The sequence below is a fragment of the Shewanella polaris genome, from assembly GCF_006385555.1.
GTDB classification, from domain to species: Bacteria; Pseudomonadota; Gammaproteobacteria; order Enterobacterales; family Shewanellaceae; genus Shewanella; species Shewanella polaris.
This window is the reverse complement of record NZ_CP041036.1, coordinates 2364529-2422199: the sequence shown is the minus strand read 5'-3', so window position 1 is coordinate 2422199 and position 57671 is coordinate 2364529. Positions and strand designations below refer to the sequence as shown.

The following is a 57671-nucleotide window of genomic DNA, read 5'->3' as shown; positions in this document are numbered from 1 at the left end:
TAATTTCTACATTTAGCGCTTCTGGTAATGGTTGGCTTGGAGTTATGTTCAACATCTGGCGAGCCTAGTTCGAAAATTAACAGTTGTAATATTTCAATTTTTATAAGATTAAAACCTGATTTGAGTAATGCATTAAGTTCAATTTGAGACGGCCGTTTTAAAGGCAAATGTATTATATTAACATCGATAATTTTTATCTATGTGTGTGTTCATAAAGTTGAGGATTTTACATAAAGGCGACTAATTTGATGGTGGTGTTACCATTTATGTTACTTAACTAGATCAATAAAGCTGATAATTTCGATTGACATCTGTGCGCTCAATGATTAATTTAAACGGGTGTTTAAATTAAACTTGGGTCCTGGAATGGCAAGCCGTACTGATACAAAAACAAGAATACTTGATGCTGCTGAAAAGTTGTTTGCTGAAAGAGGTTTTTCTGAAACTTCATTACGACTAATCACTAGTAAAGCTGAAGTCAATTTGGCATCGGTCAATTACCATTTTGGTTCGAAGAAAGAGTTAATTCGTGCAGTATTAGCTAGATACTTAGATGTGTTCATGCCAAGCGCCGCGATAGAAATTAAACGTATACACCATGCACCTGAAGATGCATCACTTAACGAGATTTTTTCTGCTCTAATTAAACCGTTACTTGAGCTCAATAAAGTCCGTAACGGTGGCACGATTATATTTTTACAGTTGCTGGGGCGTGGCTATATTGAAAGCCAAGGTCACTTACGCTGGTTTATTACTACGCATTATGGCGAGTATTTAGCCACATTTGTACAAGCAGTTTCGGCCAGTGCGCCGCATATACCAGCTGCTGAAATGTTCTGGCGTTTGCATTTCACTTTAGGAACGATAGTATTCACTATGGCTTCTGCTGATGCATTAAATGAAATTGCTTCGGCCGATTACGGTGAACATAATGATATTGAAGCAATTCTTCGTAAAGTAATCCCTTACATGGCAGCTGGTGTTGCTGTCCCTGTGTTAACAAACTAAGAAGGTATAAAATGAGTATCATCATATTGCTAGTTATAGCGATTATTGTCCTCTTTGGTGTACGTAATATCAGGATGCAAGTTATTACGCGTCCTGTATTTTCGTTCTTCAAAAAAGTATTGCCTCCTTTATCGAGTACCGAAAAAGAAGCAATGGAAGCGGGTGATGTTTGGTGGGAAGGTGAATTATTTCGCGGAAAACCAAATTGGAATACCTTACATGGTTACGGTAAGCCTACATTAACGGCTGAAGAACAAGATTTTATTGATAATCAAGTTCAAACTGCATTAACTATGATTGACGATTTCGATATCGTCCATAATCGTAAAGATCTTCCTCGAGAGTTGTGGCAATACTTTAAAGAGCAAGGTTTCTTTGCGTTAATCATTCCTAAAAAGTACGGTGGACGTGAGTTTTCAGCTTATGCAAACTCAACCATCGTGGCTACCATTGCGACTCGAAGTGTAAGTGCAGCTGTTACTGTAATGGTACCTAACTCTTTAGGCCCTGGTGAGTTACTCACGCATTATGGTACTCAAGAGCAGAAGGAACGATGGTTACCTTCACTTGCTATTGGTAAAGATATCCCTTGTTTTGCCTTAACGGGTCCAGAAGCGGGCAGTGATGCTGGCGCAATTCCTGATTTAGGTATTGTTTGTCGCCGTGAGTTTGAAGGTGAAGAGACATTAGGGTTAAGCTTAACGTGGAACAAGCGTTATATTACCCTAGCACCAGTTGCGACTGTATTAGGTCTTGCATTCCAAATGCGCGATCCTGAGGGTTTGTTAGGTGATGTTAAAAATCTTGGTATTACGTGTGCTTTGATCCCAACAGACCATGAAGGTGTTGAGATCGGTCGTCGTCATAACCCATTAATGATGGCATTTATGAACGGGACTACGAGCGGTAAAGATGTCTTTATTCCATTAGATTGGATTATTGGTGGGCCTCAGTTTGCCGGTAAAGGCTGGCGTATGCTGGTTGAGTGTTTATCTGCAGGACGTGGTATTTCATTACCTGCATTGGCTACAGCATCGGGCCATGTATGTACTAAAACGACCACTGCATATAGTTATGTTCGTCAGCAGTTTGGTATGCCAATAGGTAATTTTGAAGGCGTACAAGAAGCTATGGCGCGTATTATCGCCAATACATATCAGCTTGAGGCTGCACGTCGTTTAACCACTCAAGGTATCGATTTAAAAGTGAAACCTTCAGTTGTGACTGCTATTGCTAAATATCATATGACCGAGTTAGGTCGTGATGTATTAGAAGATGCAATGGACATTCAATCTGGTAAGGGCATACAACTTGGACCTAAAAACTATTTAGGTCACGCATTTATGGCTAACCCAATCTCAATTACAGTAGAAGGTGCAAACATTCTAACTCGTTCATTGATGATTTTTGGTCAAGGTGCTACACGCTGTCATCCATACGTATTAGCTGAAATGGAAGCGGCTGCAATGGAAGATGAAACATCGGCTTTAGATCGTTTCGACTCATTGTTACTTGGCCATATTGGTTATGCTGTAAGTAATGCATTACGTTCATTTGGTAGTGCATTAACAGGCAGCCGATTTGCCAGTGCACCAGTGAGTGGTCCTACACAGCAATATTATCGTGATATGACCCGTATATCTTCTTCACTTGCGATCATGACTGATTTATCAATGTTGATTATGGGTGGCGATCTCAAACGTAAAGAGATGATTTCTGCACGAATGGGCGATGTATTAAGCCAGTTATATTTAGCGTCAGCAACATTGAAACTGTTTGAAGATAATGGCCGTCAGCAAGATGATTTAGCGGCAGTACATTATGTGATGACAGAGCGTTTACATTTAGCGGCTAAAGCGCTTGAAGATGCAATTCGCAACTTCCCAAGCAAAATTGCAGCTGTGTTACTTCGGGTATTAATTTTCCCATTGGGTAATCATTTTAATGCGCCAAGTGATAAGTTTGCTGTCGATTTAGTTAAAGGCATGCTTAAGCCTGGAGCTGCACGTGATCGAATTACATTCTTGTGTAGTGAATTTGATGGTGACACAAGTGGCATAGCAGAAGTAGAAAGTGCCTTCTTAGCTAAATATGCTGCGAAAGATTTATATAAGAAACTTAAGAAAGCGCAACGAAGCGGCCACATAAAATCTAAGCTTCCTATGCTTGAGTTATTTGATGTTGCATTAGAAAAAGACATCATCACTGAAGCTGAGCATAAACAGCTTGTAGAAGCAGATGTAATGCGTTTAGCTGCTATCAACGTTAATGACTTTGAAAAGCTATAATGTAAGTTAATTACATTAATCTTAAGTTTTAGAAATACTTATGTACATCAGCCCCGACTCTGTCGGGGCTTTTTTTATCCATCATGTTACGGATTAACGATGAAGCAGGGGAATGGTAGCTACTTTTAAGGTCACTTTATTAAGGTATAGCGTTAATGTTCAAAAAAATCGATAAAAAAGCCAATCCAAAGATTGGCTTTAGTGTTAACGAGTGTATCACCGCGTGCGAGTAGTGAATGTTCCTCGTTATATTTGGTTAGACTTGATTAAGCAACAATCAACACTTTACAAGTGTTCGTGCCACCGATGGTTTCCATCACGTCACCTTTAGTCATTAGAACCATATCCCCACTGACTAAATAACCTTTGTTCACTATGCAGTTTAATGCTTCTTTAGCGAGTTCTTCAGCAGGATATGCAGTAGAGTCAAAATTAACTGGCTGAACACCACGGTACATACACATACTAGCTAAGGTTTTTGGATGACGAGTTAATGCAAATATCGGCAAACCAGAGCTAATACGAGACATTAATTTAGCCGTCTCACCTGATTCCGTTAACGAAATAATCGCTTTGACACCAGGTAAGTGGTTAGCTGCATACATAGTTGATAGAGCGATGGTCTCTTCAATAGATGAAAACTGCTCATTCATACGGTGGTTGGATACATTCACACTTGGATGTGCTTCTGCGCCAATACAGACATTAGCCATTGCCATAACAGTTTCTTCAGGGAAATCACCAGCAGCCGTTTCAGCTGACAGCATTACCGCATCTGTGCCATCTAGAACAGCATTTGCTACGTCCATAACTTCAGCACGTGTAGGCATAGGGCTCGAAATCATCGATTCCATCATTTGTGTTGCAGTGATAACCGCTTTGTTTAACTGGCGTGAACGTTGAATTAAACGTTTTTGTACCGCAACAAGCGCAGCATCACCAATTTCAACACCTAAATCACCACGGGCAACCATCACAACATCTGATGCTCTAATTACATCATCCATTGCTTCGTCTGATTCTACTGCTTCAGCACGTTCAACTTTTGCGACAATAAGTGCTTTACTGCCAGCTTCAAGCGCTAAAGCACGTGCTAAGTCTAAGTCAGCACCAGTACGTGGGAATGACACGGCAAGGAAGTCAACATCAATTAACGCGGCAGTTTTAATGTCTGCCATGTCTTTTTCTGTTAAGGCTGGGGCTGTTAGTCCGCCGCCTTTTTTGTTAATGCCTTTGTTGTTAGATAACGGGCCTGCAACAGTAACAGTAGTAAAAACCTTTCGATCTTCAACTCGTTCAACTTTTAATTGAACTCGACCGTCATCAAGCATTAAAATATCACCAATAACAACGTCATCTGGTAATTGCTTGTAATCAATACCGACTTGATTTTCGTCGCCTTCACCTTTGCCTAAATCGGCATCAAGTACAAAAGCATCGCCTAAATTAAGTTTGATTTTTTTGTTGTCTTTAAAAGTAGATATTCGAATTTTCGGACCTTGTAAGTCACCTAGAATAGCGACAGTTTTGCCCAATTCTTTGGCGATCCTACGTGTATCAGTCGCGCGTTTTAAATGATCTTCTGGTAAACCATGTGAAAAGTTAAGTCTAACAACGTTAGCGCCTGCTATGATAATTTTACGTAAATTGTCATCGCGATCAGTTGCTGGTCCGAGTGTAGTAACGATTTTAGTTCTGCGGAACATAAGATACTCCGTTAATGATAAGAAAGATTTTGTGTTAAATAGAATTCGGTTATTTAAAGTACGCCAGCTATCTTAGTACTTAAATGATACAAGTATATTAACAGAGATTCGGCTAAATGTAGTAAAGTTACCAACAAAAAGATCGTTTTTAATGTGTGATTTATGTGACAGATTAGCGGTTTTTATAATAAAAAAGGTCAAACAGCAATGCTGTTTGACCTTAATAACAATGTTCATTGCTGTATTAATGGGCTCAAATGGTCGAAAATAACTGAATCTTGTAATTATTATCCAGTTATCCGATTACGAATATGCTTAATACATCATAAAAAGCTTGTGATATCTAGAGTAAGTATTACTGTAAGTATTAGGGGCGAGGGTGTAAAAAGCCCTCTATCCATTACTTGTAAGATGCACTTAGGTTTATATGGTTAAATCCTTGTTCACACGAGATTCTTTTAATACTTCTTTAACGCGTTTTAAATTATCTCGGAAACGTGGGCCTCGGCGTAAGGTAAAGCCTGTGGCTAAGACATCTATGGTGACCAACTGTGCTAAACGTGATGCCATCGGTAAATACATATCCGTATCTTCAGGAACTTCCATTGTCACAGGCAAAGTGCATTCTAGAGATAATGGCGAATTGCGGGCGGTAATACCGATTACTGCAGCACCATTCTCACGAGCTATTCGGGCTATTTCAATCAATGATTTTGTCCGACCTGTGTGAGAAATTAACACTACGACGTCACCTTCGTTGCAGTTAATACAACTCATTCGTTGCATTAACACATCATCGAAACAAATTACAGGTACGTTAAAACGGAAGAATTTATTTTGTGCATCATGAGCGACAGAAGAAGACGCTCCGAGACCAAAAAATGAAATGGTTTTTGCTTGAGTGAGTACGTCAACGGCTTTGTTAATTGCCGCAGTATCAATGCTTTGACGTGCAGTATCAAGTGATGCCATTGAAGATTCGAATATTTTAGTTGTATAAGACTCTGGAGAGTCATCTTCTTCAACGTGACGACTAACATAGGGTGTGCCATTAGCAAGACTTTGGGCCAAATGTAACTTAAAATCAGGGAAGCCCTTAGTATCTAATCGACGACAAAAACGATTAACCGTTGGCTCACTGACATCGGCCATTTTGGCTAATGTCGCAATACTAGAATGTATAGCTGTTTGCGGTGAGGCTAATATGACTTCGGCAACTTTACGTTCCGATTTACTAAATTGGGTAAGGCTTTTTTGAACCTTTTCAAGGGTATTCATAAGCAAGCATCCGCTAAATAGTAGCTAAAAGTAGGTGATGTAATTTTATACCATAACTTACATGATATTCGTAAATTAAGTTATTTTTTTACCATTAATTCGTTTCTATGGTTATTTATCAAGACATAGATCACTATTAAATGGTTCAAAAGCCTTGTGGTATGCGGGAAATCATAGCAGATAATGGGTACATATAACTAGATTAACAATAACGCAATATTTATAAATTAAAGATGCAATATTGATGTTCTGTTGTTATATTACAACAAAAGTGTGCTTTTATTCATCGTTCGAATTCGGATAGCACACACATATAATTAGGAGAGCTTTCAACAATGGGTAAATCAATTGGAGCCAAGGCTTGTGATTTCGTACTTTTCGGTACTAAAGGCGATTTAGCAAGGCGTAAATTATTACCTTCTTTATATCAACTAGACAAAGCAGAATTACTAGACAAGGAAACCAAGATAATTGGTGTAGCAAAAGACGCATTTACTCATGAAGAGTTTATTGCTCTCGTTACAAAAGCTTTGAACACATTTGTTAAAGATGAAATTTGCCCTACTACGTTAGCCCGCTTCTTAAGTCGTTGTCATTATATAGGCACTAATTTTACAGAGCCAGAAGGCTACCAAGCTTTCCACGAGTTACTTGAGCCAAGTAAACGCGTGATGGTGAACTATTTCGCGACACCTCCTTCTCTTTTTGGCGTTATCTGCCGCTGTTTACATGCACAAGACCTAATTCATTCAGATACTCGTGTTGTGTTAGAAAAGCCAATTGGTACTGATCTAGAATCATCACGTGTGATTAACGACCAAGTAGCCGAATTTTTTAATGAGAATCAGGTATACCGTATTGACCATTATCTTGGTAAAGAAACGGTACAAAATCTAATAGCGCTGCGTTTTGCTAATTCCTTGTTTGCATCTAAATGGGACAACCGTACTATTGATCATGTACAAATTACCGTAGCTGAAGAAGTTGGTATTGAAGGGCGTTGGGGATATTTTGATGGTGCAGGTCAGATGCGCGACATGATCCAAAATCACTTATTACAAGTGTTAACTTTGGTTGCTATGGATCCTCCAGTGAATTTAGATGCTGACAGTATTCGTGATGAAAAAGTGAAAGTACTTAAATCATTACGTCCAATTAACCTCGATAATGTGTATGAAAATACCGTTCGTGGTCAATACAGTGCAGGCTTTTTAAAAGGTTCACCTGTTCCGGGTTACTTAGAAGAAGAAGGTGCCAACACTAATTCAAACACTGAAACGTTTGTTGCATTACGTGTAGACATAGATAACTGGCGTTGGGCTGGAGTGCCATTTTACTTACGTAGTGGTAAGCGTATGCCGTTCAAGAGTAGTGAGATTGTGGTGTATTTTAAAAACCCTCCACATAACTTATATCGCGCAAGCTACCGTAATTTACCACCTAATAAGCTAACCATCCGATTACAACCTCATGAAGGTGTTGAAATTCAGATGATGAACAAGGTTCCAGGTCTAGAGCAAAAGCAACGTCTACAAACCACTAAGCTCGATTTAAGTTTTAGTGATACGTTTAAAAATGAACGTATCGCAGATGCATATGAGCGTTTATTACTTGAAGCAATGTTAGGTAACCAAGCCTTGTTTGTTCGTCGTGACGAAGTAGAGCAAGCATGGAAATGGGTTGACGGGATCATCCAGTCTTGGGAGCAAAGTGGCGAAAAGCCAAAGCCATATCCAGCAGGCACCTGGGGGCCGGTTTCGTCAGTGGCATTAATCACCAAAGATGGCCGTTCTTGGGACGAGTAGGGAGTAACCATGATCAAAGATACTGTATTTAAATCATTTGAAACGCCCGCTGCACTTGAAGCTAAGTTAGCCGACAAAATTGCCCAACAATTGCAAAATGCCGTTGATACTCGTGGCAAGGCCAGTTTAGTGGTATCTGGCGGTTCAACACCGTTGAAATTATTTGAGCTATTAAGCCATAAGTTAGTCGATTGGAGTGATGTTTACATTACTTTAGCTGATGAGCGCTGGGTTAATACTGATGAAAAAGATTCAAATGAAAGGCTGGTTAGAGAGTATCTATTACAAAATAGGGCCGCCAGCGCTAAATTTCGCGGCTTAAAAAACATGTTTGCAACGCCTGAAGCCGGTTGTGATATGACCAGTGAATCGTTAGCGAACTTCCCACGTCCATTTGATGTGGTTGTACTGGGAATGGGGACTGATGGGCATACTTGTTCATGGTTTCCGTGCAGTGCAGAACTAGATAATGCATTAACAACTAAGGCTTTGTGCGTCGCTGTGAATCCAACTACAGCCCCGCATGCACGCATTACCTTGTCAAAAGATGCCATTTTAAATAGTCGTCAGATTTATTTGCATCTTGTCGGAGAGCCTAAATTAACTGTATATCATCAGGCACTTGAAAATGATGATGTTACCCAAATGCCCATTAGAGCTATATTAGCGCAGCGTAAAACGCCCGTTGATGTGTTTTATAGCGCGTAAGGAGTTTTACCATGCACTCAGTAGTACAAGCGGTTACCGATAGAATTATTGCTCGTAGCCAACAATCTCGTTCAAGTTATTTATCTGCATTAGACGATGCCAACACTCGAGGCGTTCACCGTAGCGCATTAAGTTGTGGCAATTTGGCCCATGGATTTGCAGCTTGCCAACCAGAAGCAAAAGATTCATTGCGTCATTTGACTAAAGCCAATATAGGTATTGTGACAGCATTTAATGACATGTTATCTGCACATCAACCATACGAGACATACCCAAATATGCTTAAGCAAGCATGTATGGATGTGGGCAGTGTGGCACAAGTGGCTGCAGGTGTTCCTGCTATGTGTGATGGCGTGACTCAAGGTCAGCCTGGCATGGAACTGAGTTTACTTAGTCGCGAAGTGATTGCTATGTCTACCGCAGTTGGCTTATCGCACAATATGTTCGATGGTGCTTTGCTACTTGGTATCTGTGACAAGATTGTTCCTGGGTTATTAATTGGCGCCTTAAGTTTTGGCCATTTACCAATGCTATTTGTGCCAGCTGGGCCAATGAAGTCAGGTATTCCAAACAAAGAAAAAGCCCGTATTCGTCAGCAATTTACTCAAGGTAAAGTGGACCGTGCAGTATTACTAGAAGCTGAAGCTAAGTCTTACCATAGTGCAGGTACTTGTACTTTTTATGGTACTGCCAACTCAAACCAGTTAATGCTAGAAGTAATGGGATTACAGTTACCGGGTTCTTCATTTATTAACCCTGATGACCCAATACGAGATGAATTAAGTAAGATGGCTGCTAAGCAAGTATGCCGTTTAACATCAATGGGCACGCAATATACTCCAATTGGTGAAATTGTTACTGAAAAGTCTATTGTTAACGGTATTGTGGCCATTTTGGCCACCGGTGGTTCAACCAATTTAACAATGCATATTGTCGCTATTGCGCGTGCTGCCGGTATTATTGTCAACTGGGATGATTTTTCTGATTTGTCAGACTCTGTGCCGTTACTCGCTCGTGTTTACCCGAATGGTCAAGCTGATATTAATCATTTCCATGCTGCAGGCGGCATGGGGTTCTTGGTTAAAGAGTTACTTGATGGTGGTTTATTACATGAAGATGTCAAGACTGTCGCAGGTTTTGGTTTACGTCGTTATACCCAAGAGCCGCGTTTAATTGAAGGCGAACTTAAGTGGGTTGATGGTGTAACTGAAAGTCTAGATAAAGAAGTATTGACTCATCTAGATACACCTTTTCAAAAGAATGGCGGTTTGAAACTACTTAAAGGTAACTTAGGCCGTGCAGTGATTAAAGTTTCTGCTGTGCCTTCTGCAAATCGAATTATTGAAGCGCCTGCAGTCGTTATTAATGATCAAAATGAAATTGATGAATTGTTTAAATCAGGATCTTTAGATAGAGACTGTGTCGTTGTTGTTAAAGGTCAGGGGCCTAAAGCTAATGGCATGCCAGAACTACACAAGCTAACGCCTTTCTTGGGCACCTTACAAGATAAAGGGTTTAAAGTTGCATTAGTGACTGATGGCCGTATGTCTGGTGCGTCAGGTAAAGTACCTGCTGCTATTCATTTAACTCCGGAAGCCCTCGATGGTGGATTAATTGCTAAGGTTGAGGATGGCGATTTAATTCGTATCGATTCAACCACAGGTGAGTTATCTCTGCTTGTTGATGAAAAAACACTTGCCAATAGAATCGCAGGGAAAGTTGATTTACATCATTCAAGCTATGGCATGGGGCGAGAGCTATTCGGTGCCTTACGTCGTAGTTTAAGTAGTCCTGAAACGGGTGCAAGAAGCACTAGTGCTATTGATGAATTATATTAAAAATAAAGGAAGTCGGTAATATGCTTAAGCCTAATAATTGGTTGTTACAACCACAAGACGTGTTTAAACGTAGTCCGGTTGTTCCGGTCATGGTGATTAATAAAATTGAACAAGCTGTGCCATTAGCAAAAGCGTTAGTGGCGGGCGGCATTAGTGTTTTAGAAGTGACTTTACGTACTCCTTGTGCGTTAGAAGCGATTGCTAAAATAGCTAAAGAAGTACCTGAAGCGCTTGTAGGCGCTGGTACTGTGTTAAATGAAAGTCAGCTGAAGCAAGCTGTTGAAGCAGGTGCCCAATTTATTATTACCCCAGGGGCTACTGTTGATTTATTAAAAGCTGCCAAGAATGGAACTGTACCGTTAATTCCAGGTATCGCTAGCATTTCAGAGATAATGGTAGGAATGGAGTTGGGTTACACTCACTTCAAATTTTTCCCAGCTGAAGCCTCTGGCGGCGTTAATGCATTGAAATCATTCTCTGGGCCACTGTCTAATATTCATTTCTGCCCAACAGGTGGCATTAGCCTTGCTACTTATAAAGACTATTTGGCATTGCCTAACGTTGATTGTATTGGTGGGAGCTGGATTGCTCCAACAGACGCAGTTGAAAATGAAGATTGGGCTCGTATTACGCAATTGTGTAAAGAAGCGTTAGCTGGTCTTTAATTAATCGTTTAATCGCAACACATTAAAAACCAGCTTAGTAAGCTGGTTTTTTTATGCCTTGTACGCTTAGCCATATTGATCTGGCATATGGCCTGAGGCCATCTCTTAATTTTATTGGGTCAGAATTTTATTGGGTCAGAGTAACGTTAATGAAAATGCTTATTAACAATACCTTACAGATTATTGTGTCAGGACATTAACTCTAAAATTGTGACTAGCTAAAACACTGGATACACCATTCCTACTTCCCTTTAAGGGCAGTACACAGTGCTTATGAAATTTTAAAAGAGAAATATCTGATCTTCGTTGACTCCAAAACTAATTAGGAGGAAATTAGTAGTAAAGGGAACAAACATAAATAAGTTTTTGGCGGGTAATGAAAGTCTAAATCTAACACAAAGCGGCAAATTTGTTCACTTCGGTCACCGCGACCAAAAGATCTGTACCGTTAAGTGATAATCGCGCAGCGTTTTCACCCATAAGCTTAATCTTAGGTTAAATGACATTTAAAGGCACTTGCTAAAGACTCTTTATCTAAAAGGAGTGCATTATGAATAACGAACAAAATCATGACTATAGCGACCATAAACACGACTATAGTGAGCACAAACATGACCACTTGGATCATGAACAATGGCAAGCTGACCATCAGAGTTGGCATATCGAGCACAGTAAGCTGCTCGCCACCCTGCACAGCATTGAAGCCGAAATTCACGAACATGAGGCGCAAATTCTAATGCATGAGCAAGAAATTATGACTCATGAGATTGAGATGGCGCACCATGAAGAGATAATCAGTGCACATGAGCGCTCAGGCGAGCGAACAGGACATGATGGCGCTCAGGTTAATCATGATACTCAGCATAAGTCTCACAAAGTTTTTGCCTGTGAGCATGAGCAATTGAAAGAACGTCATCAGGCCATTTGTAATAAGTTTAAAGAATTGAACCTGCACTGATTACCCTAGAAGGTGGCTTATTTTCTGCCACACGACTAATGATTCTGGTGCTTGTGTTTAAAATAAGTCTGATTGCGATAAACAGCAGCATATTGACGAGCCTGTAGAATGTTGAAGTGCAGGTTGAAACCCATTTTTTGCTGTGGGAGAGTTACTTAGGATATTTTCTATAACGTGTTCCCGCATGAATTAATTGCTTAGCAATTGTAGTTTTTCGTATTGCTCTGAATTTAATTGAGTAAAATATGCATGAATGGCAGTATGAGTTGGGAGTCGGCGTAAAGCTATTATCAGGCGATTAACCAAGGGGTTAAGACAGTTTTAGGTGACTTACATTCAGAGAAAATATGTTTGTACAGTGTCGATTTTGCTGAAATTGAAGCGTCACAGCATCAAGGGGTATGGATGTAGCTGATGCCGCTTTTGTGGTAGAAGCCGGTGACGCTGATTTTGTGATTATTTGTACCAATACCATGCACAAAGTGGCTGATGAGATCCAAGCACAAATCTCTATACCCATTTTGCATATTGCTGATGCTACAGCCGAGGTGTTGTTAGCCGATTGGATCAATAAAGTCGACTTGCTGGGCACGCGCTTTACCATGGAGCAAGACTTTTATAAGCAGCGAATAACTGCTAACTATCCCATTAAGGTTTTTGTACCTTCGCTAGGCGAGCAAATATTAATCCATGATGTGATATATCAAGAGCTATATCTTGACACTATTAATCCGCAATCACGGCAATCCTATCTTGGAATTATTGACAAATTTTATGAGCAAGGAACTGAGGCTGTCATTTTAGGTTGTACTGAAATAGCCTTACTTGTGCAGCAACAACATACTCATGTGCCTTTGTATGATACTACTCAACTCCATGCAAATAGTGCCGTTATGCTGGTATTGGCTAAGTAACATTAATTGGGGATAACAACTGTCTTTCAAACTGCTTATTACCTCGTAACAGTTAAATTGAGTGCAGTCGATTCATTTTCAAATGCATTCTTAAAACAATAAAAAACGCCCTACAATATTGTAAGGCATCTTATTAAAAGCTTACTGCTTATTCTCGTTTAGGCTAGTCTTTATAAGCTCTGCCATAGAAGCTGTCTAACAGCACTTGTTTTAGCTCTTTGATTAACGGGTAACGTGGATTAGCACCAGTACATTGATCATCGAATGCATCTTCAGCCAGTTCATCCAGTTTGGCGATGAAATCTGCTTCATTAACTCCAGCATCTTGAATTGATGCAGGAATACCAATGGTTGTTTTAAGCTCTTCAATCTTTTCAATCAGTTTTTCAACTTTTTGAGCATCTGTTTTACCCCCTAGCTTTAAATAATCCGCAATGGCAGCATAACGGCACAGCGCTTTAGGGCGATCATATTGACTAAAAGCCGCTTGCTTGGTTGGCATGTCTGTCGCGTTAAAACGGATCACGTTAGAGATTAATAATGCGTTAGCCAAACCGTGAGCTAAGTGGAACTCAGCCCCTAATTTGTGCGCCATTGAGTGACAAACACCTAAGAATGCATTGGCAAAAGCAATACCCGCGATGGTGGCTCCATTATGGACTTTTTCTCGAGCCACTGGCGCTTTAGCGCCAAATTCATAAGAGTCTGGTAGGTATTTAAATAATAGGTCTAATGCTTGTAACGCTTGGCCATCACTGTACTCGTTTGCCATCACACTTACATAAGCTTCTAACGCATGTGTGACAGCATCAATGCCACCAAAAGCGGTGAGTGATTTAGGCATGTCCATGACTAAATTAGGATCGACAATCGCCATGTTCGGGGTTAATTGATAGTCTGCAATAGGGTACTTCATGCCGGTTTTTTCATCGGTTACCACGGCAAAAGGAGTGACTTCTGAACCAGTACCTGAGGTTGTCGGAATGGCAACCATTTGAGCTTTAACGCCCATTTTAGGGAATTTATAAATACGTTTACGGATGTCCATAAAACGCATTGCTAAATCGGCAAAATCAACATTAGGGTGTTCGTACATAACCCAAATGATCTTTGCTGCATCCATTGGCGATCCACCGCCTAATGCAATAATGACATCTGGCTGAAAGCTTTGTGCGATTTTAGCGCCTTGGCGAACAATCGCTAAGGTTGGATCGGCTTCCACTTCGTAAAACACTTCGGTTTCAAGTCCCTGTGCTTTAAGGATTTTTAAGGTCTCGTTACAATAACCGTTATTGAATAAGAATTTGTCAGTAATGATCAGTGCACGTTTTTTATCACTTAACTCTTCAAGTGCTATCGGTAGACTACCGCGGCGAAAGTAAATAGATGATGGAAGCTTATGCCACAACATGTTTTCAGCCCTCTTAGCGACCATTTTTTTATTGATTAAGTGACTTGGGCCGACGTTCTCTGAAATTGAATTACCACCCCATGAACCACAACCGAGAGTTAACGATGGTGCTAACTTAAAGTTGTATAAGTCACCAATACCACCTTGTGATGCAGGGGTATTAATCAAAATGCGTGCTGTTTTCATTCTAAAACCAAAGGCTTTAACGCGATCATCTTGGGTGTCTTGATCGGTATATAAACCAGACGTATGGCCAATACCCCCCAAGGTGACTAAGGCTTCAGCTTTGTCCATTGCTTCATTAAAGTCTTTTGCTTTATACATACCTAATAACGGAGATAATTTCTCATGGGCGAAGGCTTCAGCGTCATTAATATCTGTGACTTCACCAATGAGCACTTTGGTGGTACTTGGCACTTCAAAGCCAGCCATTGCAGCTATCGAAACAGCACTCTGGCCAACAATATCGGCGTTAAGACCACCGTTTTTAAGGATCACAGTTTGCATTGCCGCAGTTTCAGCTTTAGACAGAATATGACCGCCGTGACTGACAAAACGCTCTTTTACTTGTTTATAAATACTGTCTACCACAATCACCGCTTGTTCAGATGCGCATACCACACCATTGTCGAAGGTCTTTGACATTAATATGGAGCTTACAGCACGTTTGATGTCCGCTGTTTCATCGATAACGATAGGTGTATTACCTGCACCAACACCGATAGCTGGTTTACCTGAAGAATAGGCCGCTTTAACCATGCCTGGTCCACCAGTGGCTAAGATGAGGTTAATTTTTGCATGAGTCATTAATTGGTTAGACAAGGCAACACTTGGTTGATCAATCCAGCCAATAATGTCTTTGGGTGCACCTGCGGCAACTGCTGCATCTAATACTATTTTAGCTGCAGTCGTGGTTGAGTTTTTAGCTCTTGGGTGCGGTGAGAAAATAATACCATTGCGAGTTTTTAAGCTAATAAGGGCTTTAAAAATAGCGGTAGATGTTGGGTTTGTCGTAGGGACAATACCGCAAATAATACCAACAGGTTCTGCAATAGTGATAGTACCAAAGGTTATATCTTCAGACAAAATACCGCAGGTTTTTTCATCTTTGTATTTGTTATAAATGTATTCCGATGCAAAGTGATTTTTAATCACTTTATCTTCTAATACGCCCATACCAGTTTCAATTACGGCCATTTTGGCTAATGAGATTCTTGCATCAGCAGCAGCTAATGCTGCAGCTCTGAAGATGTTATCTACTTGCTCTTGGCTAAAATTAGCGAACTCTGCTTGTGCCTTGGCAACGCGCTCTACCAATAAATCAAGCTCTTGAATGTTGGTGACTGTCATAGTGGTTCCTTCTAAAAATATTCAACAAATCGATTTTGTAAAATATTCTTTGTGAATAAAATTACAGCTTTCAGGGCTGATATATTGTGATATTGACCACAAAAGACTGATAACTGTAATTTTATTACAATATCTGCTGCTTATTGTAGCTGTTCTCTGTATTTAACGAGATAAATTTTAAAACAGACTTAGATGTAATTGGCGATAGCGATATGACAAAACAGTGACATAAATTAACAACAAAGAATTAATTATCTACGTTATCTATTGATGCATAATCGACTAAAAATAGGTTTGTTAATTGTCCTGCTTAGAGAAAAGTATAGTTTTTATTAAGAGGATGTTGTTCGGCTTCGTCGGCAAATAACATATTTAAAAATACATTGTTGAATATAAACAACATTTTAATATTTATAAGCATTAATTAGTGATAGCTAAAGCTTGTAATGCTTATTTAATTGAATAAATGTGATTGACATCAATATTAAGAAAAGGGAATATGCTCATTAGTAGGGCATATGCTCATTTTGGTTGGGGCTGATAATGTAGTGTGCTACAAGAGGCCTTAATTTACCGCGCAAATGATGATTGTGGCTAGTAAGGGACAACTAGAATGAATTAAGTGGCACCCCAATTTTACCGTCATATTATTATCGTACTTAACATTAGCGCTATGCGATAGGTGAATTTATGGACATTGATACACAATTAGTCATTTTTGATTGCGATGGTGTGGTCATAGACAGTGAAGTCATAAGCGCCAATGTATTAATTGAACAATTAGCTGTGCTGGGTGCAAAAATTGATATGGCCTTTGTCCAAAAACACTTTTTGGGTTGCCAATTTGCTACGGTAGCCGCCAAAGTTCATAATTTATTGTCCATTATTTTGCCAGTAGATTTTGAAGCGCAATATCGTAAACAGTTATTACTTGAGTTTGAACAAAATTTAACGGTGACAAGCGGTATAAAGGAAATATTGACGCAATTGAATGTAGCTTGTTGTATTGCGACCAGTAGTAGCTTACCTAGAACAACAAAAGCATTAGCTGTAGTTGGGTTAACCGATGTATTTGCTGAGCACGTGTTTACAGCCAGTGAAGTTAAAAATGGTAAGCCTGCACCGGACTTATTTTTACATGCTGCTAAAAGCATGGGCATGGCGCCAGAACATTGTTTAGTTATTGAAGACAGTTTTTTTGGTGTAAGTGCTGCAATTGCAGCAAATATGCCGGTGATACATTACGTCGGTGGCGGTCATATAGTTGATAGCATGGGCAGCGATTTACACCCAGTATCACAAGCATATCCAATGGTTCCAGTACTTAACCATTGGCATCATTTTAAGCATTTAATGCCAACCTTAGTAAGTTGATATTGAATATAAGGGTTAATATGGACAGCAAATCGAATTCAGAACTCGCGCGTTTAGAGCAAGCAGCTAGAGCGGCTTGGTTATATTACGTTGCTAAAAATACTCAGGATGAAATTGCTCAAAAATTAGAAGTATCAAGACAGACTGCCCAGCGTTTGGTTGCATTAGCCGTCAGTGAAGGGTTAATCAAAGTTCGTTTAGATCACCCCATTGCTAAATGTATGGATCTTGGACAACAACTCAAGCAAGCTTTTAACTTATTGGAATGCGAAATTGTTCCAAGCGATCCTGCTGATGCGAATAATGTTTATGGTTTGGCACAACGTGGTGCCGCTGTGCTAGAACGATATTTGAAATCAGATCTGCCTAAAACATTAGCATTCGGCACAGGAAGAGTACTCAAAGCGTGTGTTGATGAATTACCTTCGATGCAATGCCCGCAACATAGAATCGTATCGCTATTAGGCAATATGATGTTAGATGGTTCAGCTTCGGCATTTGACATTGTTGTCAGTATGGCGAGTAGGGTACAAGCTAAGCATTATCCAATGCCGTTGCCCGTTATTGCGAGCTCAGTGACAGAAAAGAACTTGTTACATGAATTAGCACCTGTAAAAAGTATTTTTGAATTAATTCAACATGCTGATGCCACCTTTGTCGGAATAGGGCATATGGACGTAAATCCGCCGTTATTGTTAGATGGTTTTATTAATCAGATCCAACTTAATGAATTAAAGGATGCCCATGCAGCGGGCGAAATTATTAGTTGGGTTTATAACCAACAAGGTCAGCTGCTAGAACATCCTATCAATCAATTAGTGATGAGTGCACCGTTAAAGGTTAATTCAACTAAACCTGTATATGGTATAGCCGCAGGTCAACATAAAGTGGATGCCATCTATTCGGCATTACAAGGACGATTAATTAACTCGTTAATCACCAATGAATTCACCGCGGAAAAAATATTAGCTAGACTAAAATAGTTAACAATAAACCAGCTCAATATAAATAGAACAATATCAATCAATAAGACAGCGATATAAATGGGGTTATTATTTCTAATGGATAGAAATAGTAAATAGTCAGTAAAGGTAAATTGTTTAATTTTATCATCGATTTTTGGTGAGGGGGTTAATTTACCTGAAAGAACAGGAATATAAAAATAATGACAACAAGACAACACCAGCCTTCATTTGAACAAATGAATGAAGAGCAACTGCCCGTAGCCCAAAATAAGCTCCATGGTTGGAAGCACTTTGCTGGTTTATATGCTGGGGAGCATGTAGCCGCAACTGAATTTGTTATCGGTGCTACCTTTGTTGCCTTGGGTGCATCGACCATTGATATTTTATTGGGGTTATTAATCGGTAACCTTTTAGCCATGTGTTCATGGTGGTTATTAACCGCACCTATAGCGGTAGAAACACGATTAAGTTTATATAACTATTTGAATAAAATAGCTGGCGACTCGATGACCAAGCTCTATAACTGGGCGAACGTCATTATCTTCTCGGTGATATCTGCGGCGATGATTACAGTATCGTCGACAGCCGTACGTTTCTTATTCGACATTCCCGCACAATTAAATTGGTATCCAAGCAGTGTGATGATTGTATTAGCCGTGGGCTCAATCGTTGTGGTGGTTGCCATGTATGGGTTTTCTACCGTTGCAGATTTTTCTAAAATTTGTGCCCCCTGGTTATTTGTTATCTTTATTGCGGGTTCATTCACCTTATTTCCTGCGTTATCCAATCATGTAATTGGTAGTACCACGTTAACCAGTTGGCAAGACTTTATGACAATTGGTGACAGCTCAATTTGGACCGGAATAAACGATAAAGGCGAACCCGGCATTGGTTTACTTGAAGTAATAGGTTTTGCGTGGGCTGCTAACTCAATTACTCATTTTGGTTTGATCGACATGGCAATTTTCCGCTTTGCTAAGCGTAAAAGTTATGGTTTGTTTTCGGGTGTTGGAATGTTCTTCGGCCATTACTTAGCATGGATTTCTGCAGGTATTATGGGCGCAGGCACCGCGGTACTTTTAAAAACCACTATTACTCAACTCGATCCAGGTGATGTTGCCTACCATGCTTTAGGTTTTTCTGGCTTTGTGATTATCATTATCGCTGGTTGGACGACCGCAAACGCCAATTTATACCGTGCTGGTCTTGCCGCGCAATCAATCTTTGTTAACCAATCTCGTGAACGTACCACAGCCATTGTTGGTTTAGTCACTATAGTGATTGCGTGTTTTCCATTTGTGTTTTCGCAGATGTTACCGTTACTGACCTATGCTGGCCTATTAGTTGTTCCTGTTGGTGGTATTGTGTTTGCTGAGCACGTGTTGTTTCCTAAGATTGGATTAACCCGTTATTGGGTTAAATATCAAAATCTGTCTAAAAGTACACCCGCAATTGCATCTTGGGCATTAGCGTTAGTGTTTGGCTTTGGTTTAAATAGTCTTGATATTATTTCGTTCTATTATTTATTTATTCCAACGTGGATATTCACCATTATTATTTATACCGTCTTGGCTAAAAAATATGGTGCCGATTTAGATTACACCGATGCCATATTATTAGATGAAAAAGAACAGCAACAAATTGTTGAATATCAAGATGAAATGGCTAAAGACGATACGCCACAAGTTGAAGACAACAGTAAGTTAACCCTATTACTAAATGGCTTTGCGTTTGTTTCGCTAGTTGTTATTAGCATATTGGCTGTTAACGTTATGTTTTACAGTCCAACGATGGAAATCTATACAGATAATAAATCATTATTTGAAACAGTTTGCTTCGCATGTACTGTGATTTATTTTAGCTGTTCATATGTCGCCTTGAAACGACATAAAAAATTAAATTTATAATCGAGACATTAATGACTCAAGCTTAATAATGTTAATAAAAAATTAACCTTGAGTCAGCTGTGTTATTTCATTGAGATAACATATACATCCATATTGTTTAATTATTTTATGAGGCACAATCCACATGGATCACTCTCAACAGTCAAGCGTTCAACTTAACATGTTAAACCAACAAAGTTTGTCAACATTACCTACTCATGTTGATGTGCCAAAATATGATCGTAGCAAGTTAACTGCGGGCATAGTTCACATAGGTGTTGGTGGTTTTCATCGAGCTCATCAAGCGATGTACATCAATGAATTGTTAAAGAAGCCTGGTTCTGAATCTTGGGCGATTTGTGGTGTGGGTTTGTTAGAAGCTAACCGCGGTTTACGTGATGTGTTGGTAAAACAAGACTATTTGTACAGTTTAACAGTGCGTCACCCAAATGGTCATATTGATCATCAAGTGATGGGGTCAATGATTGATTTTTTATTTGCACCAGAAAACAAGCAACATGTTATTGATAAACTAGTTAACTCTGACACTAAAATTGTGTCATTAACCATTACTGAAGGCGGTTATAACTTTAACCCTGCAACGGGTGAGTTTGATTTCAACAATCCAGACATTATCCATGATATGGCGAATCCTAATGACCCTATCACTGCGTTTGGTTATTTAACGGCAGCACTTAAACAGCGTAAAGCTAAGGGCATGAAGCCTTTTACTATTCAGTCTTGTGACAACATTCAGCATAACGGCGACATGACCCGTAAAATGCTATTGGCGTTTGTGAATAAAAATGACGCTGATTTAGGCCAATGGATTGAAGCAAATGTAGCGTTTCCAAACGCAATGGTTGACCGTATTACCCCTGTAACAACTAAAGCGGATATCGAGTATGTGACCAACACGTTACACATTAACGATGAATGGCCAATTACTTGCGAAGCCTTCACTCAATGGGTCATAGAAGACAACTTTAGTGATGGCCGTCCGGCGTTAGATACCGTTGGGGCTCAATTTGTCAGTGACGTAACACCATTTGAAAAAATGAAGATCCGTTTATTAAACGCAGGCCATTCAGTATTAGGTTTACTAGGGTCTATACATGGTTTTGCGACAATTGATGAATCGGTATCGGATCCGCTATTTTCTTCCTATTTACGTCGATTTATGGACGATGAAGTTACACCGTTAATCGAGCAACTTGAAGGGATTGATTTAACTCAATATAAAGACACCTTAATTGAGCGTTTTGCCAATCCGAACATTAAAGATAACTTGGCACGTATTTGTTTAGAAAGTTCAGCTAAGTTACCAAAATTTATCATTGCTTCTATTAATGAAAACATCGCCTTAGGCCGTGATACTTCTTTGGCAACATTAGTCATAGCGACTTGGTGTTTATACAGTGACAAACGTGTAGACCAGCAAGGGAAAGCGTTAGATATTAGTGACCAAATGTCTGCACAGTTACATGAATTTGCCAGTAGAACAGTACAAGATCCGTTAGCTTTTTTACAGTTAACCGACTTATTTGGTGATCTCAATAATCAAGCCATTTTCTGCAAAGATTATCGTCAAGCTATTACTGCCTTATACGCACCAGGCTCCGATATTAAAGCGATCATGCAAGCAAGATTACAAGCAAAGAGTTAATCATTATGAATAGTGTATTAATTAATCATAAAGTAACAGCAGACATCAATGTTAGCTGTTTTGGCGAAGTATTATGGGATTGTTTCTCAGATGATAAGCGTGTTGGTGGGGCACCTTTAAATGTGTGCGTCAGACTTAATTCCTTGGGTATTAAAGCTTCAATGATCAGTGCCGTTGGTGATGATTTATTAGGCCGCGAACTGCTGAGTTTTATTGATGATCGTGGTGTTAATCGTGACTGTATCGCCATGGACCCAGTCAAAAGCACCAGCACTGTCCAAGTTACCTTAGACAAAAACGGTTCAGCATCCTACGAAATCGTCGCCGATACAGCTTGGGACAATATCGCATTGACTGAAGATCTTATTGAGCAAGTGAATCGTGCTGATATGTTGGTTTTTGGCAGTTTAATTGGACGCAATGATGTGTCTCTCAGTACCTTAACTGCCTTAGTTGAATTGGCTGCATTTTCTGTATTTGACGTTAACTTACGTGCGCCGCATTACCAGATTGGCAATGTGGTTAATTTGATGAAAAAAGCAGACTTCATAAAATTAAATGATGATGAATTGTATGAGATTGCTAAAGAAATGGGCTCGCCATTTTATTCATTAGAGCAAAACTTGGATTTTATCGCTGAACAAACCCAAACCAAATACCTGTGTGTGACCAAAGGCAGTCATGGTGCACTACTGAGTGTTGCTGGGCAGAAGTTTTATAATTCAGGTTATTTAGTCAATGTAGTTGATACCGTTGGTGCCGGAGATTCGTTTTTAGGATCGTTACTGTATCAATTATGCAGTGACAATAATCCTCAATATGCGATTGATTTTGCCTGTGCAGTAGGGGCTTTGGTGGCACAATCTCATGGGGCAACGCCATTGTTGTCACTGAGTGAAATACAATTATTTATGCAACCAGTTCAACCAGTTCAACCAGTTTAAATGTAGCTTGGTCAGTTGGGGATACATTTTATGACCAAAAAAGTAAAGTGAAGTGAAATGTTTGGGTTATTTTCCCCTTTATGTAACCCGTAAGCGCTTGGTTGCGATAACCAAGCGCTTTTTTTTGCATAATAATATGAACACAGTGATGTTATTGCTCGCGACTTAAATCCATAATACCCGCCGTTTTTGAGCCGAATAATTGCTGATGTAAGCGTCCTGCAAATTCATCAGTCATGCCAGAAATATAATCGGCAATCACCCTCATTGGATTCTTATTATCATTACGTTCTGCTAACCAGCGCTCGCGAGTATTTAGCGGTAACAAACGTTCAGGATCCGAGGCAAACGCTTCAAACAATTCCATCACAATCTGTTGACCTTTGTATTCTAACATTTGAATTTCGGGTTTGCGGATCACATATTTAAACACGAACTGCTTTAGGACATGCAAAGTAGCAGCAAAATCTACCTGTAATTCAGCGTTATATTTCAATAAATCTTCATCAAATTTGGAGTTAGTACTAATTCCAATAGCGGTGACGAAACCGTTTACTAGCGTACCGATGGCATCTTTACGTAAATGATGCTCGTGGGAGAATAGTTTGTCACCTATTTGAGCAATTTCAGATATGAGCCATACATCTTTAATATCTGATAATTGTTCAACAACATCACGTTGCCACTGATGTTGATTCACAATACCCATCACAATGGCATCCTCAAGATCGTGCACGGCATAAGCAATGTCATCAGCCAATTCCATAATCGAGCAATCAAACGATTTATAGCGAGTTTTTAAATGGGGATAATCCACGTTTGTATGACTTTGCTCACTACTAATAAACAATTGTCGATCCGCTTCTGACAACTCTGACAACACCCAATCAATAATAGATTTATCATCATCAAATAAGCCTTTTACGGGTGGCCATTCAGAGGGTTTTAGTTGACGATGATTTGCTATGTCAGGCCGATGCAGGTCGATATACAATTGCGAATAAGTTGCGGGATATTTCATCACTCCCAATAAGGTACGTCGTGTGAGGTTCATGCCCCATGACAATGTATAGGGTTCTAAGCGAGTCAAAATTCGAAATGTTTGGCCATTGCCTTCAAAGCCACCGTGATGACGCATCATGTAATTCAATGCGACTTCACCGCCGTGACCAAAAGGAGGATGTCCGATGTCGTGAGCTAAACAAATGGATTCAATTAGGCTCATGGAGTTAAGCAAATATCTTAGTTCTGGATACTTACGACGTAACTGCGCTGTAATGCCTGTGCCAATTTGTGAAACTTCTAAGGAATGCGTTAAACGAGTACGATAAAAATCATTCATGCCAACACCCAGTACTTGGGTTTTGGCTTGAAGACGACGAAACGCAGCAGAATGAAGAATACGAGCTCGATCGCGCTGATAAGGGCTGCGATGGTCGTTACGGCGTTGTTTATCCTCACCAAGTAAACGTTGTTGCCAACGATTATCATGTTCCGTATTACTTGGCTCGTCAGTGTTATCAGACATAGAATTCCTTTACAGCATTTGATTAATTTCGTCTAAATTCAATGTAAAACTTGGAATAAAACAATCTCGGAAATAACCTACCGCTGGGTTCGGATTATCATGTAGACTTTGTTCCAAACGTTTACGGGCACTATTGAATTCGCTATTACCGGCTTTTTGCTCTTCTAAGCACTTTAAATACGCACATAATGTATCGGCTGCTTTTACGATGGCTTTGTATTGTGGATCAGCATCTTCACTAATAAATAGGCTACGATAATCTTCTCTAAATTCTTCCGGTACCATTTCTAACATTCGCTGTTCAGCAATGGCTTCTATCTTTTTATATTCAGCTTCAATTTCTTTATTAAAGTATTTTACTGGCGTTGGTAAATCACCGGTCAAAATTTCGCTGGCATCATGATAAATAGCAATGGTTGCGGCTTTATTAGCGTCTAAGTTGGTGTTGAATTTTTTATTACTGATAATGACAAGAGCATGGGCAACCATAGCCACTTGTAGTGAATGCTCTTGAACGTTTTCACGGCGCACGTTATACATTAACGGCCAACGTTGGATCAGTTTCATCCGAGATAAATGGGCAAATAAATGACTCATGAGACTCCTTACTGCGCTCAATAGTTTTTAATAGCTTACAGGAGCTTATCAATAAAAAAAAGCGACTGTTCAGTCGCTTAGTTATTTATTTTGAACCATGCTTATGTGAATGGTTATTGGCGGTAATCTTCTAAAAATTCACCAAATTCTGTAATAGCTTTAGTTAAATCTTCTTTATAAGGTAAGAATACCACCCGAAGATGATCGGGCTCAGGCCAGTTGAAGGCCGTTCCCTGAACCAAAAGAATTTTTTTCGTCTTTAATAAATCAAGCACCAAGCGTTCGTCATCGCGTAAATTAAATTTTTTCATGTCTAATTTTGGAAACGCGTACAGTGCCCCTTTAGGTTTTTTACAACTTACCCCTGGAATTTGGTTAAGTAATTCGTACACGGCATCGCGCTGAATCGTTAAGCGACCACTAGGTAAAATCAACTCGTTAATTGATTGATAACCACCTAACGCGGTTTGAATAGCATGTTGATTGGGCACATTGGCACACAAACGCATTGAAGCCAGCATTTCTAAGCCTTCAATATAGCTTTTGGCGGCTTTTAAGTTACCTGACAACATCATCCAACCGACACGGAATCCTGCCGCGCGGTAAGCTTTAGATAAACCATTAAAAGTAATCGTTAAGATATCATCAGATAAACCCGCTGCAGGTATATGTTTGGCTTCGTCATAGAGGATTTTGTCGTAGATTTCGTCGGCGAATAATATTAAATCGTGTTGCCGACATAACTCAATAACCTGCAACAACAATTCTTTACTATAAACTGCGCCAGTAGGGTTGTTTGGATTGATTAATACAATTGCACGGGTGCGACTGCTGATTTTACTGATAATGTCATCTAAGTCCGGGAACCAATCGGCTTCTTCATCGCACCGATAATGCACGGCTTTACCGCCTGCTAAGTTAGCTGCAGCAGTCCATAGAGGGTAATCGGGCGAGGGGATAAGCACTTCATCATCGGCGTTAAGCAAGCCTTGCATGGCCATCACGATCAATTCTGACACCCCATTACCTATGTAGATATCTTCAATATCGACACCAAATATTCCTTGAGCTTGATAATGTTGCACAATGGCTTTACGTGCAGAGAACAAGCCTTTAGATTCGCAGTAACCTTGTGCACTGGGTAAATTTAAAATGACGTCGCGAACGATCTCTTCTGGCGCTTCAAATCCAAACGGGGCCGGGTTGCCGATATTAAGCTTTAAGATACGGTGACCTTCGTCTTCAAGACGTCGGGCTTCTTTATGGACAGGACCACGGATATCGTAGCAAACTGAATCAAGCTTATTGGATTTGATAATGGGGCGCATACTACTATTCTCGATAACTAAATACGGCTTAAGTTATCGAACCATAACGAATTTATAGGCATTGTGAAAGAGGCAAATGCGCAAAGTGAAGAATAATATTAGTGTTAAATGCTGACTTGTTAGGTAAATTAGGCTTTGCTTTAGTGTTTTATTCTGTATTTTTATTATTTAGCAGTGTGGTTATAGTGTTTGACTACAAAAAAGCCAGCACGTAGTGCTGGCTTTTGCTGAGTTGACTTGTGTTATTACTATTTTACTAATAACCCATGTTAACTGGCGATTATACGCGCTTCTTGAACTCACCTGTGCGAGTATCAATTTCAATTTTGTCACCCACTTTAACAAAGTCAGCAACAGTAACAGTACCACCACCAGTAATGGTAGCTGGTTTCATTACTTTACCTGAAGTGTCGCCACGAGCTGAAGGCTCTGTGTAAATCACTTCACGTACGATGTGAACTGGCAATTCTACAGAAATTGCTTTGCCTTCATAGAAGGTCACTTGGCACATGTCTTCCATGCCATCAATGATATAGGTAGCAGCATCACCTAAGTTGTCAGCTTCTACATCGTATTGGTTATATTCACTATCCATGAATACATACATAGGATCGGCAAAATATGAGTAAGTACAATCAAGACGTTCTAAAATGATATCGTCTAATTTGTCTTCACCTTTAAAGGTTTGTTCAGTGCCAGAATCTAGCAATACGTTTTTTAATTTTAACTTAACGATTGCAGCGTTACGGCCAGAACGAGTTGTTTCAGTCTTCTGAACAACCCATGGGCTGCCATCTAACATGATCACGTTACCAGGACGGATTTCATGAGCAGTTTTCATTTCACTATTTCCTATATTTTGGGACTTTTTTTATTTATAGAGCAGTATCTTAGCTATTGTTAACGAATTGAACGAGTCGACTCGCAAGATCTGCATCATTTAACGCGTTAATTGGCCATTTAATAGCATGTTGCATTAAAGGCAAATTAACAGAAAGTAAGTGTTGCCAGTGCATTACTACCGCGTTTGTATTCCCTTGGTTGAAGGCCAAATTCACCTCAGACCAAGTAGTAGCAATTTCTGGAGCCAGATTATCGCAGTAAATTTGTATAAAAGCTTGTAATTTTACCAGGTGATAATCATCTTCTTGTGGATAAATGTGCCATATAAAAGGTTTTGCAGCCCATTGAGCACGTAAAAATGAATCTTCACCCCGCACAATATTAAAATCGCAGCTCCATAGCAAGCGATCAAAGCCATTTTGATCCGTCATCGGCAATATATGTAGGGTCAAGCTACCTATTATAAATTGTTGACCGGGTATCAAATCTTCAATGGCACAAGGTAATAAGCTTTGGATACTATTCAAACTACGCCCTTTAGGAATAAGCGCATGAACTGGAGTCGGTGATGCTTGCCATAAATGACATAAAGCGGTTAATGCTTCTGTTTCATAACTAAAGACACTGATAACCGTATCCTGAGCATTAATACCTTGTAAACCCAGTTGCTTGAATAATGCTAATTTATGTTTAGGGTCAGCTTGCCATTCATCACGTTGGTTAAATAAATCACGTTCACAAATAAGACCACCCGTTTTAGCGCTAAAACCAGGGAAATAGAACCATTTTGTAACGCCATTAGGTTGTGATGATGGTAGCCCATGGCAACCATCAACCCAATCTTCAGCACTGAGGTATTCTAGGTTAAGCCAAGTTGGGGCATGGGTATCTGAGTGGTGATGCAGTTGTTCAATCTGACCCTTAACTTGTGAAGGTAATTCACAGGCGAAAGCTTCAATAACGACTTCCCCAGATTTAAATTCTATATCTAGAGGGTTATTCCATTGAAATATATTCACGCCAAAAAATGATTGCTGTGCTTTATTAATATCAAGTTTAGGTAAAATATGTGAGAAACTCAGTAAGTCATCAACCCACAAATTAATCGGAATGTTATATTCTGCTACCAATTGTTTAGCCAAACGCCAAGTGACGCCTATATCACCATAGTTGTCGACAACGGTACAAAATATATCCCAATGATGTTGAGTTAAACAAGAACTATTGGTTGGCATATTGATGGTTACTTAACATTTAAAGGTAAACGTTAGACATTAAAAAGCGGCAATAAAGCCGCTTTTTATCATAAAAATATGTGCTTGGTTAGTCTTCTAACTCAGCTAAACACATTTCTTCATAAATTTGCTTAACCCAGCCGTCAACACGTTCTTCGGTTAGCTCTGGTTGACGGTCTTCGTCAATCCCTAACCCGACAAAGTGTTTGTCATCTGCCATGCCTTTAGATGCTTCGAAGTTGTAACTTTCTGATGGCCAATGACCAATAATGATACCACCACGAGCCTCTACGATGTCACGGATCATGCCCATAGCATCAAGGAAATATTCAGCATAATCTTCTTGGTCACCACAACCAAAAATAGCGACTAATTTGTCGGTAAAGTCAATTTGCTCAAGTTCCGGGAAAAAATCATCCCAATCACACTGTGCTTCGCCGTAATACCAAGTTGGAATACCAAACATTAACAAATCATATTCAGCAATTTGCTCTTTGGTACTCTTTGCGATGTCTTTGACATCGAGCATGCTTTTACCCAGTTTTTTCTGGATCATTTTGGCTACAGCTTCGGTGTTACCAGTGTCGCTACCGAAAAAAAGACCTACAGTTGCCATTGTCTATCCTTTAAATATCTAATTCGCGTTGTGCGATGTTCTAAAAACGTCTCAGTTGTCGAGTTGCTGTTGCAGAATAAATTCGATTAACTGGCTACGGCTGATGTTACTGTTCAAAGCTTGTTGGTTCAAGGCATCATACAAATCTTGTGACACTTTTAACTCTATTCGCTTTAAACCGTTAGCGCGATCACGCTGAATTTGGTTGCGCTTATTGATCTTTAATTGCTGATCTCGAGAAAGAGGGTTACTTCTCGGACGCCCTCGGCGCGTTTCTGCGGAAAAAAGATCAATAGTCGTTCTATCTGTTGTTTCTTTTGCCATTGTACTCTTTAACCGATCCCAGAGCCTTCCCAGGTCATCTGAATAATACCTTTTGCAATAAACCCGGCACAGCCAAGGAATAAAACTAACCAAACAATAAATCGACCAAATTTAGGCACATCACCTTGTTTAAGCACATCATGGATAGCCATGCCGATAAAAAAGAATATCGATGCAAAAAACAAGTTTAAGCCTACTGCTTCAATTTGTTCCATGTATTGGTTTAACATACTTCTACCTTCGCAATTAACTGTCTGGCGAAAAGAGGGCGAGAATATACCACATCACGTTGGCATCGGCTATATTCTAAAGGGTAAATATTAAAATTTACCCTTGGTTTTGTTCAATAAACTCGGACACAATACGATTAAATATTTCTGGCTTTTGTGCGTGTAACCAATGGCCTGTGCCATTCAATGTTTTAGCAATGGCATGGGGGAATTGACGCATAATGTCATCACGATATGCAGCCGTTATATAGTTTGAATCACCGCCACGTAAAAATAGTGTAGGCTTATTAAAATGACTGTCATTATTTAATGGCAAATCCCAACCAATAATATTGTTATAAGAATGAATTAACCCAGGTAAATTCATTTTCCATTCAAAACCGCTGTCAGTGCGTTGTAAATTCTTTAGTAAGAACTGAGACGTGGGCTCATCAATGCCTGCATCCATTAAATGGGTTAATGCAGATTGGCGAGTGGTGGCACTGTCTAATACTAAACTGGTTAACCCAGCAAATACCGTTTGATGTTTTGGACTATATGCCACTGGAGCGATATCTGCTACGACTAAGCTGATTACTCGTTCAGGATGCAAAAGTGCCATTGCCATTGCAATTTTTCCGCCCATTGAATGGCCAACAACATGGACTTGTTTAATGTGTAAATCGTCAAGAAGAGCAATCATGGCATTGGCTAATTGTGGATAATCCATGTTATCCCAATGTTCACTTAAACCATGATTGGGCACATCAACCCGTATGACTTGATGTTGTTTTTCCAGGACACGACTAAGATTTTTTAGATTATCAAGATTACCAAAGAGTCCATGAATTAACAGAACGGCTTCACCTTGACCGGAAGTTACATAATGCATACAGCAATAAGCTCGTTAAAACGATTAATGCTGAAGATTTTGCTGCAACTGGCCAGTCAAATCAAGTTTTGTGGCAGTCACAACAAATATTGCTTATATTTTATACTGCTTTTAATAAATTTTTAGTCATTTAATGCATATAATGATTTTGCTACTTTATTAGTAGGTTAAGCATGGCTTACACTGGAACGATATGTTTTGATCTCATTAATAATAATTTGATCTGCGATCCCTAATTAATCTACAGCAGCATGATATTGGCTCCAGTAGTGACAAAGACTGATAGAAAAAGGATGACTCTGATGAAATACATAGAAATTGACGAAGAACTTTATCGCTTTATTGCCAGCAAGACCGAACGCATAGGCGAAAGTGCTTCAGATATTTTACGTCGGTTATTGAACTTGTCAGTAGAAGATGTTGATATAAGTTTACCCATTGATATTAGTCAACCCAGTTTAGAATCTGCACCTGTACAAAATCGAGAACACGTATTTAATCAAGCTAAAATAGCGGTTGAAAAGGTTATTTCGGAACAAAAAATTCCTAGTCAACACAAAACATTAGATGAAAATTCCTTATCTACAGAAGTGATTGACTTTGACTCTATTGTAAATCAACATTTATTGAGCCAGCAAAAAGGTGCTGTCGGTCGCTTTATGTACTTATTAAGCAGCCTTGAAACAGTTGTTGGTAGTGATTTTGATAAAGTCTTAAATATCCAAGGCAAAGGTCGTTTGTACTTTGCTTGTTCTAAACAGGCTTTATTAGCGTCAAGTAAATCTTCAAATCCTAAAGAAATCGCAACCAGCGGTTTTTGGGTAACGACCAATAATAATACTGCTAAAAAACAAAATATTTTGATCGAAGTGTTAGAACACTTAGGTTGTGATAGTGAAAAGGCCAAAATGATTGCTGAACATATTTAATCGGTGATTGATGTTATCCACACTGACAATTTTTTAGTTAGATAAAATAATGATTTGATAATAGGAGACTACAAGTGGCCATTCATCCACGTGCAGGACAGCAAGCTTTACAAACGGATTTAGTGAACATTCCTAAATTGATGAGTTATTATTATCGCATTATACCTAATGTGGAAGATGTTCAGCAAAAAGTGTCATTTGGGACATCGGGACATCGTGGTAGCTCGTTTAAGGCCAGTTTTAATCAAAACCATATCTGGGCCATCACTCAAGCTGTGGTCGATTATCGACAATCTGTTGGTATTACAGGTCCTATGATTGTCGGTTTTGACACTCACGCATTATCTTATTCGGCATTTTTGTCTGTTATTGAAGTGTTAACTGCCAATCAAGTCAAAATGTTGATTCAAACAGATGATGGTTTTACGCCAACTCCTGTAGTGTCACATGCCATTGTCAGTGCTAACGCCAGTAAACCTTCAGCACTAACAGACGGACTTATCATAACACCATCACATAATCCGCCTAAGGATGGTGGAATTAAATATAATCCACCTCATGGTGGTCCTGCTGAGGGTGACATCACCAAAATCATTGAAACCAAGGCCAATGAATACCTTGCTAATCAACTTTCTGGGGTTAAAAAGGTTAATTACGGCGTAGCGGTTCAATCTGGTTGGGTTGATGAGGTTGATTTTATTGAACCCTATGTTGCTTCTCTTATTGACGTTGTTGATATGGACGCAATTAAAAAAGCTAATATTCGCATCGGTGTTGATCCTCTAGGTGGTTCTGGTATTTATTATTGGGACAAGATTGCAGCAAAATATGGCCTTGATATTACCTTAGTGAATAACAAAGTTGACCCTACATTTGGTTTTATGAGCCTAGACAAGGACGGCCAAATTCGAATGGACTGTTCGTCACCTTATGCCATGGCTGGATTATTAGCGCGCAGTGAAGATTTTGATTTATGTGTTGGTAACGACCCCGATTATGACCGTCATGGTATTGTTTGCCCAGGTTATGGCTTAATGAATCCTAATCATTATTTAGCGGTTGCGATTGATTATTTAATGACACATCGCCCACAATGGTCTGCTTCATTGGCCGTTGGAAAAACCTTGGTGTCTAGTGCAATGATTGACCGCGTATGTAACGCGTTGGGTCGTCACTGTTTGGAAGTACCCGTGGGCTTTAAGTGGTTTGTAGATGGCTTGGCACATAGCACCATTGCTTTTGGTGGCGAAGAAAGTGCTGGTGCCGCATTTTTAAAACGAGATGGCAGCACATGGTGTACCGACAAAGACGGGTTTATTTTGGCCTTGCTTGCCGCTGAAATTTTAGCGGTAACCGGTAAAACGCCTGCACAACGTTATAAAGAATTAACGGATCAGTTTGGTGAAAGTTTTTATAGTCGTATCGATAGCCCTATTAGCCTTAAGAAAAAAGCCAAATTTGAACAATTAAACGCTGATAGCTTTAGTGATACCCAATTAGCTGGTGAGGCTATTACCGCAATATTAAGTCATGCGCCAGGTAATAATGCTGCCATTGGTGGCATTAAAGTCACTACTGAAAATGGTTGGTTTGCCGCACGTCCTTCTGGGACAGAAGCTTTGTTTAAAATTTATGCCGAAAGCTTTATTAGCCAGCAACATCTAGATGACATTATCACTCAAGCACAACAAATGATTGATCAAGCACTAAAAGGTTAATTAATGTTCTATTGAGTTAATTAATTGAAATAAAAAAGCACTGTTGAGTATTCACAGTGCTTTTTTTATGACTCGTGGTCATTGGATAGACGTTATATTAAATTAGATCAAATCGATCTGCATTCATCACTTTGGTCCAGGCTTTAACAAAGTCTTTAACAAACTTTTCCTTAGCATCATCTTGAGCATACACTTCGGCATAAGATCTCAATATTGAGTTTGAACCGAAGACTAAGTCAACTCGAGTGGCAGTCCATTTCATCTTGCCTGTTTTGCGGTCAATTATGTGATATAAGTTATTGCCTGCAGGTTTCCAAGTGTATGACATGTCCGTTAAGTTTACAAAAAAGTCATTTGTTAACACACCAACATTGTCAGTAAATACACCGTGTTGAGTGTTATCGTAGTTGGTACCTAATACTCGCATACCGCCCACTAATACCGTCATTTCATGTGCGGTTAAGCCCATAAGTTGGGTACGATCAAGCATCATTTCTTCTGGTTGAACGATATAGTCCTTCTTTTGCCAATTACGATACGCATCGTGCAATGGCTCTAACACTTCAAAAGATTCTATATCTGTTTGTTCTTGTGTGGCATCACCACGACCCGCTGAAAATGGCACTTTTACATTAACACCTGCAGCATGGGCTGCTTTTTCAACCGCAGCAGTACCACCTAACACTATTAAGTCTGCAATACTGACTGGTTTCGCTAATCCAGCTTGAATTGTCGTTAAAGCATTTAACACTTTTTGTAATCTTGCCGGTTCGTTACCTTGCCAGTCTTTTTGTGGCGCTAAACGGATACGCGAACCATTGGCACCACCACGATAATCTGAGCCACGGAAGGTGCGGGCACTGTCCCATGCAGTAGCGATCAGTTCTGCATCACTTAATCCACTAGATAAGATCTTAGCCTTTAGCTCGCTAATTTCTTGCTCTGTTAAGCTATAGTCAACTTCTGGGACTGGGTCTTGCCAAATTAACTCTTCATTAGGGACTTCGGTACCAAGATAACGACTTTTTGGCCCTAGATCTCTGTGGGTTAATTTAAACCACGCCCGTGCGAATACGTCTGAAAAATATGCAGGGTCTTTATAAAAACGATCGGAAATTTTACGATATTCAGGATCCATTTTCATCGCCATATCGGCATCTGTCATAATGGGATTCAAGCGAATTGATGGGTCTTCAACGTCTACAGGTTTATGTTCTTCCTTGATATTAATTGGTTCCCATTGCCATGCACCTGCAGGGCTTTTTTTAAGCTCCCAATCGTAATTAAGCAATAGTTCAAAGTAGCCATTGTCCCATTGAGTTGGATGTGTGGTCCACGCACCCTCAATACCACTGGAAACTGTATCTCGGCCAATGCCACGACTGGTCTTGTTTAACCAACCTAAACCTTGGTCTTCAAGTTCAGCACCTTCAGGGTCTGCTTCTAAATTTTCTACATTGCCGTTACCATGACATTTACCTACTGTGTGGCCACCAGCGGTTAGGGCGACGGTTTCTTCGTCATTCATTGCCATACGTTCGAACGTGATACGAATATCATTTGCTGTTTTTTGTGGGTCAGGATTACCATCTACACCTTCCGGGTTGACGTAAATTAATCCCATCATCACAGAGGCTAATGGATTTTCAAGGTCTCGTTCACCTGAATAACGACTGTTTTCTGAGTCACTCGTCGCTAACCATTCTTTTTCTGAACCCCAGTATATATCTGTTTCTGGGTGCCAAATATCCTCACGACCACCAGCAAAACCGAATGTTTTGAGCCCCATAGATTCATAGGCAACAGTACCAGCTAAAATGATCAAATCTGCCCAAGAGAGTTTATTGCCATATTTCTTTTTGATTGGCCAAAGTAGTCGGCGCGCTTTATCGAGGTTAACGTTATCTGGCCAGCTATTGAGTGGTGCAAAGCGTTGATTGCCTGTTCCTGCTCCACCACGACCATCAGCAATTCGATAAGTCCCGGCTGAATGCCAAGCCATGCGGATCATCAATCCACCATAATGGCCCCAATCTGCAGGCCACCAGTCTTGGCTGTCAGTCATTAACGTGCTCAAGTCTTGTTTAACTGCAGTGAGGTCGAGACTTTTGAAAGCTTCGCGGTAATCAAATGTTGGATCCATTGGATCGGTCTTTGTATCATGTTGGTGAAGAATATCGAGGTTGAGTGCTTTGGGCCACCAGTCCATATTGTTGGTTTCGTTCGACGTATTGCCGCCATGCATAACAGGGCACTTGCCTTGATTGGATTTGTCCATGATATATTCCTTTATAATTAAACTCGCAAAAAATAAACTGACTAAATTTGTTAAATACTAATATTGAATAAATAGCCTAACTTATCGTCATTACATATAAAAATGAAATTTTTAGGTTCCACTAATCGGTTTTATTGATATATAAATACTTACTAGTAAATTCTAATGTTATTTAACCAAACCATAGTTCATGACTGATGAGATTAAGTTATAATTACCGGTTAAATTATGATCTAGATCACCTAATCAGCTCATTGATTTGTAGAGCTTTGTCATGAGGAATATGCCCTTTATTTTTGATAAAGTTTCTGAAATCTTTTGTTGGCATAGGTTTAGCGTAGTAGTAACCTTGAGCTAAGTCACAACCCAATGATTTGAGGATATTGACTGTCTCTAATTGTTCTACACCTTCAGCTACCACCACACATTCTAGGTGTTGCGATAAAAATATCACTGATTTAACGATGGCTAGATCAGCATCTTTATGATGAATATTACTGATGAAAGAACGATCAATTTTAATTTGTTTAACGGGCAGGTCACGTAATAGTTCTAGGGATGAAAATCCGGTACCAAAATCATCAATACTGAACGTTCCGCCTGCTGCAGTAATCACTGCCATGGTTGTTTTAACTTGTTCAATGTTAGTCATCATCGCACTTTCGGTAATTTCAAACATGACTTGTTGTGATGAAAGGTTATTCTTTAGTAATGCGCTCGTTTTCTCGATAAGCTTTGGATCTTGCAAATCTTTCGCGGATAAGTTGATATGAATACACAAAGATACACTCAGGGAGTCAAAATATTCCATGTCTTTTGATACTTGCAGCATAACCCAATCGGTTATCTGGTTTATCAGTGTCGTTTGTTCGGCAATATGTATAAATAGGTTAGGTGCGGTATAACTTCCATCTGTTCGAGGCCAGCGAATAAGCGCTTCAACACCATACAGATTATTGTCACTAAGGTTAATAATAGGTTGATACCAGAGTTCAAACTCTTGATTTTCAATAGCGCGTTTTAACGAGGCACTAATATTGACTTTTTCAACAGCATTGCTTTCAAGGGTATTGTCATAGAGGGTATATTCAGTTGCCATTTTTTTACTGGCATACATTGCAATATCAGCTTGTTGTAGTAGTTGACCTATTTCACTCGCCTGGCTTGGATAATGACTAACACCAACACTCGCACCCACTAATAAATCATAACTCTCAATGCAAAATGCACTCTCAAGCGCATGATGAATAGCATTGATTGTTTCTTCTACTTTTGGTAATTCGCTTTGAGTGACAATCACGGCAAATTCGTCCCCGCCTAATCTAAATAGCTGGGCGTCATGGGGTAACTGTTCAGCCACATTGTTACCGACTTCGATTAACAGTAAATCACCATAATAGTGTCCTAATGCATCATTGACTTGTTTAAAGCGATTTAAATCAATCATTAATAGACTAAATGGAAAACCAATTTTGACATGATGACTTAATGAATTCATTAAGTATTGGCGGTTTGGTAAGCCTGTTAAGCTATCGTGTAGAGCAATAGTGCGTTCATTGATGATAAGTTTTTCAACTTTCAGTAAACTCAATAAACTTAGCCGAGTCACTAAGACCACAAATGCACCACCAAACAACATGATAATACAAAATATGACATCGGATATTATAAAATCAGATTGTTTACACAGGTAATAAAATATCCCCATATAACCCAATACGAAAAAGATGATCAGTGCTCTAAGGATGCGCCAACCACTAGTATTATCCTTAATACATATTTCATTTACTGATCTTAAGCTGAAGACCAGCATACTGATCCCTAATATAACCATGGATAAAGATAATATCTGTAACAATCGCAAGTTCCTATCGTTAAAAGGGACGGGTGAGTTAACATTTCTTAAGTCGTAGTGAATGGATAATGGAGAAAAATTATCTGTAAAAAAAATGGCTAACCAAATTAGGTTAGCCATTCTATAAGATAGTGTACTAAATCGTTTTTTGCGTAATAAAACTAAAAATGAAATCAATTAATGATAAGAGATTTAACTTAGTGATAGCAACGCAGTGATAGCGTCACATTTATATGCTGTTATTATCCACGATAGCCGAATAATTTTTGTTCCATAATGACCTTACTGACAGCTTCTGGAACCGCGTCCACCCATTCTCCTTGACCTCGACAAATTTGCTGTAAAATTTCACGAGAAAAAATATTGAACAAATCAGGATTGCTAGATTCAATACTGGTGATAAAACCATTATCGATTACATGGCGGAATAAATAGCGTAGATTATTGGGAACACTGACAGTATTTAAGTCATTGAGCTCGTCTTTTTCATCTCGTTCGGGGTAGACAAACAAGCGGGTATTATCAGGGAATAACTTACCAAAGGCTTCGAGAATACCGCCTTCCATACCACGATAATATTCTTCATCAAAAATCTGTTTAATATTAACAATGCCCACCACGATACCGATTTGTAATTGGGTATATTGACGGAAATAAGCACGTAATGAGAAATAACGGGTGTAGTCCGATATCATTACGTTGTAACCTAAAACATTCAGTAACTTGACTCGCTCCATGATGTCTTTTTCTGTCATGTTGGCGTCTTTACCGTGTAGATCGTTTAACGAAATTTCAGCGATCAAAACAGTATTTTTATTATTAACACCTTCGAGCAAGGAAAAGGCTTTATAGCCTTGCTCTATCATATCGACATTGAGATTAGTCACTGGTTTAAATGACCCGCGAATGGTTAATACATTCTTTTTGTAAAGCATATCGGCTGGTATAGCGACATTACCATCTGCTTTGAACATGATAGCGCGGGTTTTCCAGCTGCGAATAAGATGAATGTTTTTTGTCTGATTGTCGACATCTTCAAAGTAGGGACCTTGAAAGTCGATACAGTCAATTTCTATTCGATTGGCTTTCAAGCTGTCGGTTAACGAATCAATAATTTTCTTTGGGTCTTCAAAATAGTAGTAACTGGCGTAAATTAGGTTAACCCCTAAAATACCTAACGCTTGTTGTTGTGCTTCTGCACTGTCATCAAACATACGAACGTGAACGATTATATTAGACGGTTCGGCACCTGGGTACATTTGAATACGCACGCCACACCATGCATGGCATTCGTTTTTACGATTAAAACTTTTGGCCGATACAGTAGTGGCATAACTAAAATAACGCGATGATTTTGAGCGTACACTGCCAACACGATCGACAACGAGATCGAATTCTTGTTCCATCATGGCTAATACACGGGCCTTACTCACATATCGGCCATCTTCTTGAACACCATAAATGGCATCTGAGAATTTCATATCGTAGGCCGACATGGTTTTCGCTATCGTTCCTGCTGCAGCACCCGCAACAAAAAAGTTACGCGCGACTTCTTGACCAGCACCAATCTCGACAATGGTTCCGTACTTTTTCTCGTCTAAATTTAAACGAAGTGCTTTTTCTTTTGTGCCACGAGAACTGACTTGCTTATCCATAATAAACCCACCCGGTAAAACATTGAAATTTTTAACTTACTGATAGCAATGTTATAGCAAGTTAAAATATGTGCCAGTGCTGAATGGAAATTAGTGTAGATATAAGATGATTAAGCAAAATTATTGTTACGTAGGAGATTAATCGTAACGGCTTTTTCTATGTTGTTTTGGCTGGTGGCATTAGAGCAATTAATGACGGGAAAATGATCGCCACAAGCTTAATGCATTGCGGCTTCATCTTCTTATCTAGGCAAGTCCATCATGGTTTGTAAAAAAACCGCAGAAAAAGGTGCCTTTTGTTGTTTTTTAATTTGTGGGCTCAAACCATTTTCGAATAATACAAATAAATAGTCATGACCATTACTGACATTAACTCTGCCAGCCAAGTTAGCAATACCTAGCATACTGCCAGTCTTGGCAAACACATGATGTTTCAACGGAGACTTATTGAAATATCGTTTATAGCGTAAGGTACCACTGACACCTGATTCTGGTAATAAATCAAGCAAGAAACGGTATTCAGGTTGTTGATACAAAGTGGTAAGTACGGTTAATACGTGCTCAGGCGTGAGTAAGTTATAACGTGATAAACCTGAGCCATCAGCAATATTTGCATTGGATAAGTCAATGCCAATTGAGTACAGAATCGTTTTCAATGCTTGACTACTGCGAGCAAAATCACTTGGTGCCTGATAATAATCTTCTCCCAGCTTTTTCAATAAACTGTCGGCAATCAAATTATCTGATTTTAGTAACATGGTTTCTAATAATTGCGGTAACGCCGCAGATTGGTGGCTGGCGATAATTTGTCGTTGAGCAATAAACTCTGGTTCCGTACTCAATTTTCCTACAGTAATAGGTTGCTTGTGTACAATACCTAAAGCAGCGAGTTGCTTAGCTACTATTTGTTGAGCATAAAGTTGTGGTTCGGTAATGGCTATTGCTAATGGTAATGATTTAGCCCCAACATGGCAGCCACTAAGGTGATAACGGTTATTATCGAAGCGACGCAAGGTTAGATGACATTGTGGCACGGACTCAGTTAAGTGCGAAGGGAGAGCATCAGTATCATCGGTTAATGGCTTAACTGCGGGGATCGCCACTGCACGATTAATGGTTGGTGTGACAAAATAAGCATCATTAGTGATTTCAATTGGTCTATTTCCCATCATGGTGATCTTAGCTATTTTATTGTAGCCTGTTGTGGCTAATCGACCATAAACACAATTCTTATCAATAATATAAGGTGAAATCGGGGCAGCATAACAGATCCCTAAATCATCCCAAACCCATCCTGGTGCCTGCAATTGGCTATCTTGATCGCTGGCCAATATAATATTACCTGTCACTTCAGTAATCCCCAAATTACTTAAGGAAGCGAGTAACAACTGCAAATCTTGGTATGTTAAGGTCGGGTCACCGCTAAATTCGATATAAATATCACCTGAGTAAATACCATTTTCAATTTGGCTTTTATCAAGCGGTTGTTGTGCTAAGGTCGTTAATCGAGTTTGGTAGCTGAAATCCTTACCTAATTGCTTGGTTGCCGCTAATGCGGTTAACAGTTTTTGAACGCTGGCCGGTTGCATTAATGATTGATTGTTGTACTCAAATACCATTTTTTGATTAGACATATCCCAAACGGTTATACCTAACTGTGAATGCATTGGTTTTAGTAACTGCAGCATATTATTTAAATACAAGGCAGCAGGTTGCTGGTTAATATGATTGATTTGGGTCGATGGAGTTTGTTGTTGATTGAGTGCTGACTGGCTAAGGGGTTCTTCTGCCATAACAACACAAGGCATACTTGAAACAATAAAAGCACTTAATAGCCATAAAGTTCGAGTAAAATTCCACGTGTGATTCTCATAAGATGACTGAGGCCGAAGGAGAAAGCAAAGCATTGCGGTCATAAAAGCCTACATCATGAATTTATTAACGATAAGTTATGGTAGCTGATGATATCCTCTGCTGATACGCATTTGATGATTTTTGCTTAAATTTACCTATTTTAAGTTTTTTTAAAATGTATTTATCCATGTTTGGCGGTCTCCTAAGCTGCCTAGTTAACCAGCAATCTAGTTATCATGCTCTAATTATCGACAAAAAAGTGCACTAAAACCGCTGCTAAGTGAGAAAAATCTTGCTCATCACCTTGTTAGTCGGTAATTTCTATCAGCTTGATAGAATGCCAAACTCAAGCAACAGTTATAAAAGTGATACCTTAGCGTGATAGTAGCAGCAAATTTGCAAATTATAACTGGTGATTTATATAGTTGAGCAGAGAGAATTGCTACGATTTATTATCATACTGCTAGATTTATTTTTATGATGCTGTCTCGCGAACACTATCGATATGGCGTTAACAGAAACATCATGAATGAGGTAGAAGTTGAATAACTCCCTCAACTCGACGCTAAACATTTGCGTATAAACATGGCAAATAGTATTGGCTACATATTTCATCAGCGTGCTCACAATTAAAATATATCGCTGTGATGTTTTTTAATGTAATCCCATTACCAATTATTGTAATGGCCACCCATTTTAAGGAGGATGCCTTGCTGGATAAGCTAGGTGGTATTGCCCTAAATGCAGATGCTGTGTCTTGGTTGCTTAATCCAAAAGATTTTAAGCAAGCCTTATTAACTAAAATTGCATCGGCAACTTCTTCAATATACATCGCAGCATTATATGTTGAAGATGATGAAGCTGGCCGTGAAGTATTGCAGGCGTTATTAGACGCAAAAGCTCAAAACCCACAGTTAGATATAAAAATATTAGTTGATTATCATCGTGCCCGCCGAGGATTAATTGGCCAAAAAGGCGACAGCGGCAACTATATTTTATACCGTAAATTAATGGACGAAGCTACACACCCGTTTGACATTATTGGTGTGCCAGTTAAGTCTCGTGAATTTATGGGGGTGTTACACCTTAAAGGTTTTCTTATTGACGACACTGTTATTTACAGTGGCGCGAGCATTAACAATATTTATTTACAGCAACAAGAAAAATATCGTTTTGATCGATACCATGTCATAAATTGCCCTGAGTTGGCCCGCAGTATGCGTGACATGATAAAACAACACATTATTAGCGATCCTGCTGTGAGTATATTAAGTCAAACGATTAGCAATGAAGATAACCCAGAGAAGAACGATGTAAAAAGCTTTAAGCACCGGTTGTCTCATGTTCGTTATCAGTATGCCTCAACCACAGAAGGCAATCGCGTTACACCATTAATAGGATTAGGTCGAAAAAATAATCAGTTGAATGACACTATTGTTCAGTTAGTCGATTCATCCTCTAAAGAACTTTTTATTTGTACGCCGTATTTCAACCCGCCAACCGTATTAACTCGTGCATTAGCCAGGCATCTGCGTGAAGGCAAAAAAATTGATATTGTTGTAGGTGACAAAACCGCTAACGATTTTTATATTCCACCCGATCAAGATTTTACCACCATTGGTGCTTTGCCCTACATGTACGAACAATCGCTGCGTAAGTTTGCTAAAAATCAACAGTGGGCAATTGAAAATGGTCAGCTCAATATTCATTTATGGAAAAATGGTATTAATAGTTTTCATTTAAAAGGGATCAGCGCTGATAACCGTAAACATCTCATCACGGGTTCAAACTTAAACCCTCGAGCGTGGGCTTTAGATTTAGAGAATGGTTTATTGTTGCATGATGAGAGTGGTTGTTGGAAAGAATCTTTTATTAAAGAGCAACAGCATATTTTGCTCCACACTGAGCGTTTATATCATTACAGCCAAATTGATACCTTGCAAAAATACCCTAAACCAGTGAAGAAAATCATGAACCGAATTCGTCGGTTAAAAGCAGATTTTTTATTGCGTCGTATTTTATAGCCAGTTGTAAATGTTTATTATTATTCACCACCAACATTGGTGGTGAATTTTTTTCATCTCAGAGCCTTTAAATGTCAGAAACGTCAACCAAAGTGTGCAAGCCTCCTATTCATGCTGTTCATCGTTTGTATGAATACCGTAAATCACTGTCGACAAAACCTTATGGTGCCCGCGGAAAAAAGCTAATTAGGTGTAATTTGTGCCGTTTGGGTGAATTATTTTGTACCTGTCAATATCGTCAATATTTAAATACAAACGTCAGCTTTATGTTGATAATGTATAACGATGAAGTCTTAAAACCCACCAATAGTGGCCGTTTAATTGCTGACTTAATTCCGGACACTCATGCGTTCTTATGGACTAGAACAGATACAGATAGTGCAATGTTAGCGTTATTAGATCATCCGAAATACCAACCATTTTTAGTATTTCCCCAACAATATGTTGAGAGCGATCAAGTCATTGTGGAACAAATAACGGCCGCAGACTTATCAATTGAACAAGGTCAAACTAAAACCCCACTGTTGGTAATGCTTGATGGTAGTTGGCGTGAAGCAATCAAAATGTATCGTAAAAGCCCGTATTTGCAGAAAATGCCAGTGTTATCGTTCGCACCAGATACCTTAGCAACTTATGCGCTACGTAAAGGAAGTCATGATTTTCAGCTCGGTACCGCTGAAGTCGCGGCATTGGCATTAACGGCAGCTCAAGAACCGCAAAACGGATTAGCATTAGCCACTTGGTTTGATCTGTTTGTTGAATCTTCGTTGTTGGGACGTAACCGTCGATTAAAAGAGACCATAATACCAATTTCTGAGTTTATTGATGCATTCAATCAAGCTTTAAAAGCCAGTCACAATGGCGTTGAATAGTCGATTTTGCGCTATTAAACCGATTAATTGCAGTTAAACATTTGCATATTGAGTTCGATTGCGGGATGCTAACTGAACGCCTATGATCTATGTTTACTTTGGTAAATGAGGCTTCAAACTTAATGTATAAATCTTTTTATTAAGGACTTTGTCGTAAACACTATGGAAGAGTTGATAAACAGTGCAAGAGAAATCAGCACTAAAAAACTAGTGATTTTGTTTCGTCTTGAACCGGGTTGCTTAGGACCTGATGGTGTCAATCATATTGACACTTTTTGTCATGTTGCCGAACAAGCCTTAGTTAACTTGAATTCTGATGTTTGCCATTGGTTTTTGGCTCCTCGATTTGACAAAAACTTGATTGAAATACAATACAGTCTTGCAGGCAAGGTGCTATCACGCGACAAAGCCGTTAAATTTATTGAATCATTCAGTCAAAACCTTGATGAAATTGAAGAACGTTTTGAAGATAAACTGACACAATTGATCAACCAATATATTGCCCGTAAACGTTAATGTAATCTTGTTGTTCATTGCCAAATTCCTACATCGTTAATTGCTTTGTCTCGAACAAAAATTAACCGGCAAAGATCAACAGGCCCTTATCATTTGGGGTTATTATCAGGATTTTATATGACCCCTTTAGCACACCAACAAGTCTTAAAAGCAGACGACAATGCACTGGCTCTTGATCATCAGGGGTTGCATCAATTATTACAGCAACAATTTGGTTTTGATGGGTTTAGAGAAGGCCAACAAGCGGTTATTGAAACCATATTATCTGGTCATTCAGCGTTAGCCATTTTCCCGACAGGTTCAGGTAAGTCATTGTGTTATCAGTTTTGTGCTCAGCAATTACCTCATTTGACCTTGGTTATTTCACCTTTATTAGCATTGATGAAAGATCAGTTGGCTTTTTTAGCAAGTAAGGGTATTGCGGCTGCCAGTATCGATTCAAGTTTAACCTATGATCAAACTCAACAAGTCATGCGTGATGTTCGTGAGCAACGCACACGGATTTTAATGGTGTCCGTTGAACGTTTTAAGAATGAACGATTTAGGCAATTCCTTAAGTCTGTTCCGATTTCTCTGCTGGTGGTTGATGAAGCGCATTGTATTTCTGAATGGGGGCATAATTTTAGGCCCGACTATTTAAAAATTCCGCAATACTGTCAAGAATTTTCAATTCCTCAAAGTTTACTATTGACCGCAACGGCGACAGAACAAGTTAAATTGGATATGGCTAAGCGTTTTGGTTTATCAACACAACAGGTGATACAAACCGGTTTTTATCGAGCTAACTTAGATTTGTCAGTTATTGCCATCAGCCAGCAGCATAAGCTCGCTCAGCTTGTCGAGACCGTAAAAGAGTATACTGGTGCCGGTATTGTCTATGTAACCTTACAGAAGACTGCTGAGGACGTAGCAGCACACTTAATACGTCAAGGTATCAATGCTGCTGCTTATCACGCGGGTATGGATCAAACTGTCCGTCAACGTATTCAACAACAATTTATGGACAATCAAATTCAAGTAATAGTGGCTACAATTGCATTTGGAATGGGTATTGATAAATCAGATATTCGATTTGTTATTCATTTTGATTTACCTAAGTCTATCGAAAATTATAGCCAAGAGATTGGCCGAGCAGGGCGAGATGGACATTTGTCTCATTGTGTTACGTTAGCTAACTTAGACGGATTGAATACTGTTGAGAATTTTGTTTACGGTGATACGCCTGAACCACACAATATTGATCAGTTGTTAACTATAATCGCGAATGAGACCGAGAATGGCCGTTGGGAAGTACAAGAATCACCATTGTCTACAGCGTGTAATATTCGATCATTGCCGTTGAAAACTCTCTTTGTGCAATTAGAATTATTAGGTGTGATCCGTCCAAGTTATGCTTATTTTGCAGAATTTAAATATCGGTTTGTAGAAGATCAACAGCTTATTCTTAGTCGATTCAATGACGATCGCCAGCAGTTTCTGAATCAGATTTTTAGCCATACACAATTTAAAAAGGTATGGGGCGCTCTCGATTTCGATAGTTTATATCAACAACATGGCTGTGATCGACAGCGGGTTGTCGCAGCATTAGATTATTTAGCTGATCAGAATTCGATAATTCTTGAAACAAAAAAAATCACTCAAGTGTATGATGTACAACAGCAGGCACTAGCAACCCCGCAGCAATTACAACAATTGACATCGCAACTCAGTCAATATTTTAGTGACAATGAACATAAAGAAATTGTACGGATTGGTAAGCTAGTCGATTTTTTTCAGCTTGATCGTTGTTTAAGTGCCAATTTAGCTCAATATTTCGATGATCACTCGGTGCCACAAGCCTGTGGACACTGCAGCGTTTGTCGTGGGCAAATTGCAATATTATCAAAACAAGCTTTGGCTCCGTTACCAGACTCAGCCACTGTTACAACATTGCTTGAACCATTAACGTTAGTGGCTCAGGCAAAATCGTTACCCACTCCATCCATTGCTACGCAGGCTAAATTCCTTGCTGGAATGGTCATGCCAATGTTTAGTCGCTTGAAAGTTAAGCAATTAGAAGGTTTTGGACGTTTTAGTGCTTATCGATATCAAGATATTCTGGATACTGTTAAGAAGGTAAATTCATGAAACCTGTTCCTGAAATATTGTTAGAGCGACATGGTGAGTTAATACAAAGTGAAGGCGTTACTGTGGTATCTCATATTCAGCGTCAAGTTGGAGAATGGTTTTTGCAAACCTTGATGATTAAAGATTGCGATGTGCCATTTAAATACAAACGACCTCAACGATTCAAGAGTTTGTTAGACCATAAAGTCAATTTGATTTATTACCCATCAAAAGAAGTTGTGGGCGGGTTTGAAATTGAAATTATGCAAGTCGTTAGGGTTCGCCGCTATTAACATCAATGCTTAATGTTCTGTACACATCAAGTGTACTGAGCATTAATGAATGATTTATTTTAGTGTAGTAAAGTTATTTAATTATAAATGAACCATTTTAGTGTTTGATTTTTCTTACATGATAATATTGGCACTGAACTAATGAATAAGTTTAGATATTATCTGTCTACATTCAACTGTTTGACTGACAAAATGGCTATTAGCTCTAATTGATTGGGTTATTGTCCACTAAACACATAATCGCTTGCAGTTTCCCATACTCGATAACGTAAATCAGTACCTTCAGGTAAATAAAAAACTATCGGTTGTCGACTGTCATAAGGCTGAGTCATACTTTTATTGAGAACAATAAATTTTTCTTTTTTGGGTTCTGTACACATCATTAGCGTATTAGGGCCTTGAATAATATTGTCGACTTGATAATAAATGTATCCCCAACCAGGCAATGATAAGCTGCTTATTTCTCCGATAAGTCTGACCTTATTACAATCCACCATTTTCTGTTGGCCTATTTGTACCTCCAGTAGGTATTGTTGCTCGTTATTGAGAGCCGGTAAGGTGAGAATATGTTGCACCATTCCGGCCTCAGGAACAGGATACATTTTGGTCGCGCTTAATGCTTGATAATCATCGGAATTCATTACTGTGCTAACAATGTTTATCTTACCTTCTGGATTGGCCGCATGGGCAAATGGCGAGTATAAACAAGTCATTATCGTTGTGGCACAGATGAGTAATATAGTTAGAGAAAGTGGTAATTTAAGCATATATTTTCCTTTTAATGATTCACTTCAATGTTACCGTTCATCATACTAAAACAGATAATTATTGTGGTTGGTATAATTAGTCAATTTGTCCTTGTTATATTCAGTAAACGTTCTGTAGCACTAAAAGGGTTATATTTATTCAAATTTATGGCGAGTTGTGTAGTTGCAGAACAAAAAAATGCATTTTTACATGGACTTGAACGAATCTATAAATAAAATTGATGACTTATAGCAATGACATAAAGTCCATTTTAGTCATTGCTGGCATCTTGTAATCGATTAAATATGAATCCTATTTTAGATTAGGAACATAACGATTATTTTTCTTTGGGTTGAAGTTGCATTTGCATTTTAATGAGATGTTCTTCCATATCAAATGATACGGTAAAGCCAAGCGATTTAGCTAAATTCGCCATGTTACGATTTTCAAACATAGTAAATCCAGTTAATGCAATTGTATTGTTGGTTTTGTAGTAGGCGATGAGTTTTTCAAGCAATAATTTACCTAAGCCAATACCTTGATAATTACTACGTACCGCCATGGCAAACTCGGCTTCAGTATTGTCGGGGTCGATAGAGGCTCTTACAGCCCCTAAAGTAAGCTCTTCACCATCTTCTGTCATAGTGGTTGCAATAAATGCCATTTCACGTGAATAATCAATTTGAGTTAACACCGCCATTTCTTCATGCGTCATTTGCGATCTGACTCCAAAATAACGTTTGTATCTGTCTTCATCACTTAATGAATTATCAAAGTCCAAGTGCTTGGGTTCATCTTCTGGCAGAATGGGTCTTAACATGACATGAAGGCCATTTTTTAAGGTGGTGGATTGTTCTAATTCTTTAGGGTAAGGCAAAATAGCCAATCGGTTAATGTTGTCTTGTGGGGTATCATGCAAGCGCATATTAACGTCTAATAATGTTATTTTCTCACCAGCAGCCAAAACAGGATTAATGTCTATTTCAGCTATTTCAGGACAATCAATTATCAAGTGCGAAATTTGAGTTAGCATTACGCACAAGGCATTCATGTCGAGACCAAGTGGTAAATGACGGTCATGCAATTTTTGCGTTTTAAGCGCTTGGATCACCATGTAACGTGCCAACGCCATATTCAACGGAGGCAGGGCAACGGCTGCATCACGTGTAGGGTCCCATTCAGATCCACCTTCACCTAAACAGATAGCTGGGCCAAATACTGGATCATTAATCACCGACACTCTAATTTCTTGCGCGCCAGCAGTTAAGGCCATTTTTTGAATAATTAATCCGTCAATTTTGGCCGAAGGATTAATTTGATGCACACGATCTATAATCGAATGCGCCGCGTGACTAACATCTTCGTCTGAGTCTAAATTTAACACCACACCATGAACATCAGATTTATACAGCAAGTCGGGCGATTGTACTTTTAATGCCACCGGATATCCCACTTGGTTGGCAACATTTACCGCTTCATCTACGTCTTTAACAAAACGAGTATCAATGGTATTTAGGCCGTAAGCTTTTAATATATCTCCGGCTTGATGGGTTTCAACCACTGTTTGACCATTATCTAATGCGCGTTGCAATAATGCTCGTGCGGTTTTGCTGTCGGTGGGAATGTTATCAGGTATTGACTGCGGCACTTCTTGTAATAATTTTTGGTTGCGACTGTATTCAACCATGTGCATAAAAGCTCTCACTGCACCTTCTGGGGTCCGATAGGTCGGTATACCTCCTTTAGTGAAACGCTTGCGGGCAAGATAAGCCGAATCTTCGCCGCTCCAGTTAGTGAGAATATTTAATCGATGTCGATGAGGATGTTGATTAATGGTGTCAATAATACTGTTGGCAATTTCAACACTTTCTCCTAACACAGACGGTGAATGTAGCACCAGAATAGTATCTGTATCATTACTGCTCATCAGAACTTTTAATGTGTCTGCATAGCGCTGACTATCGGCATCGCCAATCATGTCGATAGGATTTTGTTTAGACCAGGTGCTGGGTAAAATAGCATTAAGTTCATCGACGGTTTTATCTGACAACTTAGCTAATTTACCACCTTTTATGATTAATTCATCTGCGGCAAGCACTGCTGGGCCACCGCCATTACTCATAATGACCAATCGCTCACCTTTAAGCTGAGCCGAATGAGCAAGACTTTCAACTGCTGCAAACAATTCGATTAAATCATTAACTCTTAACATACCAGCACGTCTAAAGGCTGCTTCATAAACAGCATCATTGCCGCCAACGCCACCAGTATGAAGCATTGCAGCTTGTACTCCTTCACGACTGCGACCAGATTTAATCACAAAAATAGGTTTATTACGTGAGGCGGCACGGGCAGCTGATAAAAAATGACGTTTTTCATTAATCGAATCGATATACAACATAATGGCGCTGGTTTTACTGTCACGGCCTAAATAGTCAAGTAACTCATCAAAGTCAATATCGGTGGCATCACCCAATGATATAAATGATGAAAAGCCAATACCTTTATTGTTGGCCCAATCCAGAACTGTGGTGCAGATTGCCGCTGACTGTGAGACAAAGGCTATCTTCCCCTGAATTGCACCAGCATGCGCTAAACTGGCGTTAAGCCCTATCGTAGGTAAAATCATCCCCAGACTATTTGGGCCTAACAAACGCATGCCGTATCGCTTGGCATATTGTTTGGTTAAATCTAGTAGGTTATTACCATTTTCGTCTGTTTGAGATGCCATACCCGAGGCAATAATAATAGCCACTTTGCAACCAAACTGAGCTAAGCGCTCAACGATACGAGGAATTTTTAATGCATTAGTACAAATGATGGCCAAATCGGGTTTAATGGGTAATGCTTCAATATTGGGATAAGCCAATACGCCCATAACTGCTGTGTACTTAGGGGTGACGGGCATTATTGGTCCAGAAAAACCGCTAGAAAGCAGGTTTTTCATGATTGCTTTACCCGCGCGCTTATTACCATTTGAGGCGCCAATAACCGCTACTGAAGTGGGTTTAAACAAGGCATTAATGCTGCGTTGACTCATAAATTGTTACCTTAGTTGGCTAGCAATAAACACGGTGAGGTTGACCTGATTCGTTTAACCTAGACTAGCATAATATTTTACCGAATAACCTTAAAGATACATTTTTAGTCAGTTGATATTTTATTAATAAAACCAATTGCTCAGCCAAACTTTAACCACTAATAGTAGCAGCATAAATGCAATGAGCTAGGGTTGATTTTAGCGCATACACTCTTTTCAATAGAACATGGTCATAAAAAACAGCGACAAAAAAGGGCCTTTAAGGCCCTTTGTCATTGTTGTTATTTAATCTTGCTGGTATTGATGATTTCCACCGGAGTTAATACTGCTCGGTTGCAGTATTAGCTGGGGCAGGGGCATATATATTGATAACTTTGCGGATCAATGCTTTTCCGTCTTCAATGGCAATATACAAACATGGAATGAGGCATAAGGTCACCACAGTCGCAAACAGTACCCCAAAGGCTAATGATACCGCCATAGGGATCACCATTTGGGCTTGCATGCTGGTCTCTGCCATAATTGGCACTAACCCAATAAATGTTGTCAATGAGGTAAGCATGATAGCCCTAAAACGGCGGCAACCAGCATTAAGAACAGCCTGTTTCATCGGCACGCCAGCTTTTCTGGAGTTATTGACATAGTCCACCATCACTAACGAGTCATTCACTACTACACCCGCAGCGGCAATAATACCGAACATCGATAACACACTTAAATCTATGCCTAAGATAAGATGTCCCATAACCGATCCGATAACACCAAACGGGATAACGGACATGATCATAACGGGCTGAATATATGAGCGTAGTGGAATAGCTAACAAGCTGTATATGAGCAATAGCGATAAAATAAAGTCACGCATTTGGGTATCTGCGCTGTCTAATTGCTCTTGAATACTGCCAGAAACTTCACTATGCACACGAGGGTATTTTGTCAGTAACTCTGGCATAAAGTTATCACGGATATCCTTCGCCAATTTAAACGGTTCTGTCTGATCAGCATCAACATTGGCCCAGACATTAATGGTGCGGTTACCATTTTCGCGGCGGATACTGTTAACGCCTTGAACCACTTTAATTTCCGCCACTTCAGATAAGGGTAACTCAGCACCTTGTGGGGTGTTAATCATGACATCTTGAACCAGTGCAATTGAATTACGCTGTTCTTCCGGATAACGAAGCATCACTTTGATCTCTTCACCATTGCGAATTATACGCTGTGCTTCAAGACCGTAAAAACTGTTCCCCACTTGCGAAGCAATATTGGCTAAGGTTAAGCCCAATGCGTTGGCTAACGGTTTCAATTGGAACTGTACTTCTTTGGCACTAGATTGACGACTGTCGTTAACATCGCTGACGCCTTTAAGTGAATTAAGCTTGTCTTTAAGGGCTAATGACGCTGCTACTAACTGAGCTTCATCTTTACCTTCAAGTCTGAAGCTAATATCACCGTCTTCACGACCGCCGCCTATTAAGCTGTCTTGAATGCTGAACGATTTAACCCCTGGAATTTGTGGCATCGCCTTACGCCATAAATCAGCTAAAGCAAAAGTATCCATTGGTCTGAGTGATGGGTCGACTAATTTGGTCATCACTTCAGCAGTAGTTTGCCCTTTTAGATCAACCTGCATATCAGAAATCATTTTCTGACCGTATTGTTGTTCTATTTTTTTATCAACATCATATAACGTCTGCTCAATAGCTAATGCCGCAGCTAGCGTCGACTTTTCTGATGCATCAACATTCATCTCAACTGTGACTCTTGGAAAGTCATGTGGAATTTTAGGTTGACCGATAAAGCGGATGACACCGCCCATATACAGCCCAACACAGAGCAAGATCAAACTAATAAATAGCATAATAACCGCATAGCGATACTCAACGGCTAATTCTAGGGAAGGGCGATAGACAGATTTAATAAAGATATTTAAACCACGATCAATTTTGCCTTGAACAAAATTGACGCCGTTACGCAGCCAATCTATTGGGTTCTTTGAGCCGGGTTTAACGATTGTTGGTTTTTTCATATGTGCTAAATGCGCAGGTAAAATCAACTTTGATTCTATTAATGAAAACAATAAACATAAAATAACAATAAAACCAATTGCTTGGCCAAATGCCGAAGAGGGGCCGTCATCCATTGTGATGGGTAAGAACGCTGCAATAGTCGTCAGGACCCCAAAAGTTGCAGGCATAGCGACTTTTTTAACGCCGCGAATAACGCTTTCAATGCTTTGACCGTGTTCTTCAGATTCACTGTGGGCACTTTCGCCCATCACAATGGCATCGTCGACCACTATCCCCAGCACTAAAATAAAGGCGAATAAGCTAATAACATTAATGGTGACGTCGATAAAACCCATTGGCATAAAAAGTAGAGTGCCTAAGAAACACACTGGCAGACCCATCATCACCCAAAAAGCTAATCGAACCCGTAAAAATAAAGCCAACATAATAAAGACTAATATCGCACCACTCTTCATGCTGTCGAGCATTAACTGTAAACGACCATCTAAGTAGTAAGTCATGTCTACCCAAGGTTCGAGCTTTACACCTTGTGGTAGTATTTTTTGTTGTTTTTCAACAAAAGTATTAATAGTATCAGCAACATCGGTAATACTTTGATTCTTAGCTGCACCAATGAAAAAGGTCACTGAATTTTTGCCATTAAATTTTGAGTATTGAATGCCTTCTTCAAAACCATCATTTACGCTGGCAATATCACCCAATAAAATCTTAGTTCCATCATCTAAGGTTAATAACGGCAGCTGCTCAAACTCGTAACCAACATAGGCTTGGTTTTGAACACGTAAATTGATGTAGCCATTTTCTGCTTTAATTTGTCCAGCAGACATGTTGCGTGAATAACCACGAACGGCCTCAGCCACATCGTTAAATGTTAAGCCAAATTCGCGCAAACGGTCTTTACTGACCTCTATGCCAATTTCATAACTCAAACCGCTATAGTATTCGCTAATGTTAACGCCAGGCAGTTGCATGATTTCATCATTAATGCGTTCACCTAAATCTTTGAGTTGCTTTTGGTTTAAGTCACCATAAAGGCTTAAATACATCACTTCTTGGCGAAATTTAATCCGTTCAACTTTTGGAGGCTCCATGCCGCCGGGGAAGGTTGAGATTGAGTCAATTTCTGACTTTACTTCTTCTAATACGACCTGTGGGTCGTAGGCATCTTCAACCTGAAAATATCCCTGCGCCATATTGCGGTTAGAATACGTAATGACCCGTTTTAATCCTTGAACACTTTCTAAGGCTTGTTCAATTTTAATGGTAATGCCTTCTTCCACTTCTTGTGGTGCAGTACCTGGATAAACTGCGCTGAATTGTATCCAATTAACTTCAACTGCTGGGAAGAACTGCTTGCGGATGGTATTGGCGGTTAATAAGCCGCCAAGTATGATGATGATCATCAATAAATTTGCTGCCACACTATTGCGGGCAAACCAAGCAATGATGCCTTTATTAGTATCTGCCATGATATTTACTCACCTTCCATTGCAAGTTCAGTCTGTTTGGTTTCTAGTGACTCTTCTTGTTGGATTTTATCTTCTGGCAGAGCCAGCTTCATGCCTTCCATTGGATAATCAAGTGCAGATGTAATCACTTGTGTTCCTGATGCTAATCCATCAGAAATAACTACGTCAGCACCTTGTTGGCGAATAATGGTCACCGGTTTATAACGTAATGTTTTATCGTTATCCATAACAGCGACTAAGCCATTGACGATTAAATGACGTGGAATAATGGCCACTTTACCAGCATCATTGCCTTCAACATGAGCGGTTACATAAGTGCCAAAACGTAATTCGTTTTTATCGCTGTTAAGTCCGTATGGATCATCAACTTCAGCAACCAGATAAGTCATTCGACTTTTACTGTCAACCACCCCTTCACTGCGGACTATTTTACCGATCCATTGTTGTTTACTGCCAGCAAAGTTACCGACTAAACGCACTTCTGCATGGGTGCCTTTTCGATCTAGGTATTGCATTTCTTTGTCAGCTAAAGGCAAACGAATTTCTGCTGTATCTGTATTGTAAACGTGGCCAAGTTTGCTGCCTGTGGTGACGTATGCACCTAAGCCAATTTCACGGCTGGAAATAAGTGCATCATACGGGGCGCGGATAATGGTGCGTTCCAGATCACGTTGCGCACGAAGTAAACCCGCTTCGGCACTTTTTAACTTTGCTAATTCTTGTGCCAATTGCGGTTTACGTAAACTAAGATCTGTTGGTTTACTGCTGGTTATTTCTGCCCATTCACGAATAGCAACTTCTGCATTAGCACGTTCTTGAACCATAGTGGCTTTTGATGAGGCAAGATTAGCCTGTGCATCTAATAATCCTGCGTCATAATCACTTGGATCAATCTTAGCCAATATCTCGCCTTTTTTGACAAAACCGCCTTTAACGAATTTATCGGCTAAATAAATGATTTCACCGCTAACTTGCGAAACAAGTTCAGTATCATATTTGGCTGCAACTACACCGTATGAGCTTACCGAAAAGGTCATGGGTTTATATTCTATTGTTTCAACAGACACTAATGGTGTGGTATCAAGTGGGGGCTTTTCTTCAGGGGGCTTTTTTAATGCAGCTATCCCAACTAAACCGGCTATACCAATGCCTAATACTATGATGGGTAATATGATTTGCTTTTTAGTAGCCACAATCCTTCCTCTTAATAATGCTTTATCTTTGCAATAAATTTATTTGACGATAGCCATACCAAAGCTAATAGTCTTATTTCTACTTTATATGTTAATCGAAATGTTTATTTTTTGTTGTTTCATTGTGTAAACTTGTGTGTCAAAGATATGTGAGTAAATTGCATTTAAAATTACAGGGATATTATTGTGCACATAAACAACACCACTAGATTACAGTTATCATTAATGACTCTTGATGACAGCGCATTATTATTTGAACTAGACCAAGACGAACGGGTAATGCACTTTTTAAATGGTGGCAACAAAACGACTCAACAACAGATAGATACGGTGATGATCCCTCGATTGGCTCAATATTTAAATCCAGATAAAGGCTGGGGATTATGGAAAGTTCATGCACTCAATTGTATTGAAAATGATAAACACGGATTAAGTGGCCAGTATTTAGGTTGGGTGTTAGTTAGACCTATGCATTTTTTTACCGATATACAACAGCATGATCTTGAATTAGGTTGGCGTTTCAAATATGTGAGTTGGGGAAAAGGCTATGCAACAGAAGCCGCTCAAGCGGTGATGGAGGTAGTGAGTGCGATAGATGAAGTCACTCATATTAGTGCACTGGCGGTAGAAGATAACTTAGCATCGATCGCTATTATGAGAAAACTTGGCATGACTTTTCAACATAAAAGTATTCACAAAGATCCACTTGGCGATACCGAAGCGGTGTTTTATCAAAAAGCAGTTTAATGGTTAGTGCATACTCCCTTAAAATATCTGTCGGACAATAAAAAAGAGCAGATAAACTGCTCTCTTTTGTCTCGCGTTAGCGGGGTGATTATTTTTGAGCGTCTAGATAACGTTCGGCATCTAATGCCGCCATACAACCAGTACCTGCAGAAGTAATCGCTTGACGATAATGTTGGTCCATTACGTCTCCACAGGCATAAACACCTTCAATGCTGGTTTGAGTTGCATTACCTTCTAAGCCACTGTTTACTTTTAGATAACCGTGATTCATTTCTAATTGGCCTGCAAAAATACCCGTATTTGGGCTGTGACCAATGGCCACAAATACACCCGCTACTTCAAGATCGCTTACTGAACCATCTTTAGTACTTTTCATCTTAAGACCAGTTACACCCATGTCGTTACCAGTCACTTCTTCAAGTGTTTGGTCAAGATGCAAAATGATATTACCGTTAGCCACTTTGTCCATTAGGCGATTGATCAGAATTTTTTCTGAACGGAAAGTATCGCGACGGTGGATTAAGTGAACTTCAGAAGCTATGTTGCTTAAATAAAGCGCTTCTTCAACAGCGGTATTACCACCGCCAATCACTGCCACTTTTTGGTTACGATAAAAGAAACCATCGCAGGTTGCACAGGCTGACACACCACGGCCCATAAAAGCTTCTTCAGATGGAAGGCCTAAATATTTAGCCGATGCACCAGTAGCAATAATGAGTGCATCACAAGTAAACTCGCCATTATCACCTTTTAAACGGAAAGGGCGTTCAGTTAAGTTCACTTCATTGATGTGATCGAAAATAATTTCTGTATCAAACTTTTCAGCGTGCTTTTGCATCCGTTCCATTAATGCCGGACCGGTTAAGTCTTCAGCATCACCTGGCCAGTTTTCGACTTCAGTTGTTGTGGTTAATTGACCACCTTGCTGCATGCCTGTGATCATTACAGGCTTTAAATTTGCACGTGCAGCATAAACAGCAGCGGTATAGCCGGCAGGGCCAGAACCTAAAATTAGTAGGTTAACGTGACGAGCTTCACTCATGATTTGGTTCTCCAATAACTTGCCTTAAGCAATATAGATGAGATTGTATGGAATTTACATCGGCGGGTAAAGCGAAGTTAAGTGTAGGAAATCGATTGTGGTTATCTATTGTGTAAATAATCCGCTTCAAGCTGAGAGATGTGTTGCATCAACAAGCTTGAAACGGAAATTTGTCATAATAATGATACGGATTAATCCAACTTAGTAAACTAGGTGACAGGTTGGTAAATTATTCTTCTCAAGATAATTTTGATGATATTCCTCAGCAATGTGGAATGTTTGAATCGGTACAATTTCAGTGACAATATGACGTTGCCCCCATTTACCACTGCGTGCTAACGCTAGCTTAGATGTTTCGGCTTGGGCTTTTTGCTGTTTATCATGAAAAAAGATAGTGCTGCGATATTGAGTGCCAATGTCGCCACCCTGCATATTCAACATGGTTGGGTTATGATTTTTCCAAAAAACATCTAATAACTCGTTGTAATCGATAACTTCAGGATCAAATTCAACTTGCACAACTTCGGCATGACCAGTGGTTCCTGTTTTCACTTCTTTATAAGTCAAAGCTGAATCTTTACCGCCCATGTAGCCACATGTAGCGTTTATTACACCGTTAACTTCACGGAAAAAATACTCAACACCCCAAAAACAACCTGCACCAAATGTTGCTAACGCCATGACAAACCCTTAAAACAAATTATAGAAGTCTAGATGGCCGTAATTGTGTTCAATATTTGTTTTTTTTGCAAGTAATGTTTTATTAATAAATAAATCTAACTTATGCCTCCATTAAAAATATTGTCGCTTATGCTAGAATCCGCTGATAAAAATAGGCATGCAAAATTTGTAAGATTAAGTGAAGCGCAACAGTAAGATTAATCATGCCATAAAATAAAGCATTCAAGGAGTTGATAGTGTTATCTAATCCAATTAAAGATAATGATTTTCTAGCTTATACTTTAGC

43 protein-coding genes and 1 pseudogene (1 of these 44 running past the window's edge) are annotated in these 57671 nt (G+C 39.4%); 22 read left to right on the top strand and 22 right to left on the bottom strand.

What is annotated here, in order from left to right; all coding sequences use genetic code 11:
- Positions 1 to 366 precede the first annotated feature (366 nt).
- Together psrA and FH971_RS10520 are read left to right on the top strand one after the other, a co-directional pair.
- Positions 367 to 1008 (top strand): TetR family transcriptional repressor PsrA, encoded by a 642-nt coding sequence (gene psrA, locus FH971_RS10525; RefSeq protein ID WP_140234265.1) that lies wholly within the window; start codon positions 367 to 369, stop codon positions 1006 to 1008.
- A gap of 11 nt (positions 1009 to 1019) precedes the next feature.
- Positions 1020 to 3296 (top strand): acyl-CoA dehydrogenase, encoded by a 2277-nt coding sequence (locus FH971_RS10520; protein ID WP_140234264.1) that lies wholly within the window; start codon positions 1020 to 1022, stop codon positions 3294 to 3296.
- Between the two features lie 266 nt (positions 3297 to 3562).
- Here the strand turns inward: FH971_RS10520 and pyk are convergent, their stop codons facing one another.
- On the bottom strand, positions 3563 to 5002 hold the full coding sequence (pyk, locus tag FH971_RS10515) for a pyruvate kinase (RefSeq protein WP_140234263.1): 1440 nt from the start codon (positions 5000 to 5002) through the stop codon (positions 3563 to 3565).
- A gap of 423 nt (positions 5003 to 5425) precedes the next feature.
- Entirely contained in the window at positions 5426 to 6280 is an 855-nt protein-coding gene (locus FH971_RS10510; protein WP_137227030.1) for a MurR/RpiR family transcriptional regulator, read from the bottom strand.
- A gap of 335 nt (positions 6281 to 6615) precedes the next feature.
- Here FH971_RS10510 and zwf point away from each other — a divergent pair, with 335 nt between their 5' ends.
- The 6 genes and pseudogenes from zwf (at position 6616) to FH971_RS10480 (ending at position 13168) form a co-directional block, all read left to right on the top strand.
- Complete coding sequence (zwf, locus tag FH971_RS10505) at positions 6616 to 8085, top strand: glucose-6-phosphate dehydrogenase (RefSeq protein ID WP_140234262.1); 1470 nt, start codon at positions 6616 to 6618, stop codon at positions 8083 to 8085.
- 9 nt (positions 8086 to 8094) lie between these two features.
- Entirely contained in the window at positions 8095 to 8793 is a 699-nt protein-coding gene (gene pgl / locus FH971_RS10500; protein ID WP_140234261.1) for a 6-phosphogluconolactonase, read from the top strand.
- An 11-nt stretch (positions 8794 to 8804) separates the two neighbouring features.
- A complete protein-coding gene (edd, locus tag FH971_RS10495; protein WP_140234260.1) occupies positions 8805 to 10631 on the top strand; it encodes a phosphogluconate dehydratase in 1827 nt (608 codons plus the stop codon).
- 20 nt (positions 10632 to 10651) lie between these two features.
- The gene (locus FH971_RS10490; protein WP_140234259.1) at positions 10652 to 11296 is read left to right on the top strand and encodes a bifunctional 4-hydroxy-2-oxoglutarate aldolase/2-dehydro-3-deoxy-phosphogluconate aldolase; all 645 of its coding nucleotides are present in this window, start codon (positions 10652 to 10654) and stop codon (positions 11294 to 11296) included.
- A 550-nt stretch (positions 11297 to 11846) separates the two neighbouring features.
- Positions 11847 to 12254 (top strand): hypothetical protein, encoded by a 408-nt coding sequence (locus tag FH971_RS10485; RefSeq protein ID WP_140234258.1) that lies wholly within the window; start codon positions 11847 to 11849, stop codon positions 12252 to 12254.
- A gap of 234 nt (positions 12255 to 12488) precedes the next feature.
- Positions 12489 to 13168 (top strand): annotated as a pseudogene (locus tag FH971_RS10480) (aspartate/glutamate racemase family protein).
- Positions 13169 to 13331: 163 nt separating this feature from the next.
- Here the strand turns inward: FH971_RS10480 and adhE are convergent.
- A complete protein-coding gene (gene adhE, locus FH971_RS10475; protein WP_140234257.1) occupies positions 13332 to 15929 on the bottom strand; it encodes a bifunctional acetaldehyde-CoA/alcohol dehydrogenase in 2598 nt (865 codons plus the stop codon).
- A gap of 690 nt (positions 15930 to 16619) precedes the next feature.
- Between adhE and FH971_RS10470 the strand changes: the two genes are divergently transcribed.
- From FH971_RS10470 to FH971_RS10450, 5 genes are all read left to right on the top strand, one after another.
- Positions 16620 to 17303 carry an HAD family hydrolase gene (locus FH971_RS10470; RefSeq protein WP_140234256.1) on the top strand — a complete coding sequence of 228 codons (684 nt, stop codon included), beginning with the start codon at positions 16620 to 16622 and terminating at the stop codon, positions 17301 to 17303.
- A 20-nt stretch (positions 17304 to 17323) separates the two neighbouring features.
- Positions 17324 to 18286 carry a sugar-binding transcriptional regulator gene (locus FH971_RS10465; RefSeq protein WP_137227038.1) on the top strand — a complete coding sequence of 321 codons (963 nt, stop codon included), beginning with the start codon at positions 17324 to 17326 and terminating at the stop codon, positions 18284 to 18286.
- Positions 18287 to 18468: 182 nt separating this feature from the next.
- On the top strand, positions 18469 to 20175 hold the full coding sequence (locus FH971_RS10460; RefSeq protein WP_140234255.1) for a purine-cytosine permease family protein: 1707 nt from the start codon (positions 18469 to 18471) through the stop codon (positions 20173 to 20175).
- A 124-nt stretch (positions 20176 to 20299) separates the two neighbouring features.
- Complete coding sequence (locus FH971_RS10455) at positions 20300 to 21820, top strand: mannitol dehydrogenase family protein (protein WP_140234254.1); 1521 nt, start codon at positions 20300 to 20302, stop codon at positions 21818 to 21820.
- A gap of 5 nt (positions 21821 to 21825) precedes the next feature.
- Positions 21826 to 22764: a carbohydrate kinase family protein gene (locus tag FH971_RS10450; RefSeq protein WP_140234253.1), complete on the top strand. Its 939-nt coding sequence runs from the start codon at positions 21826 to 21828 to the stop codon at positions 22762 to 22764.
- A 151-nt stretch (positions 22765 to 22915) separates the two neighbouring features.
- On the opposite strand, the gene FH971_RS10445 is transcribed toward FH971_RS10450, so the two are convergent.
- From FH971_RS10445 to FH971_RS10405, 9 genes are all read right to left on the bottom strand, one after another.
- Positions 22916 to 24292: an anti-phage deoxyguanosine triphosphatase gene (locus tag FH971_RS10445; protein WP_140234252.1), complete on the bottom strand. Its 1377-nt coding sequence runs from the start codon at positions 24290 to 24292 to the stop codon at positions 22916 to 22918.
- Between the two features lie 9 nt (positions 24293 to 24301).
- Positions 24302 to 24889, bottom strand: a complete 588-nt coding sequence (yfbR, locus tag FH971_RS10440; RefSeq protein WP_137227042.1) for a 5'-deoxynucleotidase — start codon at positions 24887 to 24889, stop codon at positions 24302 to 24304.
- 113 nt (positions 24890 to 25002) lie between these two features.
- On the bottom strand, positions 25003 to 26217 hold the full coding sequence (locus FH971_RS10435) for a pyridoxal phosphate-dependent aminotransferase (RefSeq protein WP_137227043.1): 1215 nt from the start codon (positions 26215 to 26217) through the stop codon (positions 25003 to 25005).
- A gap of 280 nt (positions 26218 to 26497) precedes the next feature.
- A complete protein-coding gene (efp, locus tag FH971_RS10430; protein ID WP_137227044.1) occupies positions 26498 to 27058 on the bottom strand; it encodes an elongation factor P in 561 nt (186 codons plus the stop codon).
- A gap of 49 nt (positions 27059 to 27107) precedes the next feature.
- Complete coding sequence (gene earP, locus FH971_RS10425; RefSeq protein WP_140234251.1) at positions 27108 to 28295, bottom strand: elongation factor P maturation arginine rhamnosyltransferase EarP; 1188 nt, start codon at positions 28293 to 28295, stop codon at positions 27108 to 27110.
- An 88-nt stretch (positions 28296 to 28383) separates the two neighbouring features.
- Entirely contained in the window at positions 28384 to 28911 is a 528-nt protein-coding gene (gene fldA / locus FH971_RS10420) for a flavodoxin FldA (protein WP_137227046.1), read from the bottom strand.
- A 51-nt stretch (positions 28912 to 28962) separates the two neighbouring features.
- On the bottom strand, positions 28963 to 29235 hold the full coding sequence (ybfE, locus tag FH971_RS10415; protein ID WP_137227047.1) for a LexA regulated protein: 273 nt from the start codon (positions 29233 to 29235) through the stop codon (positions 28963 to 28965).
- Between the two features lie 8 nt (positions 29236 to 29243).
- Positions 29244 to 29465: a DUF2788 domain-containing protein gene (locus tag FH971_RS10410; RefSeq protein ID WP_137227048.1), complete on the bottom strand. Its 222-nt coding sequence runs from the start codon at positions 29463 to 29465 to the stop codon at positions 29244 to 29246.
- A 97-nt stretch (positions 29466 to 29562) separates the two neighbouring features.
- The gene (locus FH971_RS10405) at positions 29563 to 30336 is read right to left on the bottom strand and encodes an alpha/beta fold hydrolase (protein ID WP_140234250.1); all 774 of its coding nucleotides are present in this window, start codon (positions 30334 to 30336) and stop codon (positions 29563 to 29565) included.
- Between the two features lie 302 nt (positions 30337 to 30638).
- Between FH971_RS10405 and seqA the strand changes: the two genes are divergently transcribed.
- Together seqA and pgm are read left to right on the top strand one after the other, a co-directional pair.
- On the top strand, positions 30639 to 31265 hold the full coding sequence (gene seqA, locus FH971_RS10400; protein ID WP_140234249.1) for a replication initiation negative regulator SeqA: 627 nt from the start codon (positions 30639 to 30641) through the stop codon (positions 31263 to 31265).
- A 74-nt stretch (positions 31266 to 31339) separates the two neighbouring features.
- Positions 31340 to 32983, top strand: a complete 1644-nt coding sequence (pgm, locus tag FH971_RS10395; RefSeq protein ID WP_140234248.1) for a phosphoglucomutase (alpha-D-glucose-1,6-bisphosphate-dependent) — start codon at positions 31340 to 31342, stop codon at positions 32981 to 32983.
- A gap of 97 nt (positions 32984 to 33080) precedes the next feature.
- Here pgm and katG read toward each other — a convergent pair whose 3' ends face one another.
- The 4 genes from katG to dacB all read right to left on the bottom strand — a co-directional run bounded on the left by katG (position 33081) and on the right by dacB (position 40564).
- Entirely contained in the window at positions 33081 to 35261 is a 2181-nt protein-coding gene (katG, locus tag FH971_RS10390) for a catalase/peroxidase HPI (protein ID WP_140234247.1), read from the bottom strand.
- Positions 35262 to 35499: 238 nt separating this feature from the next.
- Positions 35500 to 37074 (bottom strand): putative bifunctional diguanylate cyclase/phosphodiesterase, encoded by a 1575-nt coding sequence (locus FH971_RS10385; protein WP_140235566.1) that lies wholly within the window; start codon positions 37072 to 37074, stop codon positions 35500 to 35502.
- Between the two features lie 284 nt (positions 37075 to 37358).
- Positions 37359 to 38771, bottom strand: a complete 1413-nt coding sequence (locus tag FH971_RS10380) for a TonB-dependent receptor (protein WP_140234246.1) — start codon at positions 38769 to 38771, stop codon at positions 37359 to 37361.
- 242 nt (positions 38772 to 39013) lie between these two features.
- A complete protein-coding gene (gene dacB / locus FH971_RS10375) occupies positions 39014 to 40564 on the bottom strand; it encodes a D-alanyl-D-alanine carboxypeptidase/D-alanyl-D-alanine endopeptidase (RefSeq protein WP_167496006.1) in 1551 nt (516 codons plus the stop codon).
- Positions 40565 to 41308: 744 nt separating this feature from the next.
- Between dacB and pssA the strand changes: the two genes are divergently transcribed.
- From pssA to FH971_RS10350, 5 genes are all read left to right on the top strand, one after another.
- A complete protein-coding gene (pssA, locus tag FH971_RS10370; RefSeq protein ID WP_140235565.1) occupies positions 41309 to 42649 on the top strand; it encodes a CDP-diacylglycerol--serine O-phosphatidyltransferase in 1341 nt (446 codons plus the stop codon).
- Positions 42650 to 42720: 71 nt separating this feature from the next.
- On the top strand, positions 42721 to 43521 hold the full coding sequence (locus FH971_RS10365; RefSeq protein WP_420853414.1) for a tRNA-uridine aminocarboxypropyltransferase: 801 nt from the start codon (positions 42721 to 42723) through the stop codon (positions 43519 to 43521).
- Between the two features lie 162 nt (positions 43522 to 43683).
- Positions 43684 to 44037 (top strand): hypothetical protein, encoded by a 354-nt coding sequence (locus FH971_RS10360; protein WP_137227055.1) that lies wholly within the window; start codon positions 43684 to 43686, stop codon positions 44035 to 44037.
- Between the two features lie 117 nt (positions 44038 to 44154).
- Complete coding sequence (locus FH971_RS10355; protein ID WP_240778254.1) at positions 44155 to 46164, top strand: RecQ family ATP-dependent DNA helicase; 2010 nt, start codon at positions 44155 to 44157, stop codon at positions 46162 to 46164.
- On the top strand, positions 46161 to 46436 hold the full coding sequence (locus tag FH971_RS10350; RefSeq protein WP_137227056.1) for a hypothetical protein: 276 nt from the start codon (positions 46161 to 46163) through the stop codon (positions 46434 to 46436). Before FH971_RS10355 ends, FH971_RS10350 begins: the two co-directional genes overlap by 4 nt.
- 218 nt (positions 46437 to 46654) lie before the next feature.
- Here FH971_RS10350 and eco read toward each other — a convergent pair whose 3' ends face one another.
- From eco to FH971_RS10330, 4 genes are all read right to left on the bottom strand, one after another.
- Positions 46655 to 47203 carry a serine protease inhibitor ecotin gene (gene eco / locus FH971_RS10345; RefSeq protein ID WP_140234244.1) on the bottom strand — a complete coding sequence of 183 codons (549 nt, stop codon included), beginning with the start codon at positions 47201 to 47203 and terminating at the stop codon, positions 46655 to 46657.
- Between the two features lie 317 nt (positions 47204 to 47520).
- On the bottom strand, positions 47521 to 50223 hold the full coding sequence (locus tag FH971_RS10340; RefSeq protein WP_137227058.1) for a bifunctional acetate--CoA ligase family protein/GNAT family N-acetyltransferase: 2703 nt from the start codon (positions 50221 to 50223) through the stop codon (positions 47521 to 47523).
- A gap of 319 nt (positions 50224 to 50542) precedes the next feature.
- Complete coding sequence (locus FH971_RS10335) at positions 50543 to 53722, bottom strand: efflux RND transporter permease subunit (RefSeq protein ID WP_140234243.1); 3180 nt, start codon at positions 53720 to 53722, stop codon at positions 50543 to 50545.
- Between the two features lie 5 nt (positions 53723 to 53727).
- Positions 53728 to 54915, bottom strand: coding sequence for an efflux RND transporter periplasmic adaptor subunit (locus FH971_RS10330; protein WP_140234242.1), 1188 nt, complete (start codon positions 54913 to 54915; stop codon positions 53728 to 53730).
- 186 nt (positions 54916 to 55101) lie between these two features.
- Here FH971_RS10330 and FH971_RS10325 point away from each other — a divergent pair, with 186 nt between their 5' ends.
- Positions 55102 to 55662, top strand: a complete 561-nt coding sequence (locus FH971_RS10325; RefSeq protein WP_140234241.1) for a GNAT family N-acetyltransferase — start codon at positions 55102 to 55104, stop codon at positions 55660 to 55662.
- Between the two features lie 88 nt (positions 55663 to 55750).
- On the opposite strand, the gene trxB is transcribed toward FH971_RS10325, so the two are convergent.
- Together trxB and msrA are read right to left on the bottom strand one after the other, a co-directional pair.
- On the bottom strand, positions 55751 to 56704 hold the full coding sequence (trxB, locus tag FH971_RS10320; RefSeq protein ID WP_137227062.1) for a thioredoxin-disulfide reductase: 954 nt from the start codon (positions 56702 to 56704) through the stop codon (positions 55751 to 55753).
- A gap of 201 nt (positions 56705 to 56905) precedes the next feature.
- Complete coding sequence (msrA, locus tag FH971_RS10315) at positions 56906 to 57385, bottom strand: peptide-methionine (S)-S-oxide reductase MsrA (protein ID WP_140234240.1); 480 nt, start codon at positions 57383 to 57385, stop codon at positions 56906 to 56908.
- 236 nt (positions 57386 to 57621) lie between these two features.
- Here msrA and astE point away from each other — a divergent pair, with 236 nt between their 5' ends.
- Positions 57622 to 57671: the 5' portion of a succinylglutamate desuccinylase gene (astE, locus tag FH971_RS10310; protein WP_140234239.1), read on the top strand. The gene runs 982 nt beyond the window's last position; 50 of the gene's 1032 nt are visible here — the first part of the coding sequence; its start codon is at positions 57622 to 57624; its stop codon lies beyond the right edge, outside the window.

Bases quoted from the DNA above. Each gene is read 5' to 3' on its own strand.
- edd (WP_140234260.1), top strand. From the start codon at position 8,805: ATGCACTCAGTAGTACAAGCGGTTACCGATAGAATTATTGCTCGTAGC.
- psrA (WP_140234265.1), top strand. From the start codon at position 367: ATGGCAAGCCGTACTGATACAAAAACAAGAATACTTGATGCTGCTGAA.
- FH971_RS10470 (WP_140234256.1), top strand. From the start codon at position 16,620: ATGGACATTGATACACAATTAGTCATTTTTGATTGCGATGGTGTGGTC.
- FH971_RS10355 (WP_240778254.1), top strand. From the start codon at position 44,155: ATGACCCCTTTAGCACACCAACAAGTCTTAAAAGCAGACGACAATGCA.
- FH971_RS10410 (WP_137227048.1), bottom strand. From the start codon at position 29,465: ATGTTAAACCAATACATGGAACAAATTGAAGCAGTAGGCTTAAACTTG.
- FH971_RS10405 (WP_140234250.1), bottom strand. From the start codon at position 30,336: ATGCATTATGTAACTTCCGGTCAAGGTGAAGCCGTTCTGTTAATTCAT.
- FH971_RS10455 (WP_140234254.1), top strand. From the start codon at position 20,300: ATGGATCACTCTCAACAGTCAAGCGTTCAACTTAACATGTTAAACCAA.
- FH971_RS10385 (WP_140235566.1), bottom strand. From the start codon at position 37,074: ATGCTGGTCTTCAGCTTAAGATCAGTAAATGAAATATGTATTAAGGAT.
- katG (WP_140234247.1), bottom strand. From the start codon at position 35,261: ATGGACAAATCCAATCAAGGCAAGTGCCCTGTTATGCATGGCGGCAAT.
- FH971_RS10510 (WP_137227030.1), bottom strand. From the start codon at position 6,280: ATGAATACCCTTGAAAAGGTTCAAAAAAGCCTTACCCAATTTAGTAAA.
- yfbR (WP_137227042.1), bottom strand. From the start codon at position 24,889: ATGAGTCATTTATTTGCCCATTTATCTCGGATGAAACTGATCCAACGT.
- dacB (WP_167496006.1), bottom strand. From the start codon at position 40,564: ATGGCAGAAGAACCCCTTAGCCAGTCAGCACTCAATCAACAACAAACT.
- eco (WP_140234244.1), bottom strand. From the start codon at position 47,203: ATGCTTAAATTACCACTTTCTCTAACTATATTACTCATCTGTGCCACA.
- pgl (WP_140234261.1), top strand. From the start codon at position 8,095: ATGATCAAAGATACTGTATTTAAATCATTTGAAACGCCCGCTGCACTT.
- pyk (WP_140234263.1), bottom strand. From the start codon at position 5,002: ATGTTCCGCAGAACTAAAATCGTTACTACACTCGGACCAGCAACTGAT.
- trxB (WP_137227062.1), bottom strand. From the start codon at position 56,704: ATGAGTGAAGCTCGTCACGTTAACCTACTAATTTTAGGTTCTGGCCCT.
- FH971_RS10490 (WP_140234259.1), top strand. From the start codon at position 10,652: ATGCTTAAGCCTAATAATTGGTTGTTACAACCACAAGACGTGTTTAAA.
- FH971_RS10365 (WP_420853414.1), top strand. From the start codon at position 42,721: ATGTCAGAAACGTCAACCAAAGTGTGCAAGCCTCCTATTCATGCTGTT.
- ybfE (WP_137227047.1), bottom strand. From the start codon at position 29,235: ATGGCAAAAGAAACAACAGATAGAACGACTATTGATCTTTTTTCCGCA.
- fldA (WP_137227046.1), bottom strand. From the start codon at position 28,911: ATGGCAACTGTAGGTCTTTTTTTCGGTAGCGACACTGGTAACACCGAA.
- FH971_RS10485 (WP_140234258.1), top strand. From the start codon at position 11,847: ATGAATAACGAACAAAATCATGACTATAGCGACCATAAACACGACTAT.
- FH971_RS10380 (WP_140234246.1), bottom strand. From the start codon at position 38,771: ATGGATAAGCAAGTCAGTTCTCGTGGCACAAAAGAAAAAGCACTTCGT.
- earP (WP_140234251.1), bottom strand. From the start codon at position 28,295: ATGCCAACCAATAGTTCTTGTTTAACTCAACATCATTGGGATATATTT.
- efp (WP_137227044.1), bottom strand. From the start codon at position 27,058: ATGAAAACTGCTCATGAAATCCGTCCTGGTAACGTGATCATGTTAGAT.
- FH971_RS10450 (WP_140234253.1), top strand. From the start codon at position 21,826: ATGAATAGTGTATTAATTAATCATAAAGTAACAGCAGACATCAATGTT.
- pssA (WP_140235565.1), top strand. From the start codon at position 41,309: ATGGCCACCCATTTTAAGGAGGATGCCTTGCTGGATAAGCTAGGTGGT.
- FH971_RS10435 (WP_137227043.1), bottom strand. From the start codon at position 26,217: ATGCGCCCCATTATCAAATCCAATAAGCTTGATTCAGTTTGCTACGAT.
- adhE (WP_140234257.1), bottom strand. From the start codon at position 15,929: ATGACAGTCACCAACATTCAAGAGCTTGATTTATTGGTAGAGCGCGTT.
- FH971_RS10445 (WP_140234252.1), bottom strand. From the start codon at position 24,292: ATGTCTGATAACACTGACGAGCCAAGTAATACGGAACATGATAATCGT.
- seqA (WP_140234249.1), top strand. From the start codon at position 30,639: ATGAAATACATAGAAATTGACGAAGAACTTTATCGCTTTATTGCCAGC.
- FH971_RS10335 (WP_140234243.1), bottom strand. From the start codon at position 53,722: ATGGCAGATACTAATAAAGGCATCATTGCTTGGTTTGCCCGCAATAGT.
- msrA (WP_140234240.1), bottom strand. From the start codon at position 57,385: ATGGCGTTAGCAACATTTGGTGCAGGTTGTTTTTGGGGTGTTGAGTAT.
- FH971_RS10340 (WP_137227058.1), bottom strand. From the start codon at position 50,223: ATGAGTCAACGCAGCATTAATGCCTTGTTTAAACCCACTTCAGTAGCG.
- FH971_RS10520 (WP_140234264.1), top strand. From the start codon at position 1,020: ATGAGTATCATCATATTGCTAGTTATAGCGATTATTGTCCTCTTTGGT.
- zwf (WP_140234262.1), top strand. From the start codon at position 6,616: ATGGGTAAATCAATTGGAGCCAAGGCTTGTGATTTCGTACTTTTCGGT.
- FH971_RS10360 (WP_137227055.1), top strand. From the start codon at position 43,684: ATGGAAGAGTTGATAAACAGTGCAAGAGAAATCAGCACTAAAAAACTA.
- FH971_RS10350 (WP_137227056.1), top strand. From the start codon at position 46,161: ATGAAACCTGTTCCTGAAATATTGTTAGAGCGACATGGTGAGTTAATA.
- FH971_RS10465 (WP_137227038.1), top strand. From the start codon at position 17,324: ATGGACAGCAAATCGAATTCAGAACTCGCGCGTTTAGAGCAAGCAGCT.
- FH971_RS10460 (WP_140234255.1), top strand. From the start codon at position 18,469: ATGACAACAAGACAACACCAGCCTTCATTTGAACAAATGAATGAAGAG.